This window comes from Paenibacillus tyrphae, from assembly GCF_000722545.1.
In the GTDB taxonomy this organism is placed as follows: domain Bacteria; phylum Bacillota; class Bacilli; order Paenibacillales; family NBRC-103111; genus Paenibacillus_G; species Paenibacillus_G tyrfis.
This window is the reverse complement of record NZ_JNVM01000067.1, coordinates 1-47760: the sequence shown is the minus strand read 5'-3', so window position 1 is coordinate 47760 and position 47760 is coordinate 1. Positions and strand designations below refer to the sequence as shown.

The following is a 47760-nucleotide window of genomic DNA, read 5'->3' as shown; positions in this document are numbered from 1 at the left end:
TACCGCTCAAACATTCGACGACTCTTTTCGTGCTTTAGACGCTGTTCTACTTCCTGTAATGCTTCCGTGTTGGATTCCATGGTACTTTCACCGCCCGAATAGTGATTCTTACTTATTCGACGTCAAAGACATTGAAATCCTTTCCATAAACAACAGGAGTCTTTAGTTCAACTTATATAGATTCACATGGATAGATTCAAAAAAAATTTTATACTTCATGTCATACGATGACAAAGTGTTTCAAGGAAATTTAGGGGCTTTTGATTTGGAAAAGAAACAAAATTTCATAATATCAAAAAACGTTCCAAGGCCTGATATGCTGGCAGTTCATGATCAAATCACCTATCTAGGCAAAGACGAACGCGGTGTTGGAACGCAACGATTAGCTGAACCGACAAGCTTAAACGAGTTGGAAATACCATTATCGACCGGAAGAAAATTTATGCTTTCCCCCCGAGGAGACCGCATTTTATTTTTGGAAAGTTCAACGAAAAAAAGCCGGGGGATATTAATGGATAATGTTATGTTATACGATATAGCGACCCGCAAAGTTGAACGAATCGAGCGTTTGCAATTTGAAGTAATATATAGCTATTGCTGGTCTTCAGATGGAAAATTCCTTGCTTTCGCCGCGCAATTGCCTGGTGATACACAAAATTTATTTATTTATAAAATTGGAAGCGACAAAGAGCCCGCTATGCTTCCATTGCCTGATAATGCATCGTATATGGATTGGTCCCCAATCAGTAACCAGATTATTTTGGCAACAGTCGGACAACCAAGCGGGAATGAGATTCGAATTATAAATATTCCAAATGAATTGTTACAATAGTTGCAATGAGTTGATGGTTTTTAAGGCAAGGGACTTGGGGAATGAACTATGACTAGAAAAAAGCTTTTTCTAATCATGATGATGAGCTTGATTTTTATTGGTGTATCCATTTACGACTATTCATAGGAACATTTAAATGACAGAAGGTAGAATAACCAAAGACGGTAATATGTCTTAGGTTCTATCTTCTGTTTTTTTCTACCTTTTTCGACTTCTGTCTTATGAAAGATGTGGTATAATTCTACTATTAAGACAATCGAAAACCATGACTATAGAGGGAAAAATATGACTCCAAGGCAATCACCGAAATTGCTGTAGAATATGATTTTCACCAACCAATTGGAAGCACAATGCAAATTGGGCTTGAAGACATTGCTAAGAAGGTGATTAGATATTAATTCGAGCAAACGATCTTTTTTGATTTAAAACAAAGCCCCAACCCTAATAAACCGCCGAAGATCGTATCCTTAGTGAAGGAGTTAATTGCTGAGTACCAGAAAGTAACTCAAAGCGCTCAACCGGTTAAATGGTTTCATCTAACATTGAGGTAATTTGTAAGATGCAGTACGAAAAGACGGTAAAACAAGTGAAAACAGCTTTGAAAGCTGATGTAAGTTACCGATTTCTGACTGTTGAAGGTTGACGATGTTTACAATTACGACCGGAACGCAGATTTCTTAGATATAGCTACTGATAATATGAAAGAGCTGAAAGAAAATAGTTTAATCGTATTTGACGCGATCAATTACAGATGGTCGCAAATGCTTGAAAATTTCAATCATTCGCCGCGCATATGCAAGAAGGTAAAGATTATTGATGAAGATAAAGTCAGACGCAAACCGTTGATTAAATTTTTTCAGCGTATTGCTTCAGAAAATCCAGACCATATTTGTTTTCATTGTGGGAAAAAAATCATCGATGAGACCCCCGCTATTGACCATGTAATTCCTTGGTCGTATTTGTATAGCGATGATTTATGGAATTTGGTCTATTCTCACCAAACCTGCAACTCGAGCAAATCAAATATCATTCCAAGCGAAACAACGATACAGAGATTAGAAGAAAGAAATTCAAGATTGCTAGCTATACTTATGAACCAGGGGCAAAAGAATAAGCATATTTCAGAGCTCGAAATGGCTATTAATAACGGGTTAGTCAGAAAATTTTGGATCTCATGTCAAGGTTAATCCCGGAAGGAGAACGTAGGATGATCGTTTATAACAAGCTGGTACGTGACAAGATACCACGGATAATTGAAGCGTCAGGGAAACAAGCTGAAATTAGATTTTTGGATGACGCGGAATACATTAAAATGTTGAATACTAAGCTTCAAGAGGAGCTTGATGAATTTATCGAGGCTGAGGAAGCTGAGAAAATAACGGAATTGGCTGATTTGGTTGAGGTTGTTTATGCAATATTGGAGCATAAGGGGATCAGTATAGAGGAGTTTGAACAAGTAAGGCAGGAGAAGAAAGAGAAGCGTGGTGGATTTGGGGAAAGAATATTGCTCGTTAAAGTTGAGTAACCTTCGAGGTGTTATGTGAAAAGAGGATACACTTTTTCGTTGCAAAGATGGTGCTCCATAGCTTCACCTACCAAATTAAAACCTTGAAGTTTTTGATCTTGGACAACAATTAAAACGGATCGGAATAATATTGAAGATTGCACTAGAGAAACAAATAAAACACGAATCAATGAGGAGAAAAACTCTAAAATAGTATCAAGTTCAGATTTCGTTGGATAGAAAATTATTACGATCGGAGAATATATGAATCATGGGACTTGACTATCAATTCATCTTAATAATGCAGGAAAGTTATAGGGACAAATTGTTTGAGTATGTTAGAAAGAATGGGTCTTTGGATTACGGTGGTTGTGCTAGTCTCCATTTTGAAATGGATTCATTTATTTTTAAGTATCTTGAGGGTGGTTATGACTGGAAGCCACATTATGACAAAGCGGAAATAGAAAGATTCATAGAGCCTAATGGTAAGGCAAGTATTGGCTGCATCTATATTTCAATTAAGAAATTGGATGGACCGAATGATGAAATAGAGGTGTCTTTTACTGCTGCCACTTCGGATATGAGTCGCCTTTTTGAAGATTCAATATCAATTTCCAAATGGTTTACTGATTTAAGTATAGAAATAAATTCGATAATTACGTACTTGGACTTAGAGGATGATGGAGCAAGAATAATATATTTTAAAGGCCTACCTGTTCACTTAGACCTTAAAGGAGATTCTCATTTAGGTAATTTAGGTAACAATTTTTTTGATATTGTTAAGGAGTTTTCTATTCGATATGAGCATTTTAGAGAATAATATTTGAATGATTCAGAGTTTTTCATTTTGATAAGTGATGGCTCACGGAAAGGTTTCAAAATAAAAGTCTGATCTATCGGGGGGAGGAGGGAGAACTATCATTACTGAGGAAATACTTCAAGTTTCAGCGAGAAATATATATGACGAAGAAGAATGTTGTAGATATAGTCTAATTCGGTGTTGGGATTCTACAAAGGACAAATCGACAATTATTATGTTTAATCCAGCCAGATTAAACCCTATGCCATTTAGATTAGGTTCAACTTTGAGCAATATTGTAAGTCATCTTGAAAAAGAGAATGTTGGGTCGATAGAAGTGGTTAATCTTTATCCATACGTTACAGATAAAAAGAAGTTGCTACCAAGAAGCGAAAGAAAATTTAATACAAAGAATTTCCAATATATCAAAGAAGCAGTGAACAGCTCCAATATCGTTGTATTGTTCTGGGGGAATGATGGCATTGTCAGTAGAAACCCTAAGTTTATTAAATTACTGAAAGAGAATTCAGAAAAGCTTAGATGTTTTAGAGTGACCCCTAAAAACTATCCCGATTACATATACGGACTTAGTTTAAAAGTTCATTCTTTGCAAAAATGTACAATTAGCGAAAATGGAGATATAACAATAAAAAACTGATTTCATAGAGAGAAAAAGGGAGAGTAAGATGATATCAAAGGAAGTACTATTTATAATAATTTATCTTATTGTCGCATTTACATATTGTGCGTGGGCAGGAAAGAGTACTAATAAGTGGGTTCGACTTTCAGGAAATACTGCTCTTCATATCATAATTGTAATTGTAACATCGCTCATATATAGCAATCTATAAAGGCAATAAAAGACTGGTTTCATCTAACAAAAATTTAAAAGGAGTAGTCAATCAGTGCATACATTTTTTATATATTTCCCTCTTATTTTTTGGGTGGCAGTAATTGGTTTGATAATTTATTTTTTTAGAAAGAGAAGCTACAATTTTTCAAAAAAAGTTCGTCAATTCGATTTTGAGCTTTCAGAAAGAGGTGAAGGATGGATAAAAATTCAACCTCTAGAAGCTGTCCATATTCAAGAAATATTACAATGGGACTCAAAGAAAAGAGTAATGACATTGAAAGATGGAACAAAAAAGAAAGTACATAAAGTTCGTGCGTTTGGCATGGAAAAAGAATTGGAATCTGTAAGAAATCGAATTGTAATCAAATAAAATACTAGATTTAATGGGAGTGATAATGAATGGAAGACTACTATTATGCAGGTTACAGATTCGTTTCTGATAAAGAAAACGCATCAATATATGCATATAACGAGCACAATGTATTGGTTAAAACATTTATCTGGTACAAAGAACAGGATTTCAAAAAAAGATGTCATCAAGCTCGGTTAGATCTGCCTAAATGATTTCAAATAAAAACTGACTTTCATGGGGGAACCTATGCCGATCGAAGAAGACAAATTTGCCGTAAGATTTGTATATGCCCTTAAACTGGAGCACGGGAAGTACTATGGTAGGCCATACAACTACTGAGAAACGATTAAAAAAGCATTTCAATGGTAAAGGTTCTGTTTGGACTAGACAACATCCTCCGATAAAGATTGTTGAAAAAATCCAATTAGGTGAGGTTACATACAGTAAGGCTGAAGAAGTTGAAAACGAAATTACCTTAAAATATATGAAGAACTATGGATGGAAAAATGTTCGTGGTGGGTATTTTATTTATTCAGATGTGGGAAGAGACTAGAAGGAATCTACAAGGTCACAAAAAGAAACAATCCTTAAATATTGATTTTGAGTTGGATTAGATCACTATGAAAGTTCACTTTTATCAAAATAATGAGGTGTTCCTATGAGCGAATTTAGTGAAAGCTATCATTTGAAAACGAAAAACCAAGAAGATAAGATGTTGTTGAATTATTAAAGAAAATAGAGAAGAAGAAGGTTATGTTTATGAGGAAGCCAATGGATGGGTCACATTTGTTTGCAATGGAAACCAATTTCAAGTTGATGAAGGGATTGTTTCACACAACCCTGGAATCTTACTGCACTATATCTATGCTGGAGATCACTGTTGGGAGCTGAAGATATTTAAAAAGAATGAACTAGTATTTGATTATAAATGTGGGTGGACTGATGAAATATATATTGAAAAGAATCTATACGATATCAATGTCATAAAAGAATTGGTTTTAGATCCAGAAGTCTCACTTGATGATATCGAAGCAATTTTTATAAATGAAGATGAAGATGCAATTTTTGGTGAGATCCCTCCTGCACATCAATTTTCTGACTTAATTGGCTTAGTAAATGTAGAGTGGGTTTCTTTTGACTACTTAGAGGGTCGCGAATTGGAGGATGGCATATTTACTGTAAATAATACTTGAATATAATAAAAGGTCAATTTCATAAGAGTAGAAAGGATGTGTACTGGAGAATGAAGGTAACAATTATTGATTTAACAGCAAAAAAAATCATAAGTGTAGTTGAAATGAATAACATTCCTCAAATTGGGAGTTCGATTTTTTTGTTTAGAGCGAAGAGTGAATTTAAAGTTCATGATGTCGTGTTCTTTATAGATGAAGAAAAACAAAATGAAACGGAAGTAACGTTGTATGTATCTAAATGACTATGAAATATCAGTTTTATCATAAAAATTTAATCCAAAAATAAAAAGAAAGTAAAAATAACCCAAGAGAAATATATTTAGCAACACTCCTCGGCATAACCGCTGAAAGTAGCCAACCAATAATACCTACTCCAAATGCAAACCCAAGAAGTAAAAACAAGGGACGAGCAGATATTCCTAATTCAACACCATCAAATGGATTCATGGTAATCTATAATCTCCTACTTTCTTTATCGCAATATTACTCTCATTTGGTCAATGGCCTTGGTGATACTAAAATGCTCAATCCAAGTTCTACTCCATGGTCCCACATTTTAACCCAAGGATATGTATTCTCAGGTAATACAAACTCTCTTTCTTCCAGAGGCTTGATTGGAGACTCATCAACTATGCAGCCATGATTTACTGTAGCTGGATGAATTGAAACTACCCTGCCTGTATCGTTATAGTATACAAATTTCATCTCTGCATCCTCTTCCTATGAAATCTCAATTTTATATAATCTTAAATTTCTTCTTATAGTAAAAACTCTTGTCTTGCTTCAAATCACCGCGGATCAAGATTCCAATATTACGTGATAATCCAATTGAACTTCTTGCCCTTTCAATTGCAATGACAGTATATTTTTCATGATTATCAAATACTAATTCATTATAGACAGAAATTTTACCTTCGTATTCTTCAGGAAGTGTAGTGCAAAAAACAAATCCCCTGCCTTGAACAAAAAAAGTATCTAGTACGATAAATTCGTTTGGGGACTCTAGTGCCATCTGTTATCTTTCTCTCCTTTAATAAAACTTCGATTTTATCTGATTCAGCCATTAGTTTTTGTTATTTAAAGTTTTAATATACTTTTTGTGTTCATGAATACACTGCCCACAAACTTTTACTGTTTCAGTGCCTGTCTTAAATCCTAGAAACGTTTTGTCTTGTGTTACTTTTGTGGCTTCTCTTTCGGGAAATTTACATTCACACCAGTTGCAGTTGATCCATAACTGACCATTAATCATCTCCATAAAAAAACACTCCTTCAATGATTCAAGTTTATATAGAGTAAAAGAATCATTTCATTTTCACCTAAAGAATTCTTACTGTAGCAATATCCCTTCCTGCCCAAAGATTAAAACTGAATCCTGCTTCAAGTAAGTGCCAGGGCGCTTCGTCTACAATAAAAGCTACATCAGCCTCTGTATTCCATGCATCATCAATTAATTTATTTACTTTTACCAAAACAGTCCATGTGTCTCCATAAAATCTATTATTCTCAATTTTCCCAAAATTGACAACTATGTCTCTTAGCCACTCGTTAACGGGGAAAAGACTGGGGTCTTTATCCCATTCAATAATGGCTTTACAAGATCGTCTCTTCATTGAAGTAGCTCCTTCATCAGTCCTTCATGGATAGCCAATAAAAGATTCGTTTTATCACATGTCAGAAAATCAATACTTTTATTTCTCAATCTCGTAAACTTTTATTACCTTACTCAACTCAACTCTTCCTGTTGTCCCTTGTAAAGATAACTGTTTTCTGTTCAAATCAAATATTTTATCCCAACTTTTTCTTTTCAATTTTTCCTTCACAGTATCACATTCGGCATAAAGATAATCATCATACTCTTCATCATTTTCATCTATTAAAGTGCAACCATTAATTATTGATTGGAAATCATAAAAATCAGACAGTAGAACATCGCTCTCATCTAATTCGACTTCTAATATTACGTATCTTTCTTGAATTTGAGGTTTGGATAGAAACACCCAAATCGGATATTCTCCATTGTATTTTGTAATCTCATCTCCATCTGCTCCATCATCCACTTGTATGCTTCGATGTGTGTAGATGGTATATACTTTTGATTACCTTCAAAATAACCAATTTCCTTCGCATATTCCCAAGCTTCTTCCTTTTGTCTAGTCCAAAATATACCCATCTCGTCCACCTACATCATGTCCTACAAGAGAATTGTTTTATTTTGAATCGCTACTTTCATTTAAATGATCATTAGCTATCCATGAAAGAAAGGATGAATCTGATCCACCCATTGCAACAACTTCGTTTTTAAATAGCATTACACCAAAACCGTGCTCTTCATCCCACGAGCAATCAAATTCAAACCCAATATAAGCGATGCCATCCTTGATTACATCTAAGATATGAACTCTTGCTAAACTGATTAAGGGCTTTAGATCATTAACACAAGTTAAATCTGGCATAAATTCATCATCTTCATCATCGCAATATTTTGCTTGAAAACCACTATATTCTTCAAATAACTCTTGTAGTATTACATTCTTAATTTCTTCTTGATTAGATACAATAAAATCATACGTATCTATTAATTCGCTGAGTAGAGGTGAATTTATGTCTCCACCAAAATTCACTTCATAAACATCGTCTGAGTCTGAAGTAAATTCATTCCAAACGGGTAGATTTATCATCCCTTTATATCCAAATTCATCTAATGTGAGATCTAATATTTGCTTTGTCATCAGTGTCAGCTACCTTCAAAATGTTTTTTTAATCAGATAATAGTATTATTTTATCTGTATTCACTCAGGAACATCAATGTACTCCGATACTCTAGATTTAAGAATTTCAATAAGATCTTCATCCATATACTGATAATCATCATGAATATCTAAACAGATAAATTTTTTATTCAAGAGTTCATTATTAAATTTATCCCTCAACCTGCGCACATGCTTCTTCTCCATTACAAAGATAATATCTGCCCATCCAACATGACCGCTTGTAACTTTAATTCGTGCACTATCTTCTGTTCCTGCAGATCTAACGTCATAACCATTGATTCCATGAAATATCTTTTCTGCTGTCAAACTACGCCACTTGTTTCTGCTACAAACAAAAAGTAACTTAATCTTCTTCACCGTCCATACTTCTTACGAAATATTTGTTTTATTTAGCTTTCTTAAAATAAGTCTTGATTCCAATTTATTTTACATCGTCCCATGATTACTCTCATTGAAGCGTCTAATATAGAATCACTTTTCAGTAATACTTGTATCTGATTGATCAATAGAACCTGCAAGTCCCAGAAGCCCTACTACTATCATTAAACGAACATTTTTAAAAAATCATCAATTGAATCTGCAAAAACTCCGTTGGGATTCTCTTCATAAATTTCGAAGTGCCCATAATCACAATCTATCCACTCTACTTGGTTTGTATCGTTATTAATTAATATTGGAATACTACCTATATTTAGTAATAAAGTGCCTATCATCATTCTTCTTCCAAAATCATTTCCTCCAGTCCATTCTAGAAAACCTTTAATAATGAATTGATTGACTACCTGCGATGCATGAGGCATTGTTAGGAAGAATTCATTTTGATCGCACTCGGTTTCATTGAAGGAAAACCATGTATCCCATTTATTGTTTTGAGGCATAATTATAAGCGATTTCAAACTTCCTTTACCAGTACAGCCATACACCCGAGTGTATAAACTTTTAATACTGGAGCACAACTGAAACCCGAGCGAGCTTTCGGCTTCTGAAAAATCAATCATATAGCTGTTCGGCTTTACTTGAGACAACTTAGCTATTTTCATGGTGTTCAAACACACTTCCTTCTAAACAAAATTGTTGTTTTATTTTGCACGCAAGTTAATAAGGCGCTGATTTAAAAATGGCATCTCCTCATCATCGATAAAATTTAGTTTCTTATTTCTTCCTCTCCGACTTTTCAAGTGCTTCTTGTGGAGAAGCTCCAGCATATACAATGGCCGCGATTCCTTGAAAATACTCATCTAAACAGAGATAGTTTCTAATCAAATGGTGTTTAATTGTATCCTCTGAAGGAGCAAATTCTTCAATCCAGATGAGAGAAGTCCTGCTTCGCACCTCTCCTCTTTCCCAATGCAATTCGAATGTAACAGCAGACAGCCCATAGTTAGCCAGATGGAGAAATTGACTTATTGTTTCCTTCTTTTCATCAGGTATCGTAATTGGTACTTTGAAATAAAAATCAATCCGCTGTGGGTGTCGAAGATCGAAAAATCCTTCATATGTTCCATGTGTACAGCTAATCGGCTGAGCAGCTAGAAGGGTCCCATTTCTATGTTCGTTATATTTCCAATTATCAGCAACTAGATATTTTTTTAATTCATCACTTAAAACTGACAATACGATCATCTCCCTTATGAATCCATTTTTATGATCAATCACACAATAATGTAGAATCCTTGGTGAATTTTAACTATATCATATCAAACCCAAATAATAGTGGCTACTAATCCCAAGCATACTCATTACCGATAGGTGACAAAGCTTGAGTATAATAATAGCCGTTAATGTTCGTATTAGTTATGCAAAAAAAGAACCTCCTCTTCAGGAAGTTCTGAGTCTGTAAAATCTTTCGTGGTAAACTCCAATTCTATTAAAATGGAGATACAAGAAAGGTTGAGGATCAACTATGGGACTGTGGACGAAGGAACAACTGCGGGCATTTATCAAGGAAAATAAGCTGGTTACAGCCCAGGATGCTTCGAGCGCACTAAAAACCTCTTCGCAGAGACGATTCAAGAGATGCTGGAAGCCGAGATAGATACGCATCTAGGTTATGAGAAGCATGATACGATGAACAAGAAAGCCTCGAACAGTCGGAATGGTAATGGTAAGAAGAGCATCATCAGCGAGTATGGTGAACAGGAAATTCAGGTTCCTCGCGATCGTCAGAGGGAATTCGAGCCCTTGATCGTGAAGAAGCATCAGTCGCATGTGAACGGGATCGAGGAGCAGATCATTGCCTTATATGCCAAGGGGGTCAGTACCCGGGAGATTCAAGATCACATGGAGCATATCTACGGTATCGAAATTTTTCTCCGACGCTCATTTCCAATGTGACCAATAAAATTGTCCTGATGATCAAGGAGTGGCAGAATCGTCCGCTGCAACACACCTTTGCTGTCGTCTCCTGGATGCGATTCATTTCAAAGTCAAGCAGGACGGGGCCATCGTGAACAAAGCAGCCTACATGGTCATTGGCATCGATCTGGACGGCAATAAAGACGTGCTGGGCATCTGGATCGGGGAGAATGAGTCCTCGAAGTTCTGGCTGAGCGTCTTAAACGACCTCAAAAACCGCGGCGTACAAGACATTCTCATCACCTAATCTGTCAGTAAGTATATGATAGCATGAAAAAACCTCCCGATTGGAGGTGAATGAGTTATTTGTTTTCATAACGTACTAAGCCGTAGTTCATAAAAATACTGTACAATTGGATGCTTTAACTTCATCTTCTCGGTCATGTTTAAAATTCGCTTTTTTCCAACTCGTCTGTCCACCAAAGCAAGAATATTCAATAAGATATCATTGCTCTCTATGCTTTCCTCTATAGAAATGGATAAAAACTTATTCGCTACAACGACAAAATTTGATTTACTTAATGATGACTGTGCTGACAAAAGCTCCTTTGCATATTCTGATATTTTTCTACTTCTTGCAATTACTTTTAGACGATCCTCCGGAACTATCCCCTTGGTATCTTTTCTGACCGCTTCAATTTCTTCATTGTTGATGGGAATTTGGATATCTGAATCATTCTTAATTTCCAGCTCCGTCTGATACCATCTGATTAAGGTAGTTATATCACTCATATTGAATACGTTCTTTTTATCTACCGCAATATAACAAAGTCCTGCTTTATCAGGTAAATAACGGTAGCCGGTTGCACGGTATTCGACCCTTCCATATAACGCAGGACAGAGAAAACTCTCCAGATGTTGCTTCAATTTGCTCCAGGCCATGTAATCCTCCTATGTTCTATGTTCTATAAATACCTATTGAGGCAGTCGTTCTATTATCCATAATACAATAACCAACACATCGATCATACTAAATACAAGTAACCTTGCGTTTCTCAATTTTCTTCCACCGCTGTGGGGAGAGGTCAACATAATGCTTGCTATCAACGTAGTTACCATTCAACACTTTACCTATACTAGTGTCGTAAATAAATTCAATTTCTTTCATTTTAACTATTAACTCTTTAGGATAGTTCATAAAAGAAAAGCCTGCTTTCTCAGCAGACCTTGTTGAAACATTTACCTTTCAATGTCCCTCCCGATACATCCTTACCACGCACTCCACATGCGCCGTCTGCGGAAACATATCCACCGGCTGAATCCAATCCAGTCGATAGCCTTGCTCGAGCAGTACCTGGCAATCCTTCGCCAGGGTGGACGGATTGCACGACACGTAAACGAGTCGTGTCGGCTTCGCCTCGGCGAGCGCGAGCAGCAGCGGGCGCTCGCAGCCGGTGCGCGGCGGGTCGACCACGACGACGTCGGGGCGGATGCCGCGCTGCACCCATTCGGGCAGCAGTTGCTCGGCGCGTCCGACGAAGAAGCGGGCGTTCGCTGCGCCACTTGCCCGCGCATTGTCCCGGGCGTCGTCGACCGCCTCGGGGATAAGCTCGATGCCGCGCACCTCGCGGGCGTGCGGGGCGAGCCAGAGCCCGATCGTGCCGGTGCCGCAGTAGGCGTCGACGACAAGCTCTTCGCCGGTAAGTGCGGCGGCTTCGCGGACTGCGTCGTATAGCTTCACCGTCTGCTCCGGGTTCAGCTGGAAGAAGGCACGGGGGGAGAGGGAGAAGCGGACGTCGCCGAGCGTCTCGTCCAGCCGCTCCTTGCCCCACAGCACCGTCGTTTTCGCGCCGAAAATGAGCGGAGAAGCTTCTCTATTCAGATTTTGCGCGATGGTCGTCACCTGCGGCAGCTCGTCGCGGATGCGGCGAACAAGCCGTTCGCGGTCCGGAATGCGGTCCGCCGCGGTGATGAGCGTGAGCTGGATCTCGCCGGTTTGCCGGCCTACCCGGGCTACGATGGTCCGGACGGCGCCTTGGCGGGTCCGTTCGTTGTAGACAGGGATGTCCAGCTCGCTAAGCAGCTTGGCGACCGTCTCCGTGACCCGGTTGATCGCCGGATCGTGTATCGCGCAGCCGGTAATGTCCACGAGCTTATGCGTACCGGGGGAGTACAAGCCCGCGACGACCTGCTCGCCTGAGCGGCCGAGCTGAAGCTGCGCCTTGTTCCGGTAGCTCCAAGGGTTGTCCATGCCGAGAATCGGCCGGACCGGGGCCGTTTCCATGCCCGCGTACCGCCGGAACGCTTCCCGTACCAGCTCCTCCTTGGCATGCAGCTGAGCCTCGTACGTCATATGCTGAAGCTGACAGCCTCCGCAGCTGTCGTAGACGGGACAGGGCGGCTTTTGACGGTGCGGCGAAGCCTTTTCGACTTCCTCCAGCTTAGCCGTAATATAGCTCGGTTCGACCTTCGTGACCGTCGCTTTCACGACTTCCTCCGGCAGCGTCCCGTCGATGAATACCGCCTTGCGCTTATAATAGCCGACGCCTTCGCCGTTAATCCCGATCCGCTTGATCGTCACCACGATCCGGTCGCCGGCTCTCAAATCCTCTGCCGTCGCGGGCCGGCTTGCCGCAGGCCTCTTCCCGCCAGGCTTGCGCGCGGCTTCCGGTTTTTTTTCCTGCGGACGCGAAGAATCGCGATTGTTTTTGCGTTCAGTGCTCATGCCGTTCTCTCCGTTTCTTGTCAAATCGCTGTTCTTACTATACCATGACCGGGCCGGATTGGCGAAACGGACTCCATGCATAAGATTAGGCATCCCCGTCGGCCGAATGGTATACTCTAGCTGTAGCTTTTTCCAAGAACGCCCCCAAAGGAGCTGAAGATGTTGCCGATGGCGGAAACGATGATTAAGGCGGACGGTTTAGTTAAGCGGTACGGGGATTTTACGGCCGTAAAAGGCGTCCATTTCGAAGTATATCAAGGCGAGGTGTTCGGGCTGCTCGGACCGAACGGCGCGGGTAAGACGACCACGATGGAAATGATCGAAGGGCTCCGGCAGCCGGATGAAGGTCATGCGGTTGTGGCTGGCTTCGACACCCGGACGCAGCTGAATCGGGTCAAGCAGGTGATCGGCGTCCAGCTGCAATCCACCTCGCTGTTCGATCTGTTGAAAGTGCACGAGATCGTCCGCATGTACGCCAGCTTTTATCCGAACTCTGTTCCGATCGAGCCGCTGCTGGATGATATGATTTTGCAGGAAAAACGCAACGACCGCGTCAAAAATCTCTCCGGCGGGCAAAAGCAGCGTCTGGCGATTGCGCTGGCGCTTGTGAACGATCCGCAGGTGGTCTTTTTGGACGAGCCGACGACAGGTCTGGACCCGCAGGCCAGGCGGATGCTGTGGGACATCGTACTGAGGCTCAAGGAACGCGGCAAAACGATCGTGCTCAGCACGCATTACATGGAAGAAGCGCATGCTTTGTGCGACCGCATCTGCTTGATGGACAGCGGACAGGTGATCGCGCTCGATACGCCCCGGAATCTGGTCCGCAACCTGCAATCCGACAGCGCCATCGAATTCCGGCTGGAAGGCGCCGACGGTTGGAGCGGGGAGCGGCAGGAGGCTATAACGGAAGCGCTGCGGGAAGTAAGCGAGGTGAAGCAAGTGGATCAGCGCAAAGATATTTTCGTGCTGTATACCGACCATTTGCAAACCTCCCTCGTCGATCTGATCGGCCGGGCGGAAGCGCAGGGATGGCGCGTGCAGGAGCTGCAGACCCGGACGGCCACGCTGGAGGACGTCTTCATCCACATGACGGGAAGGAGCTTGAGGGAAGCATGAACGCTTACATTCATCTGACGCTTGCCCAGCTGCGGCTGTTCGTCCGCAACCGGCAGGTGCTGTTCTGGACGCTGCTTTTTCCAATCTTTTTCATGGTCATGCTGGGTTCGTTCCTCGGCAAGGGCAATCCGGTCTCTGTCACCGGGGTCATCGTCGATGAGGACCGGACGGCCGCTTCCGAAGCGCTGGTGAAGGCGCTGCAGGACAACCCGATTCTGCGCTTGAACGCTGCTTCCGAATTAAATCCCGAGCTTGAGACGCTGAAACGCGGCGATTACCAGCTTGTGCTCGTTATTCCAAAGGGCTACGAGGAACAAACGAAGCCGGGGAGCACGGGGGCGGCCGCAGCGATCAAAGTGTATTACGACGAAACGAATGCCGCAACCTCACAAATCGGGCTGCAGGTACTGGCTCCGGTCGTCGACGGAATCGACAAGAAGCTGTCGGGCTACACGCCGAAAATTACGATCCGGCCGGAAGGCGTGCAGTCGCTGAAGCTCAGCTATATCGACTTCTTGGTGCCGGGCATCGTCGCCATGATGATTATGTCCAACAACCTGAACGGGGTGGCGGGGCAGATCGCTTCGTGGCGGGAGCGGGGCATCCTGCGGCGGATGCAGAGCACGACGCTGAAGGCTTCGACGTTTATCGCATCGCAGATTACGGCGCGGTTACTGCTGAACGGCTTGCAGGCCGTCATCGTGCTGGTCGTCGGCTCGGTCTTTTTCGGTACGCAGGTGAACGGCTCTTGGCTGCTACTGCTCAGCTTCATCGTGCTCGGGACGCTGGCATTCATGTCGATCGGTTTTATCATTGCCGGTCTGGCCAAAACACCGGAGAGCGCCGGGCCGATCGCCGGCTTCATCTCGTTCCCGATGCTGTTCCTGGGCGGCGTCTTCTTCCCGATCAAAAACATGCCGGAGTTCCTTCAGCCGATCGTCAAGCTGCTGCCGATCTCCCATTTGACGACGGCGCTGCGTCAGGTAATGAACGTAGGAGCGGGGTTTTCCGTCGTCTGGACGGAAGCGGCGCTGCTCGGCGGCTGGCTGATCGTCGCGTTTATCGTGGCAAGTTTTACGTTTCGCTGGGAGTAAGACGGGGCTTCGGTCCAGTTTGCAACATGAACAGACGATACCGGCCCTTCCGCTCGAAAATTCCACATTTTTTTCTTAAAAATGGGAAATACTATGCTCATCATGCTGCATATATAGAGAAAAGGAGAATTTTAACCTTTTGTTTATATTCTCCTAATGTTGTCTTAATGTTTACCCGGTAACATGAAGACAATAATATTCGATGCGAAGGGACGATTTCTAGATCATGATTTTGTACCAATTGGCCAAGAGAATGGCGGAGCGCAATCGACTGCAGCACAACATCGAGCGTTCCGAGGGCAATATCGAAGCATTGGTAACGCAAAAGGAGCAGGTGGAGGAGCAGCTGTTGACCCAGGCCAACATGTGGACGGAAGAGGGGCAGGACGAATTTATGCTCGCTGCGCTGGCCCCCGAGCCGGACAGCCTGCCTGTCAACGAATCTTTGTATTAGTTTTGGGAAAATGGGACTTCGCGTCCCATTTTCTTTTTTTGTGTTCGGTTCCGTTTCGCGGTAGAATAGGGATGCTGATCAATACGAAAATGGATAAGTAAAGAGGTACGGAATTCCCATGAAAAATATTGTCTTATCGACGTTAAACGCCAAATATATTCACACCTCGCTCGCGCTCCGGTATTTGAAGGCGTTCAGCCAGCACGATTTTCCCGGCATCCAGATTGCCGAATACACGATTAAGGACCCGGCGATGAATATCGTGTCCGACATTTACCAGCGCAAGCCCGACGTCGTCGGCTTCTCCTGCTATATCTGGAACATCGAAGAAACGATCGTCGTAGTCAGCATGCTCAAAAAGATCATGCCGGAGCTGATCGTCGTCTTGGGCGGTCCGGAGGTTTCGTACGATACGGAGTATTGGATGAACCGGCTGCCTGAAGTCAATTTCATTGTCGTCGGGGAAGGGGAGGAGACGCTCCATCACCTGCTGACCGAGCTTGAGGGAGACCGCGCCTTGTACAGCGTCTTCGGCCTCGCCTACCGCAACAAAGAAGGACGGGTCGTCATCAACCCGCCGCGGCCGAAGCTGGCCTTGGACGATATTCCGACACCGCATCGCTTTGTGGAAGATGTCCCGAGCCTCGCGAATCGCGTCGTCTATTTTGAGACGAGCCGGGGCTGTCCGTTCAGCTGTCAATTTTGTCTGTCTTCCATTGAAGTAGGCGTGCGTTATTTCGATATAGAGCGGACCAAGAGCGACCTGCTTTATCTGATCCGATCCGGCGCGAAGCTGATCAAGTTCGTAGATCGGACGTTCAACATTAAGCGCGAGTACGCCATGGAAATGTTCGAATTTCTGATCCAAAACCATAGCGGCTGTGTGTTCCAGTTCGAGATTACGGCGGACATTATGCGGCCGGAAGTGCTCGATTATTTGGCTGAGAACGCGCCGCCCGGCATATTCCGTTTCGAGATCGGGGTGCAGTCGACGAACGATTTGACCAACAGCCTCGTCAAACGCCGCCAAAACTTCGCCAAGCTGACCCGTACGGTAACGAAGGTGAAGGAAAGCGGCAAAATCGACCAGCATCTTGACCTCATTGCCGGGCTGCCCGAGGAAGATTACAATTCGTTCCGCAAAACGTTCAACGACGTATTCGCCCTCGGTCCCGAGGAATTGCAGCTCGGGTTTCTGAAAATGCTCCGCGGCACCGGGATGCGCCACAACGCGGAAAAATATGGCTACCTTTACATGGACCATGCGCCGTATGAAATTCTCGGCAACAAGATTTTGCCGTTCTCGGATTTGGTACGGATCAAGCGGGTGGAGGACGTGCTGGAAAAATACTGGAACGCCCATCGGATGGACCATACGGTCCGGTATTTAATCGAGCGCGAATTTACGTCGGCCTTCGACTTCTTCCAAGAGTTCGGCGATTATTGGGAGGAGCGGGGCTGGCAAAAAATCGGGCACCAGCTTGAGGATCTGTTCACCCGGCTTCATGCGTTCCTGAAGCATCGCGGCACGGCCAAGCTCGACATCATCGAAGGCTTGATGAAACTGGATTATTTCCTGAATCATAAGTACAAGCCGCGCAAAATCTGGTGGGACTTCACCTTGGACAAGCTCCGGCAGTCCGATTATTTGCGGCTGCTTGCCGAACAGCCTGAATCGGTATCCGGTTCGTTCGCCGCGCTGGGTATCGGGGAGAAGGATCTGCATAAGCATGTCATGATCGAAAAGCTGCCGTTCCGGCTGGACCGTTACTTGCAGAGCGGGGAGCTGGACCGGACAAGCGAGCAGCTGCTCATCGTGTACTTCCCGCCGGACGCTTCGGCCAAGCCGCAGCAGTTTACGCTGGCGTTGGAGCCGACGAGCGCCTGATTGCATAGGCCATAATGAAAGAACACCCCGTCTTAACGAAAAAGACGAGGTGTTCTTTGTTTTTATGTCCGCTAAGGTCTACGGCAGGTAGCTGCGCAGAACCGTCATGCTGCCTTCAAGCGAATAGCTGCCGAGGCTTGCCGGCAGCAGGTAGCATTCGCCCGGTTTCACGTTCAGCTCGCCGTCGGCCCAACGGATCGATCCCGTGCCTTCGCAGATGATGTGGATCACGAAGCTTTCCGGCGATGTTTGCAGCGGCCACTGGCCTTCGACGCGGCCTTTTTCCGTCACGAAGAATGGGGAGCGGGCCAGGGTCAACCATTCGCCGGAGGCGTTCAGGTTTGTTTTCATATACGTAGCGCCCGAGTTTTCGTAGGCGATGACGTTCAAGGAATCTTCAATGTGCAGCTCGCGCGGCTTGCCGTCCAGACCGAGACGGTCGTAATCGTACAGCCGATAAGTGCTGTCCGAATTTTGTTGAATTTCGGCGACCAGCACGCCGGCTCCGAGCGCATGCACGGTGCCTGCGGGAATATAGAAGGAATCGCCCGCTTCCGCGGTAACTTCGTTTAAGCAGTCCAAGATGCGGTTCTGTTCGATAGCTTCAGCCAACTGCTCGCGGGTAACGCCGTCTTTCAATCCGTAAATGATTTTGGCGCCCGGCTTGGCGTCCAGAATGTACCACATTTCGGTTTTGCCGAGCTCGCCTTGCGGCAGACGCTCGTAATGATCGTTCGGGTGCACCTGCACGGACAGGTCGTCTTGGCAATCCAGCAGCTTGATGAGTAGCGGGAACCGGCCATTTTTCTCCGAAAAGCCCTTGCTGCCGAAAAACTCGCTCCCGTATTGCTCGCGGATTTGATCGAGTCCCATGCCGGCCAACTCGCCGTTCGCGACGGTTGTCGTTCCGTTCGGGTGATCGCCGATCATCCATCCTTCGCCGATCTTGCCATCCGGCAGTTCGAGTCCGAATTGCTCGAGCGCACGTCCGCCCCATACTCTTTCTTTAAATTCGGGTTTGCATTGCAACGGATACGGCTTCATTACTCTCCACTTCCTTATCCTAGTTGGCCGGGTTTACCGAAGCAGACCGGGCCTTTCATTTTTTTCTATTTTGCATTATATCAATCCGCCCCGCGTTTTGCTATAGCTGAAAAGCACTGAAAGCGGGAAGGCATCGGTTTGGAATTATCGCGCGGCCCTATCTCTTTTCGATGGCGATAACATAAGGCGGGTGATTGATCTGATTCATAAAACGGTACTGCAGCGTCTGAAAATGCTTTTGCGGCAAAGCGGCGGCCCAGCGCTCGACCTCGGACGCTTCCTCCAGACCTCCCCGATGGCCGGTGTACAGCACGATCGTAATGATGCCGCCGCGGCGAATAAGCTGAGCGGAAGCTTCCAAGGCGGCCAACGTTGACGCCGGTGCGGTCACGGTTTCATGATCGGCTCCGGGCAAGTAGCCGAGGTTAAACATGACGGCTCCGATGCGGCCGTGGTTTTCTTCGGGGATGGCGTCCAGCATCGCTTCATGGCTGCGCAGGTGAAGCCGGACGTCGCCGCCGGGACATTCCTGTTCAAGACGCGACGCCGTCCGGTCCAACGCCTGCTGCTGGATGTCGAAGGCGTGCACGACCCCGGTAGATCCGACAAGCCGGGCCAGGAACGCCGTATCGACTCCGCCACCGGCCGTAGCGTCGACAACGGTTTCTCCCGGCTGCACCCGTTCTTCTATTAATTTATGTGCAAAGCTGAGTATGGAAATAAAGCCCAAAGGAGCGATTCCTCCTGTTACAGATAATGGAAAATGATTAATCAGCCTGCTGTTCTTAGCGGGTATGAAGGTATGGATGGGATGCCTAACTTCGGATGTCCTGTCCAATAGAGGAACAGCAATGCGCTATAAGTCTCGTTTCAAGCCAAATGTGATGAATAAAGGAACTATGGTGTCTTAATACGACAAAAACAAGATACGCAACCCAAATTCGACACGAATAACTCATTTGAGTTCCTCTATTGGTTCAGGCCGCTTCAACCAAGGTGCTGTAACGCACCGGAAATGTCTTATTCATCAAGGACAAAGGTTTAACCCTTTGAGCTATGTAAGCTCTTGAAGCATGTCCGAACCCCGCTTCGCCATGCTCCTAATTGCTTGCCCGTCCCGGCGGCGCCAGGTCCCCAGCGCCTGCCGGGCTCGGCGGCGCCTGAAACCCCGGCTTCGCCACGGCCGAGCCTGACGCCTCCGGCTCCGAGCTCGCCTTCGGCGGCTCGATCGGCCCCGCCGGCGGCGTCACCGCCTTGCCGCCTTCCGGCTCCGCGCCCCCCGGCTTCGCGGGGCTCGGCAGCGTCGCCGGCGGCAGCGCGGGCGCGCTCGGCGCCCCCGGCTGCTTCGCAGCCGTCTCCGGCTTCGCCGGGGGGCGCTCAGCGCCCGCCTTCGGCGCCGTGCCGGCCGCCGGCGGCGTTGGCGCTTCGCTGCCACCCCCGGCTTCGCCGCTGCCTGCGCCGCCCGGGACGGCCGAGCCGGCCGCCCCGCCGGGGGCGTTCGCCTCCGCCTTCGGCGGCGAAACCGTCGCCCCGTCCTCCGTCGGGGCGGGGGCCACATTGACCGGCGGCGTCGGCGTCGCCGGATCGTCCGTGCAGCCGGCCGCGAGACATGCCGCGGCCCCGAGCATGAAGCAAACGACTCTCCGTTTGCCGTTCATCGTTCCTCACTCCTCCCGCGGGCCGCCGGGTGCCGGGCGATCTTGCCGGTCCCCGAGCCTGACGCCTCCCCGGTTCAGGCTAATCCCGAACCGGAACCTTGTGCGCCGTGCGGCCACTTTTTTCCTTGCCACGTATCGCGTCTGCGCAGCTCTTCGTCGAAGGCGTTGAGCACCTCCCACTTTTTCAAGCTCCACATCGGTCCGATCAACAAATCCCGGGGCGCGTCCCCGGTCAGCCGGTGAACGATCATCTCCGGCGGCAGAAATTCCAACGTATCGACGACGAGCGACACGTACTCGTCTTTTTCCAGAAACCGCAGCAGACCGGCCTCATACTGCTTTACCATCGGCGTTTTGCGCATCAAGTGGAGCAGATGGATCTTGATCCCCTGCACGTCCATCTGGGCGACGGCGCGGCCGGTTTCCAGCATCATCTCGTGCGTTTCCTGGGGCAGGCCGTAAATGATATGCGCGCACACCCGGATGCCTCTGGCCCGAAGCTTCGCGACCGCATCCAAGTAGCACTGCGTATCATGAGCCCGGTTGATCAGCTCCGACGTCTGTTCGTGGATCGTCTGCAAGCCCATTTCGACCCACAAGTACGTGCGTTCGTTCAGCTCGGCCAAATAATCGACGACATCGTCCGGCAGACAATCCGGCCTCGTGGCAATCGACAAGCCGACCACGCCGGGCTGCTGCAAAATCGCTTCATAATATTCGCGCAGCTCCTCCACCGGAGCGTACGTATTGGTATAAGCTTGGAAATAGCCGATATACTGCGCTTCCGGCCATTTTTGATGCTGCAAATCGCGGATTTTGTTGAACTGCGTCACCAGATCGTCCCGGCGGCTTCCGGCAAAATCGCCGGAGCCCCGCGCGCTGCAAAACGTGCAGCCTCCGGCGGCTATCGTTCCGTCGCGGTTCGGACAAGTGAACCCGGCATCCAGCATGACCTTGAATACTTTGCCACCGAACTGCTGCCGCATTTCGTAGTTCCATGTATGAAAACGTTTATCGCCCCATAATGGCGGTTGGATGATTTCAGCTTGCTTCATAAGGCGAAACTCCTTTTGTAAAAAATCGATAAAGCTCGAATAGACTCGAATCGGCTCTTTCACAGAGCATTACAATATATATTGTACCGAAAATCGGCCTCAAAAGCGAACTTAGTCCTTGACAAAACCCTCCTGCCCGAGAACGGGATAAGAAAACAGCACCTGGCCTATGCTAAGGTTGCAAGGCGTTAAAAACCAATCCAGCTTGAGAAGGGAGATATTATCATACCATGAACAAGTTCGGGAAAACGGTGCTTGCGCTCGCTCTGACGGCTGCTATTGGTACGGGGGGACAAGCCTTTGCGGAAACGACGGCTACGGGAACTGGAGCTTCGTCTACGTATGGGACTACTTCGACCTATGGAACGACAGGCACGACCGGTACCGCAGCGACAACAGGTACAACCTACGGTACTACAGCTGCACCAACAGGCACAACCACCGGTACCACGACTACGCCAACAGGAACGACAACAGGCACAACGACAGGTACGACGACAGGCGCAACCGGTACGACTACCGGTGCCGCGACAGGTACGACAACGGGGACTAATTATAACTACAACATGCTGGACCGCATGAATACGTACACTGGTACGACCGATCGTACGGGGTACGGATATGGCGGCAATTACAACACCTACTCGTACCGTAACGCTGCTGCGACCACGAACACTGGCGCGAACTGGGGTTGGCTTGGTCTGATCGGTTTGCTGGGCTTGGCCGGTCTGCGCAGCCGGAACCGCGACGAGGGCGAATTCCGCAAATAACGTTTTTAACCACACGCTTGACCGGTCCATCCGCCCTTACGGCACGGGCCGGTCTTTTCATTCCCGGTCTTCTGGAGTATAATCGATCAAGACGAAAACGCGCGGTACGATGCGCAAGCGGTTGGAGGAAGATTGATCTATGCGGTTAAGAGGACGTAAAGGAATCAGAGAAGCGCTGGAGGCGCAGCCGGAACTGGTCGTGCTGGAGCCGGAACCGTACAAGGGCCGGTGGGCCGAGCTGTTCGGCAACGACCGTCCCATCCATGTGGAGCTCGGGATGGGCAAGGGGCGGTTTATTAGCGAGCTGAGCGCCCTCAATCCGCACATCAATTACATAGGCGTCGATATGTACGACGAGCTTGTCCGCCGAGCCGGCGAGAAGGCGCATGTTTCCCGCGAGGAGCATGGCGGCGACTTGTCCAATTTGCGGCTCGCGCGTTTCAACATCGAGCTGATCGAAAATATTTTCGCCGACGGCGAACTGGAGCGGATCTATCTTAATTTCAGCGATCCCTGGCCGAAAAAAAGACATGCGCGCCGCAGGCTGACCCATGCGAACTTTGTTCATAAATATCAGTCGATTTTGAATGAGCGGGGAGAAATTCATTTCAAAACGGATTCCCGTTCGTTATTTGAGTTTTCGCTTAACTCGTTTGCCGATTTAGGTCTTCGCATGCGCAACATTTCGCTTGACCTTCACGCGGAAGAAGCACGGACCGATTTGATCATGACGGAATACGAAACGAAGTTCTACAAGCAGGGGATGCCGATTTTCCGATTGGAGGCCGTGATCGGGAAAGAAGCGCTGGCCGCGCATCAGAAGCAGCTGTCCGAACGGCAGGAGCCCGAGACAGGTGCGGAAGACGCAGAAGACCAATAAAACCAACGAAAAAGCCTTGCGCGCTCATTCCGAGCCACAAGGCTTTTGCTTTTTTTAGCGGGCTAGTACTTCGATGATCGCTTGGGAGCACTGGGCGGGATTGTAGGCGCCCTCTTTTCGCACCAATCCGGCGCGGGCTTTGCGCATCTCGAACACCTTTTCGGTCAGAAGCCGGAACCAATGATCCACCGTCTCCGCCGATTTAATCGGCTCTCCCAAGCCGTGCTGCGTGAAGTACTGCAGGTTTTCCTCTTCCTGACCCGGAATCGGCTTGTAGAACAGCATCGGAATTCCTTTGGCAAGCCCCTCCGTACAGGTCATGCCTCCCGGTTTTGTGATGAGCAGGTCGGAAACGTCCATCCATTTGTCGATTTCTTTGGTGAACCCGAGCAGACGGACGTTCGGATGCTGGAAACGCTCGTCCTCGGCCAGCTCCGCCAGCGCTTTCTCGTTGTTTCCGAGACAGACGACGAGCTGGATCCGGTCGCGCCAACTGGTCAAATGCTGCAGAAATCCTTCGTCCTTGACCAGTCCCCAGCCGCCTCCCATAACGAGCACCGTAGGCAGCGTCGACAGGCCAAAGCGGCTCCGAAGCTCTTCCCGGTTGTGCTGCTCCCAGAAATTCGGGTGAATCGGAATGCCCGTGACTTTGACCGTTTCGGACGGAACTCCGCGGCTGAGCAGCTTTTCTTTAACGTCTGGCGTCGACACCAGGTAGGTGTTGACTTCGGGGCTAACCCAGGTGCCATGGGCGTCGTAATCGGTGATCACGGTACACAAGGGCACATTCAAGCCGGAACGCTTCAAGCGGGAGATCACCGCACTCGGGAACGGATGCGTGCATACGATCGTATCCGGACGCAGCTGATGGATAACCTCGGCAGCCTGCGCATAAAAGATACGATGAAGTGCAAGCCGGGTAAAGCGGTTTAACGATTTTTTGTATTGGGAACGATACATCAGCCCGTAAAGCTTGGGTTGAGTCGACACGGTCTTGCGGTAAGCGGTAAGAATCCATGGAGCCAGCGTCGGATGCAGAAACGTGCCGAGCTCAAGTACGCGAGTCTGGACTTCGGGCGAGAGCATGCGAAGGCTGTCGGACAGAGCGTGAGCCGCTTGCGTGTGACCGGCGCCGAAGCCTTCGGATAATAACAAGACTCTCTTTTTACGCATAGGCGCTTCACCCAACCTTGTACCAAATGGAATTTACACAAAATTAACATTAATGCTTTTAGCCTAAAATTGCAACGGCCGACAGGGCCGTTACAGTTCCGATCAGCAGCCCGGCCAAACAGTCGGACGGGTAGTGGAGTCCTAGATATATACGCGACAGACCGACGAGAGATGCAAGAGGAAGCAAAATAATAGCGATCCACGAATGAACGAGCATGAGCGGCACGGTTACGGAGAATACGGCCGTCGTATGGCCGGACGGGAACGAATGGTCCGTTAACGGTTTTTTGCATGTGTGCGTGCCCTTCAGCACGAGATAGGGCCGAAGCCGCGGATATTTCTTCTTAAAGATAGCGACGGGCACATGGCTGACCGCCAGAGCGATACAGCTCTCGATGCCGGCTATTCTCCATACTCCCTCCGTAAACAGAGCGACGCAGAGCGCAATGATAATCATAGCCGTAGCGCCCCCCAAATGGGTGATCGCATTAAAAAAGTAATCCAGCGCCGAGTGCTGAATACGTTGATTCACGAAGAAAAACATCCGGTGCTCATGCTTTTGCAGCCACGAAACGACACGGCTCAAGGGAACAACGCCTCCTTGCAGTGTGAGATAAGCTGTCTGGCCAGCTCATATATAAGTGTAGGGGGCAAATGTTATAGGAATATAAAAACAATATAAAAGGTAAATTTAATCTTCCATTGACGCTGCGCTAACATTGCCTCGTTACAATCATTTTTGACGACGACCGTTCGGCTTCCCCTTCAACGATGAAAATAATTTTTGAAAATGTGCCAAATCGAAAGTTGCATTCTAGGCTCTGAAAAAAGCTTTGTTTTTATACAGTTTAACGCTTCCGGTATCGGTTTGGTTTCAAAAAGGGCCTGTTTTGTGCGCTTGTACAGGCCGATGCTTCCGATGCAGTTTTGTTTCCACCAACTTTTTATAGTTGTTGTTTCACAAAACTTAAGCCGATGCTTCCGATGCAGTTTTGTTTTCCATCAACTTTTTCATAGTTGTTGTTTCACAAAACTTGGAGGAGGTTAAACATGAAAGTAGCCCTATTTACGGATACGTTCGTACCGGACGTGAACGGGGTAGCGAAGACGCTCGGTAGGTGGGTTAAGTTTCTTGAAGCGCACGAAGTGGCTTGCAAAGTGTTTGCGCCGCATAGTCAATCGGCAGCCGAATCCGATCAGTGGATGATAGAAAGATTTCACAGCATCCCCTTTTTATTGTATCCGGAGTGCCGTATGGCTATCCCTAATCCTGTCAACCTGGCCAAATCGCTGAAGGCGTTCGCTCCCGACCTGATTCATGTAGCCACGCCGTTTAACTTGGGATGGATCGGGCTTCAGTATGCCAAGCGCCATGAGGTGCCGGTCGTCGCCTCGTACCATACCCACTTCGATCAATATCTTGCTTACTACAAGCTGCAATGGATGGAGCCGCTGCTCTGGAAATACATGCTGTGGTTTCACCAGGATTGCCGCAAAATTTATGTTCCTTCCCGTTCGACACTCCGGCATTTGCAGGAAAAAGGATTGAAATCGCTGGAAATTTGGTCCCGCGGCGTGGAAGTAAATCGGTTTCACCCGTTTGTCAATCGGGAAGAAGTACTGCGGAATTGCAACCTTTCCCCGTCCACATTCGTTATATTATATGTCGGGAGGTTGGCTCCGGAGAAAAGCGTCGATGTTCTTCTTCGCGCATTCGATTCGCTTCCGGGCGAGGTGCGCAGCAGGTCGCACTTGATCGTGACCGGGGACGGGCCTCTGCTGCGGCCCATGCAGGAGCTGCTTGCGGACAAGGAAGACGTGACTTTTACGGGCTTCCGGCAAGGAAAAGAACTGAGCGACTTATATGCCGCTGCGGACGCTTTTGTGTTTCCGTCGGCGACGGAAACGTTCGGCAATGTCGTGCTCGAAGCGATGGCTTGCGGGACGCCGGTTGTCGGCGCGGATGCCGGTGGCGTCGGAGAATCGATCGTGCACGAGGAAACCGGGCTGCTCTGCAGACCGGGGAACGTGTCGGATTTCGCCGAAGCGATGCTCCGGTTGTATGAGGACCGCGGGCTGGGCGCAAGACTCGGTCAAGCCGGACGGGCTCACAGCTTGCAGCAGTCTTGGGATGCGATTTTCCATGGGCTGTACCAAAGCTATGGCCAAGTCGTGCGCGAAGCTGGGACAATGCGGAAGAAGGAGGCCGTCTTTTCCAAATGACCGCTTTTCCGTTTGTGATTTCAGAAAGTTTTTTCCAGTTGGCGCTTATAAAAAGTTTGAAAATCGATGAAAATAAGACGTAAAAAGATGGATAGCAAAGAGTCTTGCCGGAATTCCTGCCGTATTTCCCGGAAAAACAAAGATCCGGCCGCAGGAAGCGACTTGGCGGTTTTGACAAATCGGACCAAAGAGAGGAAAATCATATTCGGCGACCCTCGTAATCTAATCCACACCATCGAAAAAATTTTTGAAGGCGCTAAGAGAAACAGACATAAGGGGTACATACAAAAAAAGGGGGATGTTTCATGCTGGACAGTATTCTGTTAGGCCTCCAGATTGTTTTGGCTATGATTGGAGCCTACCAGCTGGTTCTGACGTTTTTCGGTTGGTACCGCCGCAAAAATCAAATCGATCATGCGCCTCAAAAAACGTTTGCCGTTCTTGTAGCGGCTCACAATGAGGAGCAGGTTGTCGGGGCGCTTATCGAGAACTTGAAGAATCTGGACTATCCGAAAGAACTATATGACATATTCGTGATTTGCGATAACTGCACTGACAATACGGCGCAAATCGTCCGCGACATGGGCGTGCACGCCTGCGAACGCAACAATCCGAAGCTGAGAGGCAAAGGCTACGCGATCGAGTGGATGCTCAAAGAGCTGTGGAAAATGCCGCGCGAGTACGATGCCGTCGTCATGTTCGACGCCGACAACCTTGTCAGCACGGATTACCTGAAGCATATGAACAACGACTTGTGCAACGGTTCCAAGGTTATTCAGGCTTATCTGGATACGAAGAATCCGCACGATTCCTGGATTACCGCCGCTTACGCGGTAACCTACTGGTACTGTAACCGTCTTTGGCAGCTGCCGCGGACCAACCTTGGTCTGGCTAACTATTTGGGCGGCACGGGAATGTGCTTCGAATCGAACCTGCTGAAGGAAATCGGCTGGGGGGCGACAAGCCTCGTCGAGGACCTGGAGTTTACGATGCGCTGCGTGATGCGCGGCGTCAACCCGACGTTCAACTATTACGCGAGGGTGTACGACGAAAAGCCGCTCACGTTCAAAGCTTCGGCACGCCAGCGGCTCCGCTGGATGCAAGGCCATTTCAACGTAGCCAGACGTTACTTCTTCCCGCTGTTCTGGAAAGGGATCAAAGAAGGCAACTGGGCGAAGATCGATACGGCCGTTTATGCGCTCAACGTTTACAACCTGTTCATCGGTTCGATCGTTACCGTCGTGCTGTGGATCGATATGACGCTTCCGGGCGTTCCGAACTTTAGTTCCTTGTTCCAGATTGCGCCGGGCTTCTTCGCGATATTCTCGGTGTTAACCTACGCCCAGTTTGTGATCGCGCTGATTTTGGAGAAAGCGCCTTGGAAATCGTATAAGTACTTGATTACGTTCCCGCTCTTCCTGCTGTCCTGGTGGCCGATCACGTTTTACGCGTTCTTCACGCAAAACAACAAGCAATGGAGCCATACCGAGCATACTCGCGTCATCCGGCTCGAGGATATGCAGAGCAAGCAGGCCAGCTAGCGCAAGCCGCATAAAAAATCAGATTGCACTGTTGACTATAGTCAATGACAATGGTATATTATTTTAGTGCGAAAGAAGAAGCGCCCGCTTCTCACCTGCCCGACCTTGGTTGGCTGGTTATGACTGAGAGTGACTTTGTTTGATTGATCCGTTTTCGAACGGACCAGTCACCATTGGACCTAAAACCAAACGTGGGCGTTTAACGCCCACGTATTTTTTTTGCAAAATCTTTTGGAGGTGGCAGGTTATCAGTACAGAGCACATGATTAACGATGAAATTCGGGCGAGAGAAGTTCGTTTGATTGATGCGAACGGAGAACAGCTCGGTATCAAGCCGATTCGCGAAGCGCTGCAAATTGCGCAAGATCAGAATCTGGACTTGGTGAACGTGGCGCCTACGGCGAAACCGCCGGTTTGCCGGATCATGGACTACGGTAAATTCCGCTACGAAACGCAGAAGAAAGAGAAAGAAGCCCGTAAGAATCAAAAGATCGTCGAGCTGAAAGAAATTCGTCTGAGCGCGACGATTGACGAGCACGATTTCCAAACGAAACTGCGCAACGTTGTGAAATTCCTGAACGATGCCGATAAAGTGAAGCTGTCCGTCCGTTTTCGCGGCCGCGAGATCGCTCATGCCGATATCGGTCAACGCGTTCTGGAGCGCATGGCAGCCGAAGTGGAAGAGCTGTGCATCATTGAGCGCAGGCCGAAGCTGGAAGGCCGGAGCATGATCATGATCTTGGCGCCGAAGCAGCAACAGTAAAATCTCATTCTTTAAGGAGGAACACCCCATGCCAAAAATGAAAACCCACAGCAGCTTGAAAGACCGCTTTAAAATTACAGGTACCGGCAAAGTAAAACGCTACAAAGCGTATAAAAACCACCTGCTGTCCGGCAAATCCGCTCGTCAAAAACGCGTTCTGGGCACGAATCCGGTTATGCATCCGGGCGATGTAAGACGCCTGAAGCAGCAGCTCGCTAACATTAAGTAATCCCGTTCGTCTCGAATTCGCATACTTACAACATTTCTGGAGGTAGATTGTCATGGCAAGAGTGAAAGGCGGATTTATCCGTACACGTCGTCGTAAAAAAATATTGAAACTTGCTAAAGGTTACTTTGGCTCGAAACATAGACTGTTTAAAACGGCAAAAGAGCAAGTGATGAAATCCTTGTTTTACGCATACCGCGACCGCCGTCAGAAAAAACGCGATTTCCGCAAACTGTGGATCGTGCGGATCAATGCGGCAGCGCGTCAAAACGGCTTGTCCTACAGCAAGCTGATGCACGGCCTGAAACTGGCTGGCGTAGAAGTAAACCGCAAAATGTTGGCGGATCTCGCCGTTAACGATATCAATGCGTTCAACTCTTTGGCAGAAACTGCCAAGCAAAAAGTGAATGCATAAGGCACGGTTTTCAACCGGGCCTGTCCAATACACCCCTTGCAGCGATGCGTACAACCGTATCCTTGCAAGGGGTGTTTGTTTAATATTAACGCAAGGCTAACAACTTGGCCGAATTTTTATCAAATTTTGACTTCCCGCTAATATTTGCTAAATAAAATTTTAAAACGATTATGCTATTATACTAGTATTCATAAAACACGAAACGAATTGTTTCGCACGGAAAACGGGTGAACGGATGAACATTATTTTGCTGTCCGGAGGTTCGGGAACGAGGCTGTGGCCGCTGTCGACGGAGCGGCGCTCCAAACAATTTATACGGTTGTTTTATGACGAAGCGGGGCGCCCGGTCTCGATGCTGCAGCAGGTATGGGGAAGGCTGGGAGGCAAGGGGCTTGACCAATCGGCCGTTATTGCCACTTCGGGCCACCAACGGGAGGCGATTCTGGAGCAGCTCGGATACGAAGCGGATCTGGTGCTGGAGCCGGAGAAGCGCGATACGTTTGCGGCGATCCTGCTTTCGGTCGCTTACCTGTGCTCGCATCGCGGCGTATCCCGTGATGAGCCGATCATCGTTATGCCTGTGGACGGACGGACGGAGGATTCGTTCTACGACAGGCTGCTGCAGCTGCCCGAGACGTTGATAAGCTCCGGAGCAAACCTGGCTTTGATGGGTGTCCGGCCTGATTTTCCGTCGCAGAAATACGGATATATGGTCCCGGAGGGGGACGGCGGAGCTGATGCTGCGTTAACGATCCGCGCTTTTCACGAGAAGCCTTCGAAGGCGGATGCCGTTCGTTATATCGAACAAGGCGCGCTTTGGAACTGCGGCGTGTTTTGTTTCCGCGCGGGATATTTATTGGACCGGCTGAATGCCATGGGGCTTCCGGAAGCGTATGAGGAGCTGCTGCTGGCGTATGATCGGATCGAGAGCCGAAGCTTCGATTATGCCGTCGTGGAACGGGAGGAGCGGATTGTGGCGCTTACATACGAAGGACCGTGGAAGGACCTCGGCACGTGGTGCGCGCTGACGGAGGAAATGAATCGGCCGCTGGTCGGTCCCGGATACATCGGAGAGGAATGTAACAACGTTCACGTAGTGAACGAACTTGAGGTGCCGGCGATCGTGCTTGGTTTGTCCGATGTCGTCGTCGCGGCAAGCTCCGAAGGCATTTTGGTGACGCATAGGGAAAGCAGTTCCCGGTTGAAAGAAGCGCTCGATCGCATGGGGCGGGAGAGGACCGGCGACAAGAAGGCGTCCTCCGAGCGAACGGTGGACAGCTCCGCCTTCCCGGACGGGACCTCGGTAACGACGCGCCGCATTCATCTGGAAGCGGGAGAGGAGCTCGTCACCGCCCCGTCTGCCGATGTACGGCGTATCGTCTCATGGACCGTCCTGCACGGCAGGTGCCGTCTGTTCCAAAACGGCCGGGAGCTGCCGGCAGCCGTCGGAAGAAGCGTCGTGCTCGGGGAGGAAGATAGCGCCAGGCTTAAAGCGCTGGACCCGCTTGATCTGATCGAGATTATTACGGAATGTCATGCATAAGGGGAGAAACTCGTGAGAGTAGACAAGGCTTTGTTCGGTTATAACGCCGATCAGGTACACCGGTATGTCTCCTCGCTTGAAGCGGAGCTCAAGCTTTTGGAGGAACGGCAGCAAGAGGAAAGCGCAGCATATGAACGGACGGAAGCGGAGCTATTGGACGAAATCGCCGCCTTGGAGCAGGGATTGACCGAATTGGAGCGTATGGAAGCGGGTCTTAGGCAATGGATTCAAACAAACAGTTAAAGAGAAAGCCGTTCGGGCGCACGCTGCTTGGGCTCCGCAAGAGCGCGACCGACCGGTTCATCGACGAGCTGGAAGCACAGGTCCGGGAGAAGGAAGAACAGCTGAACCGGGAGCGCAGCCGGCGGCAGGAGCGGATTGGCGAGCTGCAAGCACGGGCACAGCAGCTCAAGGCGCAGAACGAAAGCAAGGATCGTACGGTACAGCAGCTTCTCGCGGTGAAGATGGAGCTAATGGAACGGCCTGGCTTCGAGCCGAAACTGGACGATGAGCCCGTGGACAAGCCCAGGCTGCGTCTTGGCGACCGGTTGGTGGCCGAGGGGGTGGTAACCCCCGAGCAGCTCGAAACGGCGATGGAGCAGCAGCAGAAATTCGGCGGACGCCTTGGGGATATTCTGGTGGAGCTCGGCTTTACCCCGCGGGAGCGCATTGCGCCTATTCTGCATCAGCAAGGAAGCAAGGGGCGTCTTGGCGACATGCTGGTCGAAACCGGCGCCATTTCCAAGGATCAGCTGGACAGGGCGCTTGAGTTTCAACGCAAGAGCGGCGGGCTGCTCGGCGACATTTTGATGTCGATGCGCTTCATTGAGCCGGAGAAGCTGTACCGTCATATCGCCACGCAATACAACCTTGGACGAATCGGCTCGGAATATATGTTCGAGGAAGTGAACAAGCTGCCGGAAGCGATGGCCCGGCAGTACGATGCCGTCGTCATTCATCAAGACGCGAACCGCTATCTGGTAGCCGTCGGCCATCCGCTGACGGACGAAGCGGTCGTTGCGATTGAGAACATGCTGGGAATGCCGGTGCAGCAGGTGCTGGCGACGCGGGAGGAAATGGAATATTTCTGGAAGGAAGCGTACCAGTCCGAGCTGCTGCGCGAGAGTACCCAAAAGCTGGCGGACGAGCAGCCGCAAAATTCCGCGCACATCACCTTTACGAAGCCGCAGCTGACGGTCATCGGCATCTGTGCGTTCCTTGTCCTGCTCAGCTTGGGGCTCGATTGGCTGCATACGCTGATCGTCATCAACGTAGCCGTGCAGCTGTTTTATTTTGCGATGACGCTGTTCAAATTCATGATCATTATGTACGGAACCCGCGATTTCGCGCAAATCCGCTTCAAGCAGGAAGAGATCGACGCCATCGACGAGCGGACGCTGCCTGTCTATACGATTCTCGTTCCGATGTACAAGGAGAGCGAGGTCATCCCGCACCTGCTGCATAATATCGAGCAGCTCGATTACCCGAAGGCGAAGCTGGATGTGCGGCTCCTGATCGAGCAGGACGATATCGAGGCGCAGGAGATTTTGCAAGGCATGAAGCTGCCGCCGTATTACACGACGATCGTCGTGCCGCACAGCTTGCCGAAGACGAAGCCTAAGGCATGCAACTACGGGTTGATCCGCGCGCGTGGCGAGTATGTCGTCATCTACGATGCCGAGGACCGGCCCGATCCGGACCAGCTCAAAAAGGTGCACGCCGCCTTCATGAGAAGCCCGGAAAATACGGCATGCATTCAGGCCAAGCTCAATTATTTCAACAGCGATCAGAACCTGCTAACCCGCTGGTTTACGCACGAATACAGCATGTGGTTCGAGCTGCTGCTACCCGGTGTTATGCAGCTCAATATTCCGATTCCGCTTGGCGGGACGTCGAACCATTTTAAAATGTCGGTGCTCAAAGAGATCAATGCCTGGGACCCTTACAACGTGACGGAGGACGCGGACCTCGGCATCCGGCTCTACAAATCGGGCTACAGCACAGCGATTGTTGATTCCCGAACGTGGGAGGAAGCCAATAGTCGCGTCGGCAATTGGATACGGCAGCGTTCCCGCTGGATCAAGGGCTATATGCAGACATGGCTTGTCCATATGCGCAACCCGGTGCGGCTGTGGCGCGAGCTCGGTCCGAAAGGATTTTTTGGCTTTCAGGTGATGGTGCTTGCCACTCCGATGCTGCCGCTGCTTAATCCGTTTTACTGGATTATGCTGGTGCTGTGGTATGGCTGGAAATTGGCATGGATTCCGCAGTTTTTCCCCGGCCTGATTTATTATTTGGCGGCGGCGGAGTTTTTGATCGGCAATTTCCTGTTCGTCTTCAGTAACGTTGCGGGAGTGTACTGGGTTATTCACGATCTTGAGAAGCGCGGAGACCGCACCTTCTCCTACGGGCTCGTTAAGTACGCGCTGCTGACGCCGATCTATTGGGTGCTGATGAGCATTGCGGCCGTAAAAGCGGCTTGGCAGCTGATCACGAAGCCGTTTTATTGGGAAAAAACGACGCACGGTCTCGCGAAGCAAAATCATCCGGCTGCCCCGGGCGGCGGCGTGTCGCAGGGAGGTGGCTGACGATGACGATGGAGGTCCGCTTGCCGAAAAGCGTCTATTGGGTCTTGTTTTTGTTTGTTTTCTCGCTGGAATTCGCCGCCGGCTACTATGTCAGCCACGTCATCGGCTACGTGCATTCGGACGCGATGAGCCGGGTGGCTAACGCCTTCTACGTGCTCTACAGCCGGGACCCGCACCTTGCCGCCATCGGCTTCGTGTGGAATCCGCTGCCCAGCCTCGTCGAGCTGCTGTTTCTGCTGCCGTACCATTGGCTGCCGGAGCTCGCTTCATCGGCGCTGGCCGGCGTGCTCATGAGCAGCGTGTTCGCCGGGATGACGGCGGTGCTGCTGGCGCGGGCGGCGGTCGATTTCGGGCTGTCGCGCACCTTCGCCGTGCTGCTGAGCCTCAGCTTCAGCTGCAACCCGTTCATGTTCTTGTTCGGCGCGAACGGACTTAGCGATGCGCCGTTTATTTTTTTCATCATGTATGCGGTCGTTCATCTGACACACTGGATTTACGGGCGTCGCGTCGGCAGTCTGATCAAAGTGAGCTTTGCGCTGGCGCTTGCTTTTTGGACCCGGTACGAAGCGGTGCCCCTGGGAGCGGCGGTCGCTCTGGCGATCATCCTGATCGTTCTGTGGATTCCGCCAACGGACCCTCGGGTCGACTCGCCGAAGCGGCAGTACGGAATGCTGCACAAGCTGTTCCATATCGAGGGGACGTGGTCGATGGTCATGGCGCCGGTCGTCTTTTCCGGGCTGCTGTGGCTTTGGTTCAACTACAGCATCATGGGAGATGCGCTTTATTTCCTGCGTTCCGAGTACTCGAACGTGGCTCAGGCGCAAGGGCTGGCGACCGAGCAGACCTTTGTGGACATAATGGGCAATCCGCTGCTCGGTCTGCTGTTCGTGGCCAAGAAAACGGCCTATTATTCGCTTCCGCTGGCGGCTGTCGTGCTGCTGCGGCTCTGGAACCGGCGCTGGTTCCTATGGGACCTGCTTGTGCTGCTGTTGCTGTTCGTCTCGATCGTCGCGCTGCAGTTCCTCATGCTCATGAAAGGAACGTCTTACGGCTGGTTCCGTTACTTCATGTACGTGTTTCCGATCACCGTGGCTTGGCTGCCGTACGAGCTTGCCCGGGTGAAACGGTCCTTCGTCAATTACGGGATCGTGCTGGCCGGGATGCTCGGAGCCTGCGTCGTGCTGGGGTACGCCTGGATGAATCCGCAGATTGCCCCGGACGAGAACAAGTTTTTGCATGCGTCGCAGTATGCGGCTTCCCAGCAGGTGGAGAAGCAGATTGCCCATTATTTGGATACGGAGCTGAGCGGCAGCAACATTTTGATGGATTCGTATTCCGCTTACTCGGTCATTCTGAATAGCAGGCATCCAGACAAATTTTTGATCACCAGCGATTTCGAATTTACTCCTTCGCTGAAAGATCCGGTCGGCCGGGGCGTCGATTTTATTCTTACGGCGAAGCCGGACAAGAGTTCGGCGCTAAGTGCCGAGGAGCGGACGTACAAAGATTTCTACGAGAAGGGCACGGAATGGACGGAGCTGTATAAGGAATTTGGCGGCAAATGGAGATTGTACAAGGTCATTCGTTAGCAAGAGGGAGGCGGGGAAACGTGGAACGCGCGGAGCCCGAGATTACCGTCATTATACCGGTTTATAACGAGGAAATTCATATTTACCGCTCGCTGCAGCATATTGAAGAGGAACTGAAGCTCCTGACGGCATCTTACGAGATTATCGTCATCGACGACGGTTCGCGGGACGGCACATGGGAGCAGCTGATTTTGTCCGGGCAGCGTTCGCCCCGGCTTACCGCGCTACGGCTGAGCCGCAATTTCGGCAAGGAGCTGGCGCTTTGCGCCGGGCTGGAGCATGCGTTGGGACGGGCAGTTATTATTATGGACTCCGACCTGCAGCATCCGCCGGCGCTGCTGCCCGAGATGGTCCGGCTATGGCGCGAGGAAGGCAAGGAAATCGTGGAATGCGTCAAGCAGGACCGTGGCAAGGAGTCGCTGGATAAGGCGGTCGGCTCCGCACTGTTCTACAGCATCCTCAACCGGCTGTCCGGCTTCGATCTGCGCGGCGCGTCGGATTTCAAGCTGCTGGACCGGAAGGTCGTGCAGGCATGGCGGGAAATGCCGGAGCGGAACACGTTTTTCCGCGGGATGACGGCCTGGCTCGGCTTCAACCGGGCGCAGATTTCGTTCGAGGTGCCGGAGCGGGCGGACGGTCACAGCCAATGGAGCTTTCTCGGCCTCATGAAGCTGGCGGTGAACGCCGTGGTTGCATTTTCTTCCATTCCGCTGCGGTTTGTCAGTCTGTTCGGAATCGTGTTCCTGATCGGCGCCGCCGTGCTCGGGGTCCAGACGCTGTATCAGAAAATCGTCGGCAATGCGGTGACCGGCTTTACGACGGTCATCCTGCTGCTGCTCGTCATCGGCAGCGTCATTATGATTTCGCTCGGTATCATCGGCGAGTACATCGCCTCGATTTACAACGAAGTGAAGGGAAGGCCGCGGTACTTGGTCAGCCAGCGCATCTTCAGCGAAGCGTCCGCAACGGCCGGCGAAGAAAGACGGATGGGCGAGGTGTCATGACGCTGCGGCTGCTCTTTCGGTACGGCATCGTCGGGCTGCTCGGAACGGCGCTTCATTTTGCTGCGCTGTTCGTGCTCGTCGAAGCGGCGAAGCTGCATCCGGTGCCGGCCTCGGCGCTCGGGTTCGTGCTCGTGCTGCTGGTATCGTACGCGCTGAACCGGCGCTGGACGTTTCAGGCTTCCGCATCGGGCTGGAAGCCGCTTGCCAAATATACGGTCGTATCCGTCACCGGCCTGCTGCTCAACACCGGCCTCATGTATTTGGCCGTGGATCGGCTGCACTGGCACTATGCCGTCGGCCAATGTCTCGTTGTCGTTGCCGTGCCGCTTTCGAACTTTTTGTTTAATTATTACTGGACGTTTCGTGAAAAAAAGTCCGGTGAATAAGAAGCCGCCGAGCGGGCTGTTCTTATTCACCGGACCTTAAAAAATATAGCCTGCCGGCTGCCGTTTACTTCTTCTGACCTGCCGGCACGGTAAACTGCGCTTCCGGAATCCACTGCTTCCGGTAAAAATCCCTGCCCTTGATCCGAACCCGGTCCGGATACACCTCGACGTACAGCCCTTCGCTTTCTTGCTTGCCCTTCAGCTTTTCCGCGCCTTTGCCGTCACTCGTCCACGTTTCGGATACCGAGGCGGTGTTGACCATCGTGAAGCCGTCCCGTACCAGCGTATCCGGCTGATTCAGCTCCCAGTGCGAATGACTGCTGAAATAGATGACCTGCGGATACTGCGACAAGATCGCCTTCAGCTCCTGGTGCTGAATGACGGCCCGGCTGTTCGTGCAGCAAAAATGCGTTCCCGCAACCGTGGCAGGCAGCGGCTGGTGCAGGAAGACGAAGACCGGCTTGTTCGCGCCGGCGTCTTTTTTCAGCGTCTGCTTCAGCCATTCCAGCTGCTCGGGCGACAAATAAGCGTCCTCCGCATTAGCCTGATCGGATTGCCGGTACTGCTCCGAGCCAAGGAAGATAAAGTGGTAGCCCTTGATGCTTTTCTCGTAGTAGACCTTGTTCTCTCCGGAGAACGCGAGAAAGCGGGAAATCGATGCCTGCTCCGTTTCTCCGTTCGGAAAGCCGTTCGGGTTCCAATGGGTACGGCTGCTGTACCAGGCTTTGTAAAACTCGTGGTTGCCGATATTGTACAAGACGCTCTCCGGATGCGGCGCGCTTTGCATGAGCTCCTTCAGCTTGGCGTAGTCCTCGGGCATGCCTTCGGTTAAATCCCCGTTGATCACGAGCGTGTCGGCCGACGGATTGATTTCGTTCAGGTCGTTCAATACGCGAACCAGCTTCTTGTGCGACGCATCCTCCCACGATTGAACGTGGATGTCGCTGATGACGGGAAAGGTCAGCACCGGATTTCCGTCGGTTTGGGGCAGACCGCTCCCGGCGGCCGTGTCTTGCGGCGGCTTCGTTTGCGGAGCAGAGCCGGAGAGGGCCGTCGGCGGAGCCGGCGACACGGCTTCGCCGCTCAGGAGCGGGCCGGATGCGGTGGAAGCTTGGCTTATGACTTGTCCCATGCCGGTTGCCATCAGTTCGGAACCTATGGCAAAAGGAGCGGCTGCAGCGGTTGCAAGCGCGCCAGAGATCAAGGTGATGGACAGGACGGCGGATTGCAGCATGTCTCGCATGAAATCACTCCTTTTCTTAGTTGCGCTCTTTTTTACCCTTTCGGTCTTTATATATCTTCGGCGTACGGCTTCTCCGTTTTGACCCAATACGGTAAACTTTTCTCCATCATGGCTATTATTGGCCCAAGGGCGCATGATTGAAGACGAGTTCTTTCTGGTAAAAGTTTCAGTGTATCCCATTTTCGGTCGGCCGTCCTCCGTTCCTTTGTCGCGGAGCTCCTTTTTAACATAACCAAAGTTTGTTATTGCCCCGTCAAGCCGGCAAGAATTGTTTGTGAAGACAATGAGGGGCATTCACAAAATCTTCATTCGATGCGACGGCAATCGGCAGCCGCGGGGTAGGAACGCTTGCAAGCGCGCTTTCCGAAAGAGTCTCAGGTCCGACTTCGTGTAAAGAAACCGCAAACGCCGTCTACGACTTGAGCGGAAGGTCCCGGATCAATGGCGTTTCGCTTCCTTTTTTTCCTCGGGAATGATGCTTGACTAAAGAATCGATTCGGCATATAATACAAAAAAACACATCAGAACTATCGGCTATGAAGAGGACGAAGTTATAAGGGCTCTTATGTTCAGAGAGCAGCGGAGATGCTGAAACCAATGCCTTAACCCCTTATGTACGAGCTCACCTCGGAGCTGTTTTCCTGAAAGCCTTGTCGTATAGCATCAGGCTTTACCGCTTGAAAGCGACAATGTTACTAGGGGAAATCGGATTGGCACACGTTACCGTGCCAAAGGTAAGAGACGCGAATTCGCGGGTCGTCATCGTGCTAGCCGATGAGGATTGCTGCGGCGCGCATTACCTGCTAAGGTTATTTGCCGCGAGGCATCTAACAAATTCTGGGTGGTACCACGGAAGATTAACCCCTTTCGTCCCGTCAGACGCACATGCTGCGTTTGGGGATGAGAGGGGTTTTTTAGTCGTTTGTCGGATTATCTGAGAGGAGGCCAATATTCATGATCGTCCAAACCACACAAAAGTCAAAGGAACAGCTTCGCGAAGAGCTGCTGAAACCGGACGTCATTACCGGTTCGGAAATGCTGCTCCGCAGCCTGCTGCTGGAGGACGTGGATTGCGTCTTCGGTTATCCCGGCGGAGCGGTCTTATATATTTACGATGCCATGCACGGCAATCCGGATTTTAACCATTTGCTGACGCGGCATGAGCAAGGCGCGATTCACGCAGCCGACGGGTACGCCCGTTCGACCGGCAAGGTAGGCGTCTGTATCGCCACCTCGGGTCCTGGAGCAACGAACCTCGTTACCGGGATTGCGACGGCTTACATGGATTCGGTGCCGCTCGTAGTCATCACGGGCAACGTCGCGACATCGGTGATCGGTACGGACGCTTTCCAAGAGGCGGACATTACCGGCATCACGATGCCGATTACGAAGCACAGCTACTTGGTGCGCGACGTAAAAGATTTGCCGCGCATTATCAAAGAAGCGTTCCATATCGCTTCGACCGGCCGCAGAGGCCCGGTTCTGATCGATATTCCGAAGGACGTCTCGAACGATACGTCGCCGTTCTACTATCCGGAGAAGGTGGACATCCGCGGCTACAATCCGACGGTGCAGCCGAACAAGCTCCAAGTCGACAAGATGCTGGAGGCGATCGCCGAGAGCGAGCGTCCGGTTATCATTGCAGGCGGCGGCGTCGTCTATGCCGACGCAGCGGAGCAGCTGCTTGAGTTCGTCAATAAAACGCGGATTCCGGTCGCCACGACGCTGCTTGGCTTGGGCGGCTTCCCGAGTGCGCATGAGCTGTGGCTCGGCATGCCGGGGATGCACGGAACGTACACCGCCAACAACGCGCTGCAAAACTGCGATCTGTTGATCGGCATCGGCGCCCGGTTCGATGACCGCGTCACGATGAAGGTGGACGGCTTTGCGCCGAAGGCGAAAAAAATCGTCCACATCGACGTGGACCCGGCGGAAATCGGCAAAATCGTCGAGACGGCCATCCCGGTCGTCGGCGACGTGAAGGCTGTGCTCCAGCTTGCCAACCTGAAGGCGAAGCCGTCCCGATCCGAGAAATGGATCGAATGGGTGCAGGAGACGAAACGGAATTTCCCGCTGCGCTACAAAGATTCCGATACGGAGCTGAAGCCGCAGTACGTGATCGAGATGATTCACGAGACGACCAAGGGCGAAGCGATCGTCACAACGGACGTCGGCCAGCATCAGATGTGGGCGGCGCAGTATTACAAATTCAATCATCCGCGTTCCTGGATCACCTCGGGGGGCCTTGGCACGATGGGCTTCGGATTCCCGTCCGCGATCGGCGCGCAGAAGGCGCACCCGGACCGGTTGGTCGTCTCGATCAACGGCGACGGCGGCATGCAGATGTGCTCTCAGGAGCTTGCGGTTTGCGCGATTCACCAAATTCCGGTCAAAATCGTCGTCATCAACAACCAGGTGCTTGGGATGGTGCGCCAGTGGCAGGAGATTATTTACGACAACCGGTACAGCCACATCGACTTGGCCGGCAGCCCGGATTTCGTGAAGCTGGCGGAAGCTTACGGCGTGAAGGGTCTTCGTGCAACGAACAAAGACGAAGCACGCCGCGCTTGGCAGGAAGCGCTTGATACCCCGGGTCCCGTGCTCGTCGAATTCGTCGTCCGGAAGCACGAGAACGTGTTCCCAATGGTAACGCAGGGCTCGACGATAGACCAAATGTTAATGGGGGATTCGGAATGACACGCAAACACACCATATCCGTTCTAGTGAACAACCAGCCCGGTGTGCTGCAGCGCGTATCCGGCCTGTTCGGCCGCCGGGGCTTCAATATCGAGAGCATTACGGTGGGCGAGTCTGAGGAAAAAGGGCTCTCCCGCATGGTTATCGTCACGACGGGAGACGACAAGACGCTGGAGCAGGTTTCCAAGCAGCTCTATAAGCTGATCGACGTGATCAAAGTCGTTGACCTGAGCGCCCATCCGATGGTGGCGCGCGAGCTGGCGCTGATCAAAGTAAACGCCGAACCAAGCATGCGGCCGGAAATTCTCGGCGTCGTCGAGACGTTCCGCGCAGCTATCGTCGATATCGGTCCGAGCTCGCTGATCGTGCAGGTGGTTGGGGATTCCGAGAAAATCGAAGCCATGACCGAGCTGCTCAAGCCTTACGGCATCAAGGAGCTGTCCCGTACCGGCGTCACGGCCATGATTCGCGGTATGATTAAATAATTCATTTTTCGTTTTGCACCTAATATCAAGTTGATCCTGTGAGCGGGGGCTCATGCGGATGACTGGGCCAATGCGGTACGGCGGTCCGAGCTTCCTATCCCCGTCGTCCGTTCGAGCACCCGTTCACAGGGTTTTAATTCAAAGGAGGAGCTATTATCCATGGCAGTTACGATGTACTATGAAAAAGACGCTGATTTGAACGTATTGAAAGGGAAAACGATTGCCATCATCGGCTACGGCAGCCAAGGCCACGCCCAAGCGCAAAACCTGCGCGACAGCGGCTTGAAAGTCATCATTGGACTTCGTCAAGGCCGTTCCTTCGAGCAAGCGAAAAACGATGGTTTCGAAGTTTACTCCGTAGCGGAAGCGACTAAGCTTGCCGACGTCGTACAGCTTCTGATGCCGGACGAAACACAAGCGAGCGTATACAAAAACGAAATCGAACCGAACCTGAAGCATGGCGCAGCTGTCATGTTCTCCCACGGCTTCAACGTTCATTTCGGCCAAATTCAACCGTCTGCGGACAAAGACGTATTCCTCGTCGCTCCGAAATCGCCGGGCCACATGGTTCGCCGCGTTTACGTCGAAGGCTTCGGGGTTCCCGGCCTGATTGCGGTAGAGCAAGATGCAAGCGGTCAAGCGAAAGCTATCGGCTTGGCATATGCCAAAGGGATCGGCTGCACCCGCGCGGGCGTTATCGAAACATCGTTCCGCGAAGAAACCGAAACCGACCTGTTCGGCGAGCAAGCTGTTCTGTGCGGCGGTGCTTCCGCGCTCGTTAAAGCAGGCTTCGAAACGCTGGTGGAAGCAGGCTATGCACCAGAAATGGCTTACTTCGAGTGCTTGCACGAGCTGAAGCTGATCGTTGACCTGATGTACGAAGGCGGTCTCGCGACGATGAGACATTCCATCTCCAACACAGCGGAGTATGGCGACTATGTCACAGGTCCGCGCATCATTACGGAAGAAACGAAGAAAGAAATGAAACGCGTCCTGTCCGACATCCAACAAGGCAAATTCGCCCGCGACTTCATTTTGGAGAACCAATCGGGCCGTGCGTTCCTGACAGCTACCCGCCGTCTGGAAGCTGAGCATCCGATCGAGCAAGTCGGTTCCCAGCTGCGCGAATTGATGCACTGGATCAAGAAGTAATTCGGCAGACGATAGTAACGTATAACGGACAAGCGGCATAAGGTCGGCTTGAAAGCGGCGCAGGGAATGGACGGTAGGCAGGTCCGTTGCCTGCCCGTTTCGGGTCGCACCTTTTTCTGCTTTAATGCAAATCATTTCCTAAGGAGGCGCGGCCAAGACCATGAGAAAAATTTATATTTTCGATACGACACTTCGTGACGGCGAGCAGTCGCCGGGCGTCAACCTGAACATGCAGGAAAAAGTCGAGATTGCGCTGCAGCTCGAGAAGCTCGGCGTCGACCGGATGGAAGCCGGCTTCCCGGCGGCTTCGCCCGGAGATTTGGCGGGTGTCAGCGCCGTGGCCCGCGCCGTAAAGAATGCCTCGGTTATCGCCCTGTCGCGTTCCCGCGAGCAGGATATCGAGGCGGCCCGCGAAGCGCTGAAGGATGCGCAGGACCCTTGTCTGCATTTGTTCCTCGCGACCTCGCCGATTCACCGTCAGCACAAGCTGCGGATGGAAAAGCATCAGGTGCTCGAAACGGCGGAAGCGGCGATCCGTTACGCGAAGAAGTATTTCAGCAAAATCGAGTTTTCGCCGGAGGATGCCGGCCGCACCGAGCTCGATTTTCTGTGCGAAGTGACGGAGATGGCGATCCGCGCCGGCGCGACGGTCGTGAACATCCCGGATACGGTCGGCTATATGACGCCTTATGAATACGGTAACATTTTCAAGACGCTGAAAGAGAACGTGCCGGGCATTGAGAAAATTCAGCTCAGCGCGCACTGTCACGACGACTTGGGCATGGCGACGGCGAATGCGCTGGCGGCGATTCTGAACGGAGCGGACCAGATCGAAGGGACGATCAACGGCATCGGCGAACGCGCCGGCAATACGTCGATCGAGGAAGTGGCAATGGCGCTTGAAACGCGTCAGGAGTTTTTCCAAGCGAAGACGTCGCTCACGCTGTCCGAGATTGCCCGTACGAGCCGCTTGGTCAGCAAGCTGACCGGTATGGTCGTGCCGGGCAACAAGGCTATTGTCGGTGCCAATGCGTTCGCGCACGAATCCGGTATCCATCAGGATGGCATGCTGAAGGAAAAGACGACATACGAGATTATGTCGCCTGAGACGATTGGGCTCAAGGAAAGCAAGCTGGTGCTCGGCAAGCACTCCGGACGCCATGCTTTCCGCGAGAAGCTGGTCGACCTCGGCTACAACCTCGATGACGAGCATGTGAATGCCGCGTTCGCCAAGTTCAAAGACTTGGCCGACAAGAAGAAGAACGTCACGGACGAAGACATTGTCGCACTGCTTGAAGAGAAGCTGATCGAGACGCCGGAAGTGTTCTCGCTGGAGACGATTCAAGTATCGTACGGCAATCAATCCACCCCGACCGCAACCGTGCGGATCAAGCTGCTGGATGGCGGTCACCTGGACGAAGCGGCAGTCGGCAACGGCTCCGTCGATGCGATTTACAAAGCGATCGACAAGGCGACCAAGGAAGAAGTCGAGCTCGACGACTATTCGATCCAATCGGTTACGCAAGGCAAGGATGCGCTTGGCGAGGTGCATGTAGTGCTGAAGCAGGGCGATTACGCCGTGCTTGGGCGCGGGGTTAGCACGGACATTCTCGAAGCGAGCGCCCGTGCGTACGTGGACGCGATCAACGTTTTGATCGAGAAGCGCAAAAGTCCGACCCGCGGCCGTGATAATGTGACGTTGATTTAAATGAAATAGGCGATAGCAGCCCGGAATACCTGGGAATGCTATCGCCTATATTTTTTATCGGTATTTCTATTCTTTCACTCAACGCGTCGCAGTCTGGTACATGCGCTTCAGGGCACGGTCCAACCGATCGAAAGCACGGACCATGTCCTCGCTGTCCGTATGGGTGAAGTTCAGCCGCATCGTGTTCGTCTGCGGTTCGTTCGCGAAGAAGCTGATGCCCGGGACGAAAGCGACGCCTTCCTCAACAGCCAGCTTAAGCAGCTCCTGCGTGTTGATATGCTCGGGCATTTCCACCCAGACGAACATGCCGCCTTTCGGCTCGATCAACTGCACGCCGTCCCAGTTCTTTGCCTTCATCAGGTCGATCATCTGCCGCATCCGCGTCTCGTATGCCGTTCGGATCTGATCGATATGGCCGTACAAATCGAAATGCTCGAACAGCTGGTGCAGCGCCTGCTGGTCCATCGTGCTGGAGTGCAGGTCGGCCGCTTGTTTGGCGCGGGTCATATGACGGATCACCTGCTCGTCGCCGATGATCCAGCCCGTGCGCAGCGCCGGAGCAACGATTTTGGAGAACGTGCTGGTGTAGACAACCGAACTGCCATTGGCCTCCTGCTCCAACGAGAAAATCGACGGCATCGGCTCGCCGCCGCCGAAGCGCAGCTCGCCGTACGGATCGTCTTCCAAAATCAGCACATCGTGGGCTTTACACAGGTTTAAGGTGCTTTGGCGCCGTTCCAAGCTCCACGATTTCCCCGTTGGGTTGGAGAAGGTGGGGATGACGTAAACGAGCTTCGGACGGTGCTGCTTGATTTTACGCTCCAGATCCTCGGGAACCATGCCGTCCGCGTCGCAGTCGACGGAAACAAGCTTCGCCTGGCGGGATTGGAATACTTGAATGGCAGCCAGGTAAGTCGGCCGCTCAACAAGAATGACATCGCCCGGATCGATATAGACGCGGGTGAGCAGGTCGATCGCTTGCTGCGACCCTGTCGTCAGCAGCATGTTGTCGACGCCGGCGCGGATGCCTTTGCGTTCCAGATGCTTTGAGATGTTCTCGCGCAGCGGCGTGTAGCCTTCGGTCAAGCCGTACTGCAGCACGCCCTTGCCCTGCTTGAATACGCGATCGAACGCTTCGTTGACCGCTTCTACCGGAAAATACTGCTCGTTCGGCAGGCCGCCGGCGAGCGAAATGATCGAACGGCCCTGGGTCAATTTCAGGATCTCGCGCACGGCCGACGATTCGAAAGCTTTGGTTGTATCGGAAAAACGATATTCCATCGGTTAAGGCTCCTTTGGCGAAAAGAAGTGAATGTTGCTTCAAGTGATAAATTTAATTGTAAACCTAACCGGGGGAGATGACAACTGCCGCCAAAAGCCGACAGAAGCCGTTCACATGCTGCCAAGGCGTCCGGACGACCGGTGTGGTAAACTATTCGTATCAGCACGGAGATGGAAGGAGCCGGACGATGTGGAATCTTACCTGATGTTCGAACCGACGCAGGGGACGCGAACCCCGGATCATTACGCGGAATACAAGCCATGTCCCGCACTTATGGCGTATGTATCGTGCTATTGGAGCTCCCGGGCGGCTGGAACGGGACTATGCGAACCTGCGGTCACCGTCGTTCCGGACGGCTGTACGGACTTGATTTTCGAATGGAAAGCCGAGGGCGGGGGAGACGTTTCTATTCGTTATTGCGGAGCGTTCGAGCTTCCCTTCAGCCCGGGTCCGAAGCGCGAGGGCGCGTCGGAAACGTTTGCGGTGCGGTTTTTTCCGGGCGGGGCCTATCCCTTTATAGGAGTGCCGCTCGGCGAGTTTAAAAATGCGCTGTTTCGGGGGACGGACGTGTGGGGGAAAGCGGTGGCGGAGCTCGGGGAACGGCTGCGGCTTGCCGCAGGAACCGCGGAACGGCTCGTCCTCGTGGAAACGGCGCTGCTCCGCCTTCTAGCGGCTGCGGATAGCGGCAGATTCGAAGCACCGCCGGCACTGCATGAGGCGATGGTGCATATTTTTGCAGCCAGGGGGACGATCAGTGTCCAGCAGTTGGCCCGGTCGGGGAATATTAGCGCAAGGCAGTTGCAACGGCTGTTCGACGGCCGGATCGGGCTGGGGCCGAAAACGTTTTGCGGTATTGTCCGGTTTCAAAATATATTGCGCGATGCGGAAAGGCACCCCGCGCTTTCTTGGCAGGAAATTGCCGGGGCTTACGGATACTGCGATCAAGCGCATTTCATTCGCGACTTCAAGCGCTTTTACGGCGAGGTTCCCTCCTCGTTGATGATGTCCTAGCAGGTGGTCCGCCCATCATGTACGCAAGAGTTCCGTTCCTATCCAACATGTCCGATTTGTTCAATACAAGCTGCCTAAGGCCGGTTACACTGGTATACGGAAATCGAACATCTAGGAGGCATGTGAGCGATGGAATTCAATGGAGCCGCTGCGGCGGCGGAAGAACGAGCCAAGCACTACCTGCAAACGAAAGCGCGGCCGCTGGAGAAGGCGATGTATGAGTATGAGTTCGAAGGGGGACGCGCGGAGGACGTGGTCCGGGCGTTGGAGCCCTACCAGAACGAAGACGGCGGCTTCGGGCATGGACTGGAGCCGGATATTCGCTGCGCGGAGTCCTCGGCTATGGCCACAACCGTAGCGCTGCAAACGCTGTCCCTGCTTCCCCGGGAGGCAGGCGGGGAGATGACAAGAAAAGCGCTGCGTTACTTTACGCAGACGTATGACCCTGTGATTTCGGGCTGGGACAAGGTGCCGCCGGAGGTTGAGCAGTCCCCTCGGGCCCCGTGGTGGAATTACAGCAAAGCGAATCCGTACTGGGGCAATCCGAGCGCGGAAATCGCGGGCTACTTTGTTCAGTTCCGGGAATGGCCGGAGGCGGAAGGCTGGGCGGACAAGCTGAACGAGCCTGCCATCCATAAGCTGTGCTCGGAATCGTCGCTAGACGAATTTCATGAGCTGTTGTGCTACTTGCGCCTGTCCGAGCGGCTCACTGGTGAGCAGCGGGCACGGATCGCGGACCGGCTCGACACGATGATCGGCCGCTGTGTCACGGTTGATCCGTCACAGTGGAGCGGGTACGGGCTACATCCGGTTCAAGTGGCGACAACACGGCAATCTCCATACTACGAGCGGTACAAGGATATCCTACCGGCCAATCTGGAGTTCATCGTCCAGGGGCAGACGGAGGAGGGAGCCTGGGAGCCGGCGTGGGCTTGGGGGCAGTACGAGGACGTATGGCCGATTGCCAAAGAAGCGTGGAAAAGCGTGCTGACGCTGGGCAATTTGCGGCTGCTGCGGGATTTGCGATAGAACGGGTTACCCGGCGGAAGCAACGCAGCCACCACCCGCCTCTCCCGGCGCACGCGTTGCGATTGCGGTGCCGCACGGCGGGTGCTGGACCCCATGGTTGCAGTCTTTGGAACGAATCATGCCGTCTAAGACCAGGTATTGATTATTATTCAAACAAAAGGAACCCGTTAAGGGGGTTCCTAGAGCTTGTTGAGAGACCTTAGTTAAGTAGAGAATCTCAGACAAATAGAGGTAGAGTATATTCCGTAAGAGTTTACGTCCGCCTCCCTCAGTATGATGCTGTTTTCTCGTTCTATCTCGCTCATTCGCAGGATCTTATTCATTTGAATAAAGTAACGAAGGGACTTGTACCAGACGTTCGGGAATTGTATGCATAGAGAAATAAAGGTACCCAGATTAAATACCACATAATA

General features: G+C 50.9%; 51 protein-coding genes and 2 pseudogenes. 33 read left to right on the top strand and 20 right to left on the bottom strand.

The features are described from left to right. Positions 1-265 precede the first annotated feature (265 nt). The 9 genes from ET33_RS35450 to ET33_RS35420 all read left to right on the top strand — a co-directional run bounded on the left by ET33_RS35450 (position 266) and on the right by ET33_RS35420 (position 5775). The gene (locus ET33_RS35450; protein WP_036693853.1) at positions 266-832 is read left to right on the top strand and encodes a hypothetical protein; all 567 of its coding nucleotides are present in this window, start codon (positions 266-268) and stop codon (positions 830-832) included. A gap of 632 nt (positions 833-1464) precedes the next feature. Beyond that, positions 1465-2019, top strand: coding sequence for an HNH endonuclease (locus tag ET33_RS40175; RefSeq protein WP_051776106.1), 555 nt, complete (start codon positions 1465-1467; stop codon positions 2017-2019). Between the two features lie 20 nt (positions 2020-2039). Continuing rightward, positions 2040-2357 (top strand): nucleoside triphosphate pyrophosphohydrolase, encoded by a 318-nt coding sequence (locus tag ET33_RS35440; RefSeq protein ID WP_036693851.1) that lies wholly within the window; start codon positions 2040-2042, stop codon positions 2355-2357. A gap of 250 nt (positions 2358-2607) precedes the next feature. Beyond that, positions 2608-3156, top strand: a complete 549-nt coding sequence (locus ET33_RS35435) for a hypothetical protein (protein ID WP_036693849.1) — start codon at positions 2608-2610, stop codon at positions 3154-3156. A gap of 97 nt (positions 3157-3253) precedes the next feature. Further along, positions 3254-3793 (top strand): DUF1643 domain-containing protein, encoded by a 540-nt coding sequence (locus ET33_RS38240; protein ID WP_081890653.1) that lies wholly within the window; start codon positions 3254-3256, stop codon positions 3791-3793. Between the two features lie 247 nt (positions 3794-4040). Continuing rightward, the gene (locus ET33_RS35430) at positions 4041-4358 is read left to right on the top strand and encodes a hypothetical protein (RefSeq protein WP_051776104.1); all 318 of its coding nucleotides are present in this window, start codon (positions 4041-4043) and stop codon (positions 4356-4358) included. A gap of 298 nt (positions 4359-4656) precedes the next feature. After that, positions 4657-4893, top strand: coding sequence for a GIY-YIG nuclease family protein (locus ET33_RS35425; RefSeq protein ID WP_036693847.1), 237 nt, complete (start codon positions 4657-4659; stop codon positions 4891-4893). A 439-nt stretch (positions 4894-5332) separates the two neighbouring features. Continuing rightward, complete coding sequence (locus ET33_RS38815) at positions 5333-5533, top strand: hypothetical protein (RefSeq protein ID WP_144028804.1); 201 nt, start codon at positions 5333-5335, stop codon at positions 5531-5533. Positions 5534-5583: 50 nt separating this feature from the next. Continuing rightward, complete coding sequence (locus ET33_RS35420; RefSeq protein WP_036693845.1) at positions 5584-5775, top strand: hypothetical protein; 192 nt, start codon at positions 5584-5586, stop codon at positions 5773-5775. Between the two features lie 19 nt (positions 5776-5794). On the opposite strand, the gene ET33_RS38810 is transcribed toward ET33_RS35420, so the two are convergent. The 10 genes and pseudogenes from ET33_RS38810 to ET33_RS35380 all read right to left on the bottom strand — a co-directional run bounded on the left by ET33_RS38810 (position 5795) and on the right by ET33_RS35380 (position 9921). Next, the gene (locus ET33_RS38810) at positions 5795-5980 is read right to left on the bottom strand and encodes a hypothetical protein (RefSeq protein ID WP_144028803.1); all 186 of its coding nucleotides are present in this window, start codon (positions 5978-5980) and stop codon (positions 5795-5797) included. 42 nt (positions 5981-6022) lie between these two features. Beyond that, complete coding sequence (locus tag ET33_RS38235; RefSeq protein WP_081890652.1) at positions 6023-6238, bottom strand: hypothetical protein; 216 nt, start codon at positions 6236-6238, stop codon at positions 6023-6025. Between the two features lie 31 nt (positions 6239-6269). Then, positions 6270-6545 (bottom strand): hypothetical protein, encoded by a 276-nt coding sequence (locus tag ET33_RS35415; protein ID WP_036693843.1) that lies wholly within the window; start codon positions 6543-6545, stop codon positions 6270-6272. Between the two features lie 51 nt (positions 6546-6596). Continuing rightward, complete coding sequence (locus ET33_RS35410; protein ID WP_036693840.1) at positions 6597-6791, bottom strand: hypothetical protein; 195 nt, start codon at positions 6789-6791, stop codon at positions 6597-6599. 61 nt (positions 6792-6852) lie between these two features. Continuing rightward, positions 6853-7146 (bottom strand): hypothetical protein, encoded by a 294-nt coding sequence (locus tag ET33_RS35405; RefSeq protein ID WP_036693837.1) that lies wholly within the window; start codon positions 7144-7146, stop codon positions 6853-6855. 78 nt (positions 7147-7224) lie between these two features. Beyond that, positions 7225-7706 (bottom strand): annotated as a pseudogene (locus ET33_RS38230) (DUF3841 domain-containing protein). Between the two features lie 37 nt (positions 7707-7743). Continuing rightward, positions 7744-8265 (bottom strand): DUF6985 domain-containing protein, encoded by a 522-nt coding sequence (locus ET33_RS38225; RefSeq protein ID WP_051776102.1) that lies wholly within the window; start codon positions 8263-8265, stop codon positions 7744-7746. Positions 8266-8325: 60 nt separating this feature from the next. Next, positions 8326-8655, bottom strand: a complete 330-nt coding sequence (locus ET33_RS35390; protein WP_036693865.1) for a low molecular weight protein tyrosine phosphatase family protein — start codon at positions 8653-8655, stop codon at positions 8326-8328. Positions 8656-8849: 194 nt separating this feature from the next. Next, entirely contained in the window at positions 8850-9356 is a 507-nt protein-coding gene (locus ET33_RS35385; RefSeq protein ID WP_036693832.1) for a hypothetical protein, read from the bottom strand. A 103-nt stretch (positions 9357-9459) separates the two neighbouring features. Beyond that, positions 9460-9921: a type III secretion system chaperone family protein gene (locus ET33_RS35380; protein WP_036693830.1), complete on the bottom strand. Its 462-nt coding sequence runs from the start codon at positions 9919-9921 to the stop codon at positions 9460-9462. A 363-nt stretch (positions 9922-10284) separates the two neighbouring features. Here ET33_RS35380 and ET33_RS37100 point away from each other — a divergent pair. Further along, positions 10285-10903, top strand: a pseudogene (locus ET33_RS37100) (IS256 family transposase); the annotation flags it as partial. 71 nt (positions 10904-10974) lie between these two features. Here ET33_RS37100 and ET33_RS35370 read toward each other — a convergent pair. Together ET33_RS35370 and rlmD are read right to left on the bottom strand one after the other, a co-directional pair. After that, complete coding sequence (locus tag ET33_RS35370; protein ID WP_036693827.1) at positions 10975-11544, bottom strand: SF0329 family protein; 570 nt, start codon at positions 11542-11544, stop codon at positions 10975-10977. A 304-nt stretch (positions 11545-11848) separates the two neighbouring features. Then, entirely contained in the window at positions 11849-13327 is a 1479-nt protein-coding gene (gene rlmD, locus ET33_RS35365; RefSeq protein ID WP_036693826.1) for a 23S rRNA (uracil(1939)-C(5))-methyltransferase RlmD, read from the bottom strand. A 168-nt stretch (positions 13328-13495) separates the two neighbouring features. On the opposite strand from rlmD, the gene ET33_RS35360 reads away from it, so the two are divergent. From ET33_RS35360 to ET33_RS35345, 4 genes are all read left to right on the top strand, one after another. Beyond that, on the top strand, positions 13496-14446 hold the full coding sequence (locus ET33_RS35360; RefSeq protein WP_036693862.1) for an ABC transporter ATP-binding protein: 951 nt from the start codon (positions 13496-13498) through the stop codon (positions 14444-14446). Beyond that, positions 14443-15540, top strand: coding sequence for an ABC transporter permease (locus ET33_RS35355; protein ID WP_036693825.1), 1098 nt, complete (start codon positions 14443-14445; stop codon positions 15538-15540). Before ET33_RS35360 ends, ET33_RS35355 begins: the two co-directional genes overlap by 4 nt. A 226-nt stretch (positions 15541-15766) precedes the next feature. Continuing rightward, the gene (locus tag ET33_RS35350; protein ID WP_036693824.1) at positions 15767-15994 is read left to right on the top strand and encodes a hypothetical protein; all 228 of its coding nucleotides are present in this window, start codon (positions 15767-15769) and stop codon (positions 15992-15994) included. A gap of 118 nt (positions 15995-16112) precedes the next feature. Next, positions 16113-17882 carry a B12-binding domain-containing radical SAM protein gene (locus ET33_RS35345; RefSeq protein ID WP_036693823.1) on the top strand — a complete coding sequence of 590 codons (1770 nt, stop codon included), beginning with the start codon at positions 16113-16115 and terminating at the stop codon, positions 17880-17882. Between the two features lie 78 nt (positions 17883-17960). Here the strand turns inward: ET33_RS35345 and ET33_RS35340 are convergent, their stop codons facing one another. From ET33_RS35340 to ET33_RS35325, 4 genes are all read right to left on the bottom strand, one after another. Continuing rightward, on the bottom strand, positions 17961-18926 hold the full coding sequence (locus tag ET33_RS35340) for a type I phosphomannose isomerase catalytic subunit (protein ID WP_036693822.1): 966 nt from the start codon (positions 18924-18926) through the stop codon (positions 17961-17963). A 157-nt stretch (positions 18927-19083) separates the two neighbouring features. Next, positions 19084-19656, bottom strand: coding sequence for a class I SAM-dependent methyltransferase (locus tag ET33_RS35335; protein ID WP_036693820.1), 573 nt, complete (start codon positions 19654-19656; stop codon positions 19084-19086). 370 nt (positions 19657-20026) lie between these two features. Next, the gene (locus ET33_RS35330; protein WP_036693818.1) at positions 20027-20584 is read right to left on the bottom strand and encodes a hypothetical protein; all 558 of its coding nucleotides are present in this window, start codon (positions 20582-20584) and stop codon (positions 20027-20029) included. Between the two features lie 74 nt (positions 20585-20658). Continuing rightward, positions 20659-21639, bottom strand: a complete 981-nt coding sequence (locus ET33_RS35325; protein WP_036693816.1) for a TIGR01212 family radical SAM protein — start codon at positions 21637-21639, stop codon at positions 20659-20661. A 230-nt stretch (positions 21640-21869) separates the two neighbouring features. Here ET33_RS35325 and ET33_RS35320 point away from each other — a divergent pair, with 230 nt between their 5' ends. Together ET33_RS35320 and trmB are read left to right on the top strand one after the other, a co-directional pair. Next, positions 21870-22409, top strand: a complete 540-nt coding sequence (locus ET33_RS35320) for a WGxxGxxG-CTERM domain-containing protein (RefSeq protein WP_036693814.1) — start codon at positions 21870-21872, stop codon at positions 22407-22409. 139 nt (positions 22410-22548) lie between these two features. Then, a complete protein-coding gene (gene trmB, locus ET33_RS35315) occupies positions 22549-23289 on the top strand; it encodes a tRNA (guanosine(46)-N7)-methyltransferase TrmB (RefSeq protein ID WP_036693812.1) in 741 nt (246 codons plus the stop codon). A 54-nt stretch (positions 23290-23343) separates the two neighbouring features. Here the strand turns inward: trmB and ET33_RS35310 are convergent, their stop codons facing one another. Together ET33_RS35310 and ET33_RS35305 are read right to left on the bottom strand one after the other, a co-directional pair. Then, a complete protein-coding gene (locus ET33_RS35310) occupies positions 23344-24462 on the bottom strand; it encodes a UDP-N-acetylglucosamine--LPS N-acetylglucosamine transferase (protein ID WP_036693811.1) in 1119 nt (372 codons plus the stop codon). Between the two features lie 58 nt (positions 24463-24520). After that, positions 24521-25048: a phosphatase PAP2 family protein gene (locus ET33_RS35305; RefSeq protein WP_036693809.1), complete on the bottom strand. Its 528-nt coding sequence runs from the start codon at positions 25046-25048 to the stop codon at positions 24521-24523. A gap of 464 nt (positions 25049-25512) precedes the next feature. Here ET33_RS35305 and ET33_RS35300 point away from each other — a divergent pair, with 464 nt between their 5' ends. From ET33_RS35300 to ET33_RS35245, 11 genes are all read left to right on the top strand, one after another. After that, complete coding sequence (locus ET33_RS35300) at positions 25513-26685, top strand: glycosyltransferase family 4 protein (protein ID WP_036693806.1); 1173 nt, start codon at positions 25513-25515, stop codon at positions 26683-26685. Positions 26686-26990: 305 nt separating this feature from the next. Beyond that, the gene (locus tag ET33_RS35290; protein ID WP_036693801.1) at positions 26991-28226 is read left to right on the top strand and encodes a glycosyltransferase family 2 protein; all 1236 of its coding nucleotides are present in this window, start codon (positions 26991-26993) and stop codon (positions 28224-28226) included. 262 nt (positions 28227-28488) lie between these two features. Next, positions 28489-28989, top strand: coding sequence for a translation initiation factor IF-3 (infC, locus tag ET33_RS35285; protein ID WP_036693798.1), 501 nt, complete (start codon positions 28489-28491; stop codon positions 28987-28989). A gap of 28 nt (positions 28990-29017) precedes the next feature. Continuing rightward, positions 29018-29218, top strand: a complete 201-nt coding sequence (gene rpmI, locus ET33_RS35280) for a 50S ribosomal protein L35 (protein ID WP_025849277.1) — start codon at positions 29018-29020, stop codon at positions 29216-29218. A 52-nt stretch (positions 29219-29270) separates the two neighbouring features. Further along, positions 29271-29630, top strand: coding sequence for a 50S ribosomal protein L20 (gene rplT, locus ET33_RS35275; RefSeq protein WP_036693795.1), 360 nt, complete (start codon positions 29271-29273; stop codon positions 29628-29630). A gap of 235 nt (positions 29631-29865) precedes the next feature. After that, positions 29866-31173 carry a sugar phosphate nucleotidyltransferase gene (locus tag ET33_RS35270; protein ID WP_036693860.1) on the top strand — a complete coding sequence of 436 codons (1308 nt, stop codon included), beginning with the start codon at positions 29866-29868 and terminating at the stop codon, positions 31171-31173. Between the two features lie 12 nt (positions 31174-31185). Continuing rightward, positions 31186-31416 carry a hypothetical protein gene (locus ET33_RS35265; protein ID WP_036693792.1) on the top strand — a complete coding sequence of 77 codons (231 nt, stop codon included), beginning with the start codon at positions 31186-31188 and terminating at the stop codon, positions 31414-31416. Next, on the top strand, positions 31395-33761 hold the full coding sequence (locus ET33_RS35260) for a glycosyltransferase family 2 protein (protein WP_063761709.1): 2367 nt from the start codon (positions 31395-31397) through the stop codon (positions 33759-33761). The genes ET33_RS35265 and ET33_RS35260 overlap by 22 nt, the downstream gene beginning before the upstream one ends. A gap of 8 nt (positions 33762-33769) precedes the next feature. Further along, positions 33770-35350 carry an ArnT family glycosyltransferase gene (locus ET33_RS35255; protein ID WP_036693855.1) on the top strand — a complete coding sequence of 527 codons (1581 nt, stop codon included), beginning with the start codon at positions 33770-33772 and terminating at the stop codon, positions 35348-35350. A gap of 20 nt (positions 35351-35370) precedes the next feature. Next, positions 35371-36354: a glycosyltransferase family 2 protein gene (locus ET33_RS35250; RefSeq protein WP_036693790.1), complete on the top strand. Its 984-nt coding sequence runs from the start codon at positions 35371-35373 to the stop codon at positions 36352-36354. Continuing rightward, a complete protein-coding gene (locus ET33_RS35245) occupies positions 36351-36740 on the top strand; it encodes a GtrA family protein (RefSeq protein ID WP_036693788.1) in 390 nt (129 codons plus the stop codon). The genes ET33_RS35250 and ET33_RS35245 overlap by 4 nt, the downstream gene beginning before the upstream one ends. Positions 36741-36804: 64 nt before the next feature. Here the strand turns inward: ET33_RS35245 and ET33_RS35240 are convergent, their stop codons facing one another. After that, positions 36805-37983, bottom strand: a complete 1179-nt coding sequence (locus tag ET33_RS35240) for a metallophosphoesterase family protein (protein WP_036693786.1) — start codon at positions 37981-37983, stop codon at positions 36805-36807. A gap of 954 nt (positions 37984-38937) precedes the next feature. On the opposite strand from ET33_RS35240, the gene ilvB reads away from it, so the two are divergent. The 4 genes from ilvB (at position 38938) to ET33_RS35220 (ending at position 44025) form a co-directional block, all read left to right on the top strand. Continuing rightward, positions 38938-40680, top strand: a complete 1743-nt coding sequence (gene ilvB, locus ET33_RS35235) for a biosynthetic-type acetolactate synthase large subunit (protein WP_036693783.1) — start codon at positions 38938-38940, stop codon at positions 40678-40680. Next, a complete protein-coding gene (gene ilvN / locus ET33_RS35230; RefSeq protein WP_036693781.1) occupies positions 40677-41165 on the top strand; it encodes an acetolactate synthase small subunit in 489 nt (162 codons plus the stop codon). Before ilvB ends, ilvN begins: the two co-directional genes overlap by 4 nt. A 159-nt stretch (positions 41166-41324) precedes the next feature. Next, positions 41325-42317: a ketol-acid reductoisomerase gene (ilvC, locus tag ET33_RS35225; protein WP_036693780.1), complete on the top strand. Its 993-nt coding sequence runs from the start codon at positions 41325-41327 to the stop codon at positions 42315-42317. 160 nt (positions 42318-42477) lie between these two features. Then, positions 42478-44025 carry a 2-isopropylmalate synthase gene (locus tag ET33_RS35220; RefSeq protein WP_036693778.1) on the top strand — a complete coding sequence of 516 codons (1548 nt, stop codon included), beginning with the start codon at positions 42478-42480 and terminating at the stop codon, positions 44023-44025. Between the two features lie 78 nt (positions 44026-44103). Here ET33_RS35220 and ET33_RS35215 read toward each other — a convergent pair whose 3' ends face one another. After that, a complete protein-coding gene (locus ET33_RS35215; RefSeq protein WP_036693776.1) occupies positions 44104-45306 on the bottom strand; it encodes an aminotransferase-like domain-containing protein in 1203 nt (400 codons plus the stop codon). Between the two features lie 190 nt (positions 45307-45496). Between ET33_RS35215 and ET33_RS35210 the strand changes: the two genes are divergently transcribed. Continuing rightward, a complete protein-coding gene (locus ET33_RS35210) occupies positions 45497-46318 on the top strand; it encodes an AraC family transcriptional regulator (RefSeq protein WP_036693774.1) in 822 nt (273 codons plus the stop codon). Positions 46319-46447: 129 nt separating this feature from the next. Further along, positions 46448-47347, top strand: a complete 900-nt coding sequence (locus tag ET33_RS35205) for a hypothetical protein (RefSeq protein WP_036693772.1) — start codon at positions 46448-46450, stop codon at positions 47345-47347. Positions 47348-47760 lie beyond the last annotated feature (413 nt).

Excerpts from the sequence above, each read along its gene's own strand:
- ET33_RS35440 (WP_036693851.1), top strand. The coding sequence starts at position 2,040 with ATGATCGTTTATAACAAGCTGGTACGTGACAAGATACCACGGATAATT.
- ET33_RS35435 (WP_036693849.1), top strand. The coding sequence starts at position 2,608 with ATGGGACTTGACTATCAATTCATCTTAATAATGCAGGAAAGTTATAGG.
- ET33_RS35425 (WP_036693847.1), top strand. The coding sequence starts at position 4,657 with ATGGTAGGCCATACAACTACTGAGAAACGATTAAAAAAGCATTTCAAT.
- ET33_RS35420 (WP_036693845.1), top strand. The coding sequence starts at position 5,584 with ATGAAGGTAACAATTATTGATTTAACAGCAAAAAAAATCATAAGTGTA.
- ET33_RS38810 (WP_144028803.1), bottom strand. The coding sequence starts at position 5,980 with ATGAATCCATTTGATGGTGTTGAATTAGGAATATCTGCTCGTCCCTTG.
- ET33_RS38235 (WP_081890652.1), bottom strand. The coding sequence starts at position 6,238 with ATGAAATTTGTATACTATAACGATACAGGCAGGGTAGTTTCAATTCAT.
- ET33_RS35415 (WP_036693843.1), bottom strand. The coding sequence starts at position 6,545 with ATGGCACTAGAGTCCCCAAACGAATTTATCGTACTAGATACTTTTTTT.
- ET33_RS35410 (WP_036693840.1), bottom strand. The coding sequence starts at position 6,791 with ATGGAGATGATTAATGGTCAGTTATGGATCAACTGCAACTGGTGTGAA.
- ET33_RS35405 (WP_036693837.1), bottom strand. The coding sequence starts at position 7,146 with ATGAAGAGACGATCTTGTAAAGCCATTATTGAATGGGATAAAGACCCC.
- ET33_RS38225 (WP_051776102.1), bottom strand. The coding sequence starts at position 8,265 with ATGACAAAGCAAATATTAGATCTCACATTAGATGAATTTGGATATAAA.
- ET33_RS35370 (WP_036693827.1), bottom strand. The coding sequence starts at position 11,544 with ATGGCCTGGAGCAAATTGAAGCAACATCTGGAGAGTTTTCTCTGTCCT.
- rlmD (WP_036693826.1), bottom strand. The coding sequence starts at position 13,327 with ATGAGCACTGAACGCAAAAACAATCGCGATTCTTCGCGTCCGCAGGAA.
- ET33_RS35360 (WP_036693862.1), top strand. The coding sequence starts at position 13,496 with ATGGCGGAAACGATGATTAAGGCGGACGGTTTAGTTAAGCGGTACGGG.
- ET33_RS35355 (WP_036693825.1), top strand. The coding sequence starts at position 14,443 with ATGAACGCTTACATTCATCTGACGCTTGCCCAGCTGCGGCTGTTCGTC.
- ET33_RS35350 (WP_036693824.1), top strand. The coding sequence starts at position 15,767 with ATGATTTTGTACCAATTGGCCAAGAGAATGGCGGAGCGCAATCGACTG.
- ET33_RS35345 (WP_036693823.1), top strand. The coding sequence starts at position 16,113 with ATGAAAAATATTGTCTTATCGACGTTAAACGCCAAATATATTCACACC.
- ET33_RS35340 (WP_036693822.1), bottom strand. The coding sequence starts at position 18,926 with ATGAAGCCGTATCCGTTGCAATGCAAACCCGAATTTAAAGAAAGAGTA.
- ET33_RS35330 (WP_036693818.1), bottom strand. The coding sequence starts at position 20,584 with ATGAACGGCAAACGGAGAGTCGTTTGCTTCATGCTCGGGGCCGCGGCA.
- ET33_RS35325 (WP_036693816.1), bottom strand. The coding sequence starts at position 21,639 with ATGAAGCAAGCTGAAATCATCCAACCGCCATTATGGGGCGATAAACGT.
- ET33_RS35320 (WP_036693814.1), top strand. The coding sequence starts at position 21,870 with ATGAACAAGTTCGGGAAAACGGTGCTTGCGCTCGCTCTGACGGCTGCT.
- trmB (WP_036693812.1), top strand. The coding sequence starts at position 22,549 with ATGCGGTTAAGAGGACGTAAAGGAATCAGAGAAGCGCTGGAGGCGCAG.
- ET33_RS35310 (WP_036693811.1), bottom strand. The coding sequence starts at position 24,462 with ATGCGTAAAAAGAGAGTCTTGTTATTATCCGAAGGCTTCGGCGCCGGT.
- ET33_RS35300 (WP_036693806.1), top strand. The coding sequence starts at position 25,513 with ATGAAAGTAGCCCTATTTACGGATACGTTCGTACCGGACGTGAACGGG.
- ET33_RS35290 (WP_036693801.1), top strand. The coding sequence starts at position 26,991 with ATGCTGGACAGTATTCTGTTAGGCCTCCAGATTGTTTTGGCTATGATT.
- infC (WP_036693798.1), top strand. The coding sequence starts at position 28,489 with ATGATTAACGATGAAATTCGGGCGAGAGAAGTTCGTTTGATTGATGCG.
- rpmI (WP_025849277.1), top strand. The coding sequence starts at position 29,018 with ATGCCAAAAATGAAAACCCACAGCAGCTTGAAAGACCGCTTTAAAATT.
- rplT (WP_036693795.1), top strand. The coding sequence starts at position 29,271 with ATGGCAAGAGTGAAAGGCGGATTTATCCGTACACGTCGTCGTAAAAAA.
- ET33_RS35270 (WP_036693860.1), top strand. The coding sequence starts at position 29,866 with ATGAACATTATTTTGCTGTCCGGAGGTTCGGGAACGAGGCTGTGGCCG.
- ET33_RS35260 (WP_063761709.1), top strand. The coding sequence starts at position 31,395 with ATGGATTCAAACAAACAGTTAAAGAGAAAGCCGTTCGGGCGCACGCTG.
- ET33_RS35255 (WP_036693855.1), top strand. The coding sequence starts at position 33,770 with ATGGAGGTCCGCTTGCCGAAAAGCGTCTATTGGGTCTTGTTTTTGTTT.
- ET33_RS35245 (WP_036693788.1), top strand. The coding sequence starts at position 36,351 with ATGACGCTGCGGCTGCTCTTTCGGTACGGCATCGTCGGGCTGCTCGGA.
- ET33_RS35240 (WP_036693786.1), bottom strand. The coding sequence starts at position 37,983 with ATGCGAGACATGCTGCAATCCGCCGTCCTGTCCATCACCTTGATCTCT.
- ilvB (WP_036693783.1), top strand. The coding sequence starts at position 38,938 with ATGATCGTCCAAACCACACAAAAGTCAAAGGAACAGCTTCGCGAAGAG.
- ilvN (WP_036693781.1), top strand. The coding sequence starts at position 40,677 with ATGACACGCAAACACACCATATCCGTTCTAGTGAACAACCAGCCCGGT.
- ilvC (WP_036693780.1), top strand. The coding sequence starts at position 41,325 with ATGGCAGTTACGATGTACTATGAAAAAGACGCTGATTTGAACGTATTG.
- ET33_RS35220 (WP_036693778.1), top strand. The coding sequence starts at position 42,478 with ATGAGAAAAATTTATATTTTCGATACGACACTTCGTGACGGCGAGCAG.
- ET33_RS35215 (WP_036693776.1), bottom strand. The coding sequence starts at position 45,306 with ATGGAATATCGTTTTTCCGATACAACCAAAGCTTTCGAATCGTCGGCC.
- ET33_RS35205 (WP_036693772.1), top strand. The coding sequence starts at position 46,448 with ATGGAATTCAATGGAGCCGCTGCGGCGGCGGAAGAACGAGCCAAGCAC.